The organism is Paenibacillus sp. Root52, assembly GCF_001426865.1.
Lineage (GTDB): Bacteria > Bacillota > Bacilli > Paenibacillales > Paenibacillaceae > Paenibacillus.
In genome coordinates this window covers 1-55,381 of the sequence record NZ_LMFO01000007.1, presented here as the reverse complement: position 1 = coordinate 55,381, position 55,381 = coordinate 1, and the positions used below count along the sequence as shown (strand labels likewise).

Annotated in this window: 74 protein-coding genes and 1 pseudogene (1 of these 75 cut by a window edge); 35 read left to right on the top strand and 40 right to left on the bottom strand. The window is 37.1% G+C overall.

The window, feature by feature from the left end; translation table 11 throughout:
- From ASD24_RS09540 to ASD24_RS09495, 10 genes are all read right to left on the bottom strand, one after another.
- A protein-coding gene (locus tag ASD24_RS09540) for a hypothetical protein (RefSeq protein WP_056694864.1) crosses the window boundary here: on the bottom strand, positions 1–48 show its 5' end (the start). It extends 279 nt beyond the left edge of the window; only the first 48 of its 327 coding nucleotides appear in the window; its start codon is at positions 46–48; its stop codon lies off the left edge, out of view.
- Positions 49–196: 148 nt separating this feature from the next.
- Complete coding sequence (locus tag ASD24_RS09535; RefSeq protein WP_056694862.1) at positions 197–493, bottom strand: hypothetical protein; 297 nt, start codon at positions 491–493, stop codon at positions 197–199.
- A gap of 62 nt (positions 494–555) precedes the next feature.
- Positions 556–999, bottom strand: a complete 444-nt coding sequence (locus ASD24_RS09530; RefSeq protein WP_156395399.1) for a hypothetical protein — start codon at positions 997–999, stop codon at positions 556–558.
- Positions 1,000–1,339: 340 nt separating this feature from the next.
- Positions 1,340–1,540 (bottom strand): hypothetical protein, encoded by a 201-nt coding sequence (locus ASD24_RS09525; protein WP_056694858.1) that lies wholly within the window; start codon positions 1,538–1,540, stop codon positions 1,340–1,342.
- A gap of 475 nt (positions 1,541–2,015) precedes the next feature.
- A complete protein-coding gene (locus tag ASD24_RS30215; protein ID WP_156395398.1) occupies positions 2,016–2,459 on the bottom strand; it encodes an LPD11 domain-containing protein in 444 nt (147 codons plus the stop codon).
- Positions 2,460–2,525: 66 nt separating this feature from the next.
- Positions 2,526–4,076 (bottom strand): hypothetical protein, encoded by a 1,551-nt coding sequence (locus ASD24_RS09515; RefSeq protein WP_056694857.1) that lies wholly within the window; start codon positions 4,074–4,076, stop codon positions 2,526–2,528.
- 239 nt (positions 4,077–4,315) lie between these two features.
- The gene (locus tag ASD24_RS09510) at positions 4,316–4,537 is read right to left on the bottom strand and encodes a hypothetical protein (RefSeq protein ID WP_056694855.1); all 222 of its coding nucleotides are present in this window, start codon (positions 4,535–4,537) and stop codon (positions 4,316–4,318) included.
- A 212-nt stretch (positions 4,538–4,749) separates the two neighbouring features.
- Positions 4,750–5,199: a hypothetical protein gene (locus tag ASD24_RS09505; RefSeq protein ID WP_056694853.1), complete on the bottom strand. Its 450-nt coding sequence runs from the start codon at positions 5,197–5,199 to the stop codon at positions 4,750–4,752.
- A gap of 195 nt (positions 5,200–5,394) precedes the next feature.
- Complete coding sequence (locus tag ASD24_RS09500) at positions 5,395–5,769, bottom strand: GNAT family N-acetyltransferase (RefSeq protein WP_056694851.1); 375 nt, start codon at positions 5,767–5,769, stop codon at positions 5,395–5,397.
- A gap of 68 nt (positions 5,770–5,837) precedes the next feature.
- Complete coding sequence (locus ASD24_RS09495; RefSeq protein WP_056694849.1) at positions 5,838–6,179, bottom strand: hypothetical protein; 342 nt, start codon at positions 6,177–6,179, stop codon at positions 5,838–5,840.
- Positions 6,180–6,953: 774 nt separating this feature from the next.
- Here ASD24_RS09495 and ASD24_RS09490 point away from each other — a divergent pair.
- The 5 genes from ASD24_RS09490 (at position 6,954) to ASD24_RS09470 (ending at position 12,172) form a co-directional block, all read left to right on the top strand.
- A complete protein-coding gene (locus tag ASD24_RS09490) occupies positions 6,954–9,293 on the top strand; it encodes an ATP-binding protein (protein WP_056694847.1) in 2,340 nt (779 codons plus the stop codon).
- 432 nt (positions 9,294–9,725) lie between these two features.
- On the top strand, positions 9,726–10,346 hold the full coding sequence (locus ASD24_RS09485; RefSeq protein ID WP_235540491.1) for a hypothetical protein: 621 nt from the start codon (positions 9,726–9,728) through the stop codon (positions 10,344–10,346).
- Positions 10,347–10,395: 49 nt separating this feature from the next.
- Positions 10,396–10,803 (top strand): hypothetical protein, encoded by a 408-nt coding sequence (locus ASD24_RS09480; protein ID WP_056694843.1) that lies wholly within the window; start codon positions 10,396–10,398, stop codon positions 10,801–10,803.
- Positions 10,804–11,007: 204 nt separating this feature from the next.
- Positions 11,008–11,502 carry a DUF5348 domain-containing protein gene (locus ASD24_RS09475; protein ID WP_056694841.1) on the top strand — a complete coding sequence of 165 codons (495 nt, stop codon included), beginning with the start codon at positions 11,008–11,010 and terminating at the stop codon, positions 11,500–11,502.
- A gap of 22 nt (positions 11,503–11,524) precedes the next feature.
- Entirely contained in the window at positions 11,525–12,172 is a 648-nt protein-coding gene (locus tag ASD24_RS09470; protein ID WP_056694839.1) for a hypothetical protein, read from the top strand.
- 218 nt (positions 12,173–12,390) lie between these two features.
- Here ASD24_RS09470 and ASD24_RS09465 read toward each other — a convergent pair whose 3' ends face one another.
- The gene (locus ASD24_RS09465; RefSeq protein ID WP_056694837.1) at positions 12,391–13,182 is read right to left on the bottom strand and encodes a hypothetical protein; all 792 of its coding nucleotides are present in this window, start codon (positions 13,180–13,182) and stop codon (positions 12,391–12,393) included.
- A 319-nt stretch (positions 13,183–13,501) separates the two neighbouring features.
- Here ASD24_RS09465 and ASD24_RS09460 point away from each other — a divergent pair, with 319 nt between their 5' ends.
- The 24 genes and pseudogenes from ASD24_RS09460 to ASD24_RS31500 all read left to right on the top strand — a co-directional run.
- Complete coding sequence (locus ASD24_RS09460; RefSeq protein WP_056694835.1) at positions 13,502–14,518, top strand: hypothetical protein; 1,017 nt, start codon at positions 13,502–13,504, stop codon at positions 14,516–14,518.
- 275 nt (positions 14,519–14,793) lie between these two features.
- Positions 14,794–15,717, top strand: coding sequence for a hypothetical protein (locus tag ASD24_RS09455; protein ID WP_056694833.1), 924 nt, complete (start codon positions 14,794–14,796; stop codon positions 15,715–15,717).
- Positions 15,718–16,120: 403 nt separating this feature from the next.
- Positions 16,121–16,420, top strand: a complete 300-nt coding sequence (locus ASD24_RS09450) for a hypothetical protein (RefSeq protein ID WP_056694831.1) — start codon at positions 16,121–16,123, stop codon at positions 16,418–16,420.
- Positions 16,421–16,509: 89 nt separating this feature from the next.
- The gene (locus tag ASD24_RS09445) at positions 16,510–16,941 is read left to right on the top strand and encodes a hypothetical protein (protein ID WP_056694828.1); all 432 of its coding nucleotides are present in this window, start codon (positions 16,510–16,512) and stop codon (positions 16,939–16,941) included.
- 334 nt (positions 16,942–17,275) lie between these two features.
- Positions 17,276–18,067, top strand: coding sequence for a GNAT family N-acetyltransferase (locus tag ASD24_RS09440; RefSeq protein ID WP_156395397.1), 792 nt, complete (start codon positions 17,276–17,278; stop codon positions 18,065–18,067).
- A gap of 98 nt (positions 18,068–18,165) precedes the next feature.
- Positions 18,166–18,603, top strand: a complete 438-nt coding sequence (locus ASD24_RS09435) for a hypothetical protein (protein WP_056694825.1) — start codon at positions 18,166–18,168, stop codon at positions 18,601–18,603.
- The gene (locus tag ASD24_RS09430) at positions 18,600–18,785 is read left to right on the top strand and encodes a hypothetical protein (RefSeq protein ID WP_056694824.1); all 186 of its coding nucleotides are present in this window, start codon (positions 18,600–18,602) and stop codon (positions 18,783–18,785) included. The genes ASD24_RS09435 and ASD24_RS09430 overlap by 4 nt, the downstream gene beginning before the upstream one ends.
- 25 nt (positions 18,786–18,810) lie before the next feature.
- Positions 18,811–19,080 carry a hypothetical protein gene (locus tag ASD24_RS09425; protein WP_056694822.1) on the top strand — a complete coding sequence of 90 codons (270 nt, stop codon included), beginning with the start codon at positions 18,811–18,813 and terminating at the stop codon, positions 19,078–19,080.
- The gene (locus tag ASD24_RS09420) at positions 19,081–19,449 is read left to right on the top strand and encodes a hypothetical protein (RefSeq protein ID WP_056694820.1); all 369 of its coding nucleotides are present in this window, start codon (positions 19,081–19,083) and stop codon (positions 19,447–19,449) included.
- A gap of 647 nt (positions 19,450–20,096) precedes the next feature.
- The gene (locus ASD24_RS09410) at positions 20,097–20,348 is read left to right on the top strand and encodes a hypothetical protein (protein ID WP_056694816.1); all 252 of its coding nucleotides are present in this window, start codon (positions 20,097–20,099) and stop codon (positions 20,346–20,348) included.
- Between the two features lie 644 nt (positions 20,349–20,992).
- Complete coding sequence (locus ASD24_RS09405; RefSeq protein WP_056694813.1) at positions 20,993–21,403, top strand: hypothetical protein; 411 nt, start codon at positions 20,993–20,995, stop codon at positions 21,401–21,403.
- A 62-nt stretch (positions 21,404–21,465) separates the two neighbouring features.
- A complete protein-coding gene (locus ASD24_RS30715) occupies positions 21,466–22,353 on the top strand; it encodes a hypothetical protein (protein WP_200956143.1) in 888 nt (295 codons plus the stop codon).
- A gap of 114 nt (positions 22,354–22,467) precedes the next feature.
- On the top strand, positions 22,468–22,863 hold the full coding sequence (locus ASD24_RS09395; protein WP_056694811.1) for a hypothetical protein: 396 nt from the start codon (positions 22,468–22,470) through the stop codon (positions 22,861–22,863).
- A 206-nt stretch (positions 22,864–23,069) separates the two neighbouring features.
- Complete coding sequence (locus ASD24_RS30580; RefSeq protein WP_056694810.1) at positions 23,070–23,336, top strand: hypothetical protein; 267 nt, start codon at positions 23,070–23,072, stop codon at positions 23,334–23,336.
- Positions 23,337–23,352: 16 nt separating this feature from the next.
- The gene (locus tag ASD24_RS09385; protein ID WP_056694809.1) at positions 23,353–23,685 is read left to right on the top strand and encodes a YgiT-type zinc finger protein; all 333 of its coding nucleotides are present in this window, start codon (positions 23,353–23,355) and stop codon (positions 23,683–23,685) included.
- 30 nt (positions 23,686–23,715) lie between these two features.
- Entirely contained in the window at positions 23,716–23,982 is a 267-nt protein-coding gene (locus tag ASD24_RS09380; protein WP_056694807.1) for a helix-turn-helix transcriptional regulator, read from the top strand.
- Positions 23,983–24,116: 134 nt separating this feature from the next.
- A complete protein-coding gene (locus tag ASD24_RS09375; RefSeq protein ID WP_056694805.1) occupies positions 24,117–25,007 on the top strand; it encodes a hypothetical protein in 891 nt (296 codons plus the stop codon).
- A 1-nt stretch (position 25,008) separates the two neighbouring features.
- Positions 25,009–25,266, top strand: a complete 258-nt coding sequence (locus ASD24_RS09370) for a hypothetical protein (protein WP_056694803.1) — start codon at positions 25,009–25,011, stop codon at positions 25,264–25,266.
- Positions 25,256–25,621 carry a hypothetical protein gene (locus tag ASD24_RS09365; RefSeq protein WP_056694800.1) on the top strand — a complete coding sequence of 122 codons (366 nt, stop codon included), beginning with the start codon at positions 25,256–25,258 and terminating at the stop codon, positions 25,619–25,621. The genes ASD24_RS09370 and ASD24_RS09365 overlap by 11 nt, the downstream gene beginning before the upstream one ends.
- Positions 25,622–25,631: 10 nt before the next feature.
- Complete coding sequence (locus ASD24_RS09360) at positions 25,632–25,883, top strand: hypothetical protein (protein ID WP_056694799.1); 252 nt, start codon at positions 25,632–25,634, stop codon at positions 25,881–25,883.
- 5 nt (positions 25,884–25,888) lie between these two features.
- Entirely contained in the window at positions 25,889–26,341 is a 453-nt protein-coding gene (locus ASD24_RS09355) for a hypothetical protein (RefSeq protein ID WP_056694797.1), read from the top strand.
- Between the two features lie 109 nt (positions 26,342–26,450).
- Positions 26,451–26,606 carry a hypothetical protein gene (locus tag ASD24_RS30975; protein WP_156395396.1) on the top strand — a complete coding sequence of 52 codons (156 nt, stop codon included), beginning with the start codon at positions 26,451–26,453 and terminating at the stop codon, positions 26,604–26,606.
- Positions 26,596–26,799 (top strand): hypothetical protein, encoded by a 204-nt coding sequence (locus ASD24_RS09345; RefSeq protein ID WP_056694793.1) that lies wholly within the window; start codon positions 26,596–26,598, stop codon positions 26,797–26,799. The genes ASD24_RS30975 and ASD24_RS09345 overlap by 11 nt, the downstream gene beginning before the upstream one ends.
- 416 nt (positions 26,800–27,215) lie before the next feature.
- Positions 27,216–27,356: pseudogene (locus tag ASD24_RS31500) on the top strand (tyrosine recombinase XerS); the annotation flags it as partial.
- Between the two features lie 418 nt (positions 27,357–27,774).
- On the opposite strand, the gene ASD24_RS09340 reads toward ASD24_RS31500, so the two are convergent.
- From ASD24_RS09340 to ASD24_RS09330, 3 genes are all read right to left on the bottom strand, one after another.
- A complete protein-coding gene (locus ASD24_RS09340) occupies positions 27,775–28,176 on the bottom strand; it encodes a hypothetical protein (RefSeq protein WP_056694792.1) in 402 nt (133 codons plus the stop codon).
- 232 nt (positions 28,177–28,408) lie between these two features.
- Complete coding sequence (locus ASD24_RS09335; RefSeq protein ID WP_235540488.1) at positions 28,409–29,143, bottom strand: restriction endonuclease; 735 nt, start codon at positions 29,141–29,143, stop codon at positions 28,409–28,411.
- A 445-nt stretch (positions 29,144–29,588) separates the two neighbouring features.
- Complete coding sequence (locus ASD24_RS09330) at positions 29,589–30,197, bottom strand: hypothetical protein (RefSeq protein WP_056694790.1); 609 nt, start codon at positions 30,195–30,197, stop codon at positions 29,589–29,591.
- A gap of 437 nt (positions 30,198–30,634) precedes the next feature.
- Here ASD24_RS09330 and ASD24_RS09325 point away from each other — a divergent pair, with 437 nt between their 5' ends.
- The 4 genes from ASD24_RS09325 (at position 30,635) to ASD24_RS09315 (ending at position 32,116) form a co-directional block, all read left to right on the top strand.
- Complete coding sequence (locus tag ASD24_RS09325) at positions 30,635–31,024, top strand: sigma-70 family RNA polymerase sigma factor (protein WP_056694788.1); 390 nt, start codon at positions 30,635–30,637, stop codon at positions 31,022–31,024.
- A 6-nt stretch (positions 31,025–31,030) separates the two neighbouring features.
- Positions 31,031–31,186 (top strand): YvrJ family protein, encoded by a 156-nt coding sequence (locus ASD24_RS29900; RefSeq protein ID WP_082560351.1) that lies wholly within the window; start codon positions 31,031–31,033, stop codon positions 31,184–31,186.
- Positions 31,187–31,190: 4 nt separating this feature from the next.
- Positions 31,191–31,391, top strand: a complete 201-nt coding sequence (locus tag ASD24_RS09320; RefSeq protein WP_056694786.1) for a helix-turn-helix domain-containing protein — start codon at positions 31,191–31,193, stop codon at positions 31,389–31,391.
- Between the two features lie 92 nt (positions 31,392–31,483).
- Positions 31,484–32,116, top strand: coding sequence for a hypothetical protein (locus ASD24_RS09315; RefSeq protein ID WP_056694784.1), 633 nt, complete (start codon positions 31,484–31,486; stop codon positions 32,114–32,116).
- 46 nt (positions 32,117–32,162) lie between these two features.
- Here ASD24_RS09315 and ASD24_RS09310 read toward each other — a convergent pair whose 3' ends face one another.
- Positions 32,163–32,837 carry a hypothetical protein gene (locus ASD24_RS09310; RefSeq protein ID WP_056694783.1) on the bottom strand — a complete coding sequence of 225 codons (675 nt, stop codon included), beginning with the start codon at positions 32,835–32,837 and terminating at the stop codon, positions 32,163–32,165.
- Between the two features lie 118 nt (positions 32,838–32,955).
- Here ASD24_RS09310 and ASD24_RS09305 point away from each other — a divergent pair, with 118 nt between their 5' ends.
- A complete protein-coding gene (locus ASD24_RS09305; RefSeq protein ID WP_162248940.1) occupies positions 32,956–33,276 on the top strand; it encodes a hypothetical protein in 321 nt (106 codons plus the stop codon).
- Between the two features lie 384 nt (positions 33,277–33,660).
- Here the strand turns inward: ASD24_RS09305 and ASD24_RS09300 are convergent, their stop codons facing one another.
- The 14 genes from ASD24_RS09300 to ASD24_RS09235 form a co-directional block, all read right to left on the bottom strand.
- Positions 33,661–34,863, bottom strand: a complete 1,203-nt coding sequence (locus ASD24_RS09300; RefSeq protein WP_056694779.1) for an abortive infection system toxin AbiGii family protein — start codon at positions 34,861–34,863, stop codon at positions 33,661–33,663.
- Between the two features lies 1 nt (position 34,864).
- Positions 34,865–35,734, bottom strand: coding sequence for an abortive infection system antitoxin AbiGi family protein (locus tag ASD24_RS09295; RefSeq protein WP_056694777.1), 870 nt, complete (start codon positions 35,732–35,734; stop codon positions 34,865–34,867).
- Between the two features lie 369 nt (positions 35,735–36,103).
- Positions 36,104–37,030, bottom strand: coding sequence for a hypothetical protein (locus ASD24_RS09290; protein ID WP_056694776.1), 927 nt, complete (start codon positions 37,028–37,030; stop codon positions 36,104–36,106).
- Positions 37,031–37,186: 156 nt separating this feature from the next.
- Complete coding sequence (locus ASD24_RS09285; protein WP_056694774.1) at positions 37,187–38,323, bottom strand: SEC-C domain-containing protein; 1,137 nt, start codon at positions 38,321–38,323, stop codon at positions 37,187–37,189.
- A 194-nt stretch (positions 38,324–38,517) separates the two neighbouring features.
- Entirely contained in the window at positions 38,518–38,892 is a 375-nt protein-coding gene (locus ASD24_RS09280; protein WP_056694772.1) for a hypothetical protein, read from the bottom strand.
- Complete coding sequence (locus ASD24_RS09275; RefSeq protein ID WP_056694770.1) at positions 38,876–39,241, bottom strand: YolD-like family protein; 366 nt, start codon at positions 39,239–39,241, stop codon at positions 38,876–38,878. The genes ASD24_RS09280 and ASD24_RS09275 overlap by 17 nt, the downstream gene beginning before the upstream one ends.
- A complete protein-coding gene (locus ASD24_RS09270; RefSeq protein ID WP_235540486.1) occupies positions 39,238–40,476 on the bottom strand; it encodes a DNA polymerase IV in 1,239 nt (412 codons plus the stop codon). The genes ASD24_RS09275 and ASD24_RS09270 overlap by 4 nt, the downstream gene beginning before the upstream one ends.
- Before the next feature lie 144 nt (positions 40,477–40,620).
- The gene (locus tag ASD24_RS09265; protein WP_162248939.1) at positions 40,621–40,980 is read right to left on the bottom strand and encodes a hypothetical protein; all 360 of its coding nucleotides are present in this window, start codon (positions 40,978–40,980) and stop codon (positions 40,621–40,623) included.
- A 105-nt stretch (positions 40,981–41,085) separates the two neighbouring features.
- The gene (locus tag ASD24_RS09260; RefSeq protein ID WP_056694767.1) at positions 41,086–41,526 is read right to left on the bottom strand and encodes a hypothetical protein; all 441 of its coding nucleotides are present in this window, start codon (positions 41,524–41,526) and stop codon (positions 41,086–41,088) included.
- A 36-nt stretch (positions 41,527–41,562) separates the two neighbouring features.
- Entirely contained in the window at positions 41,563–41,892 is a 330-nt protein-coding gene (locus ASD24_RS09255; RefSeq protein ID WP_056694765.1) for a hypothetical protein, read from the bottom strand.
- Positions 41,882–42,301 carry a hypothetical protein gene (locus tag ASD24_RS09250; RefSeq protein ID WP_056694763.1) on the bottom strand — a complete coding sequence of 140 codons (420 nt, stop codon included), beginning with the start codon at positions 42,299–42,301 and terminating at the stop codon, positions 41,882–41,884. Before ASD24_RS09250 ends, ASD24_RS09255 begins: the two co-directional genes overlap by 11 nt.
- Positions 42,302–42,513: 212 nt before the next feature.
- Complete coding sequence (locus ASD24_RS09245) at positions 42,514–43,275, bottom strand: hypothetical protein (RefSeq protein ID WP_056694760.1); 762 nt, start codon at positions 43,273–43,275, stop codon at positions 42,514–42,516.
- 240 nt (positions 43,276–43,515) lie between these two features.
- The gene (locus ASD24_RS09240) at positions 43,516–44,532 is read right to left on the bottom strand and encodes a hypothetical protein (protein WP_056694758.1); all 1,017 of its coding nucleotides are present in this window, start codon (positions 44,530–44,532) and stop codon (positions 43,516–43,518) included.
- Between the two features lie 57 nt (positions 44,533–44,589).
- Positions 44,590–44,949 (bottom strand): helix-turn-helix transcriptional regulator, encoded by a 360-nt coding sequence (locus ASD24_RS09235; RefSeq protein WP_056694756.1) that lies wholly within the window; start codon positions 44,947–44,949, stop codon positions 44,590–44,592.
- A gap of 363 nt (positions 44,950–45,312) precedes the next feature.
- Here ASD24_RS09235 and ASD24_RS09230 point away from each other — a divergent pair, with 363 nt between their 5' ends.
- Entirely contained in the window at positions 45,313–45,750 is a 438-nt protein-coding gene (locus ASD24_RS09230; RefSeq protein ID WP_156395393.1) for a hypothetical protein, read from the top strand.
- 109 nt (positions 45,751–45,859) lie between these two features.
- On the opposite strand, the gene ASD24_RS09225 is transcribed toward ASD24_RS09230, so the two are convergent.
- The 11 genes from ASD24_RS09225 to ASD24_RS31415 all read right to left on the bottom strand — a co-directional run bounded on the left by ASD24_RS09225 (position 45,860) and on the right by ASD24_RS31415 (position 55,134).
- Entirely contained in the window at positions 45,860–46,210 is a 351-nt protein-coding gene (locus ASD24_RS09225; RefSeq protein ID WP_056694752.1) for a hypothetical protein, read from the bottom strand.
- Positions 46,207–46,407: a hypothetical protein gene (locus ASD24_RS09220; RefSeq protein ID WP_056694749.1), complete on the bottom strand. Its 201-nt coding sequence runs from the start codon at positions 46,405–46,407 to the stop codon at positions 46,207–46,209. The genes ASD24_RS09225 and ASD24_RS09220 overlap by 4 nt, the downstream gene beginning before the upstream one ends.
- A gap of 37 nt (positions 46,408–46,444) precedes the next feature.
- Positions 46,445–46,861, bottom strand: a complete 417-nt coding sequence (locus tag ASD24_RS09215; protein WP_056694747.1) for a hypothetical protein — start codon at positions 46,859–46,861, stop codon at positions 46,445–46,447.
- Positions 46,862–46,931: 70 nt separating this feature from the next.
- Positions 46,932–47,297, bottom strand: a complete 366-nt coding sequence (locus ASD24_RS09210) for a hypothetical protein (RefSeq protein ID WP_056694746.1) — start codon at positions 47,295–47,297, stop codon at positions 46,932–46,934.
- A 242-nt stretch (positions 47,298–47,539) separates the two neighbouring features.
- A complete protein-coding gene (locus ASD24_RS09205; protein WP_056694743.1) occupies positions 47,540–47,992 on the bottom strand; it encodes a hypothetical protein in 453 nt (150 codons plus the stop codon).
- A gap of 104 nt (positions 47,993–48,096) precedes the next feature.
- Positions 48,097–48,594, bottom strand: a complete 498-nt coding sequence (locus tag ASD24_RS09200) for an AbrB/MazE/SpoVT family DNA-binding domain-containing protein (RefSeq protein ID WP_056694741.1) — start codon at positions 48,592–48,594, stop codon at positions 48,097–48,099.
- A 78-nt stretch (positions 48,595–48,672) separates the two neighbouring features.
- The gene (locus tag ASD24_RS09195) at positions 48,673–48,918 is read right to left on the bottom strand and encodes a hypothetical protein (protein ID WP_056694739.1); all 246 of its coding nucleotides are present in this window, start codon (positions 48,916–48,918) and stop codon (positions 48,673–48,675) included.
- A 200-nt stretch (positions 48,919–49,118) separates the two neighbouring features.
- The gene (locus tag ASD24_RS09190; protein WP_056694737.1) at positions 49,119–49,334 is read right to left on the bottom strand and encodes a hypothetical protein; all 216 of its coding nucleotides are present in this window, start codon (positions 49,332–49,334) and stop codon (positions 49,119–49,121) included.
- Between the two features lie 41 nt (positions 49,335–49,375).
- Positions 49,376–49,663: a hypothetical protein gene (locus ASD24_RS09185; RefSeq protein ID WP_056694734.1), complete on the bottom strand. Its 288-nt coding sequence runs from the start codon at positions 49,661–49,663 to the stop codon at positions 49,376–49,378.
- Between the two features lie 540 nt (positions 49,664–50,203).
- The gene (locus ASD24_RS09180) at positions 50,204–50,764 is read right to left on the bottom strand and encodes a hypothetical protein (RefSeq protein WP_056694733.1); all 561 of its coding nucleotides are present in this window, start codon (positions 50,762–50,764) and stop codon (positions 50,204–50,206) included.
- Positions 50,765–50,931: 167 nt separating this feature from the next.
- Entirely contained in the window at positions 50,932–55,134 is a 4,203-nt protein-coding gene (locus ASD24_RS31415; protein WP_056694730.1) for a fibronectin type III domain-containing protein, read from the bottom strand.
- Positions 55,135–55,381: the final 247 nt, after the last annotated feature.

Genomic DNA, 55,381 nt, shown 5'->3' with positions numbered 1-55,381 from the left:
ATTATAACATTTATGTTGTGCCTGCAGTTCATTTATTGTTATCGTCATAGGTTAACCTCCAAGTAGAATTTTTTAATTAATGTTACTTGTTTCATTCAAATTTTCACTTGGTTATTCAGGATTACCTGGATAACAGACCGTTGCTGTACTGACGATCGATAGATGTTGCTTAAGAACAACACCAAGGTTCTATACCTTAGATACAATTCTTGTATTCTGGTTTACCATTGAAGTAATCTCTAAAATCTGACAACACTTTCTTTCCCTCAATTAATTCTTTAAACGCTACATCCGCTTCTTCGGCATCTTTAAAGCGAAAAGAAAATCGATATCTTTCTCCTCCTTTGGGGGCATAAGAACCACTATGAGTCATCTTTGATATAGGGTAACTGGCCAACATATCGGCGTAATTATAAAAAGAATAATCTTCACTCCAGTCTTCAATTTGAATATCTGTTCCATCTTCTAAAGTACCTGTCTTTATAACTTTCATTATGTACACCCTCTCATTTATATAGGAGTCTGTGGTAAATCTAATCTTTAAACATGTTTCGTTTATATGCGTTTAGATGTAGTGTAGTTAAGGTTTTTCACCTTACTATAGATATGCTTTTTAAAGTACTCAAAATCTATTTTGTCATCTACAACGAATTCTTCTGTAAGCGTAAATGTACCATTGCATACCTCTTCAACGTTAGTGCATCGTGCAACAGAGTACTGGTTCGCTAACTGTAAAAGTCTTTCATGCGTAACTTCTACGTTGAGCTCTGTATTTGCTGTAATTGTTACAAATGCGCTTCTTGTAGGAACACCTTCTACAGCGCGGTTTCCACTGTAATTAATACGTGTACGGACGTTGTTAACAACGATCATACTTGATGCGACTGCAACCCATACTCCGTCTGTATTAACGCATTCATATACTGTTTCAAAGCCGTTATGGTATTTCGTTATCACAGACAATTCAGTTTCTTTGCCATTTACAGTTGATTTCATCACCAGTTCATCTCCAACACTGTATTCTCGTATCCAATACTTTTTTGGTTATCCTAGGACTACCAGGATAACTTGTATTAATGTTGATAGAAGAAAGGAGTAATAACTCCTTTCAATCGAGGAATACTAAGAGGATAGGGTAGGGTTTCACTATCAGCTTATAGAAAATAAAAAAAGCCCTATTTATAGGGCTTTTCGGGAGATTGTTTCTATGTAACCTTCCTTGATCCTTCATTTAGAATCTTCTTGCTCATCGTTGTATGCTGACGATACCAGTAATTTTTTCTACTCCACTTTGAATAGCAAACTCACTGTTTCCTAAAGGTGAAGGGAGTTAAATTGGCTAGATATTAAGAGACGCCTGAAAATTCTTCATTTTCAAACGCTGATTCTCTTTTTTATCACCAAGCGCAACTTTATAAAAATCGACACCTGATGCTTTATCTTTCTTTAGAGCTCGTTCCAACACTGAGAGTTCTTTGTGTTTTTTAAGCAGAGCATTTTGATTGTGTTTTTCTTGAAATGCAACTACATTGTTAGCCATAAAAATCAACCCTTCAGAAGTAGACTTATTGGAGGAAAATTATTTAATAGTACTCAACTAATTCAAATTAATCCCTCTATTTATCTCATAAACCTACAGACATAAAAACAATAAAATTTATTTTATAATTATAGAATATCTACAGCCCATAGGCTACAACCAGAAAGGAATTCCCTTCACTATGTTGTAAGCATTTAGAATTAGAATTATAAATTTTATTGTCTTTTCTATACGAATAGAGAGTCATTCAACATAGTAGGTAAGGTATCCTCTGAAGTCTTCTGTTGAGTTGATTATCTACAAAATTTTTATTGGTGATCCAGGTTTAACTGGATTACTTGTATTAACATCCATCCGAAAGAAGAGGGATTGCGAACAATGAGGTTAAATGTAGGAAAGGTGTGGGTGATGTGTAGTTGAATATTGAAAAATGACGAACCCCTTTGGGATTAGTTCGGAAGTCGATCTCAAAAGTTTATGCCATCATTCTTTCTTCATAGCTCAAAATCTCTTCCCATGTTATCCATTCGGGTTTTTCATGAGCCTCAAATTGATTCCACAGTTCTTTCATTTGCTCTATAGTAGATTTTATGTCGTTTTGAGATATGCAGCGAACACATTCATTATCTAAATGGGTTTTGCAATCGTTCTGTAGTTTACCTAGCATCGAGTATTCGAACCTTTTGGGGTTTTTAACGGAAGGCGTCACAATAACGAATTCTTTTTGAATCCGCGAGTTGGGCTCCCCATCAAAGTCTTTGCCTGCAGAATATAAAGAAGGTGTTTGGCTATCTCCTAATTCTATATCTTTCCATAACATACCGTTTTGGTCTTTATAAACAGGGTGATCCCAGTCATCTGTACCAATATAGTTTAATTCTAAAATTTCCTGTTTTTCAGTTTTTAATGTATCTTTCATTTTGGATCCTCCATCATAGAAAAGTTATAAATTGATTCATACTGCAGCTTGTGCCTGTAGAGCAAATCAAACAAGAGTAAGCTCTTCAGGTTTTGTACAACCAAGTAGACTTTCAAAAAAACTCTCAATTAAGCATAAGAACTCAGGTTGGGTTGGATAGACGGGTGAGGAGTAATTCTCCTTCAGGAAGGAAGTGTCGTATTTCTTTACGAGCTTTAGGTAAATTTCGAATGATCTTGCGAATATTTCGGTATTTTCGAGGTAATATGATTGATTATATTTAGTGGTACCCTCCCAGACTAGTTTGAAAGGGTCATCATCGGTTAATTGTGAGATCTGTTTTTCGACCATCCGCTCATATAAGCTGCTAACTGCATAAAACCCAGATAGGTCTGAAATAGCTACACCTTGAATCATGGTGTGATCTAATTGATGACCTAACTCATGGATAAAAGCATCCGGAGAATCGAGATCAATCACAAGTGTCTTATAGTATGGGTAATACAACCCGGCTGCTTGATGTCGTCCTAGCTTCCGGATTCTAAAACTGTGATCTGAAGCAGGGGTTAAGCCTAGATATTCACGCAATTGATTGAATTCTAATTCAAGTTGCTTAAACTTTGTTATGTCAGTGTCATTATCTAACTCAACATATCCATAAATCGAAAGAAACTGATTTTGAGACATTACTTCTAGATTCTTGGTTTTAATATGTTTCTTCGTTTGAAATGATTTGGCATACGAGGAGTGTTCTTCGAGCATACGTTTAACCTTTTCTTGAATAGAACAGAACATGCGAGACATACGGGGGATAACAATCTCTTTTAAGCCTCTAGTCAGACTAAAATTGTTCTTATCTAGAGAAAGAAGATAGTCATTCAAAGAATAAGTATTATCATAAATGATATGATCTGAATCAGTCGTCGGTAAAGATAGATGATTGGAATGGGCATTTTCCCGAATCAGTTCTTGTAATTCTGTACATTCTGGAAGGGTCAGCAGTCCAGATTGTTCAGACTGGGACACGTAGTATTCTGTGATCTTGAACTGAATATAATCTTGTTGCTGCAAAGTGAATGAAATAATGTTGTTGTTTACAATAACATTCGATAGGGATCGTATAAGATCTGCAAACATAAAATAACCTATAGATTTTGAGTTTCGTTTTAATCCCCATCTTCTATTATGATATTTTGTAGGCAGCTCATGTTTTAGAAGAGTGTAGGCAATTTGTTGTTGATCATTAAACGTGGTGCAAATCTCGGCAGGATAGTAGTCAAGTATGTTGTTCGCACCTTTTAGTTTGCTTCCTACACTAAGTAACTCAATGATGGTTGATTCTACTTCGTTTTGCGGCTCAGGCATTAATTTAATACTAATTTTATGAGGTCCGCTTGATGCATCGTGGACTAAAGAAAGAATTTCGTTTACTCCCATTTCAGAAATTAGCTTTTTAATCTTTCGTTTCACAGCACTCCTAAGCTTTTTCTCAAATTCAGAGGCAGCTCCAGGTACCATTGAAATTTTGATATCTGATAGAATATCATCTACACCAATTCTTCGATATTCCTCCTTTAAAACAACTTCCTTTCTTAATGAATAAATTCGTTCACTCATATATATTCCTCCAATAATTATATTTTTAATCTTCCGGAAGTGATCGGTATTACGATAGATGGATTGATCTACTGCTCGCCGATACTCGTTAAAGCTATGCGGTAATAATTTTATATCTTGTATGTTTAATCGGCAGCGATAGCTGCTTGATTAGTTTCATTAAGTGATTTCAAAAAAATAACGAACCCTATTGAAAGGTTCGTCTGTGATGATTCATGTAGAATTTGGCGGCAGGCAGACTATTTTGGATATGGATTAATGAATTCGCATTCAATGTTATTCGACTTCACATGTCTGTAGTAATTCAGCAGCATTACCATGTCGCCAGGACATATTTCTTCTTCGTGATCGACTTCGCCAGTCGTGTTATTGTACGTGCTGACTTTACAAGTTTCATCATATTTGTGCTGAACAATTCCCATCGTTCTTTTATTGTTGATTTTAAACTCAATTTTTCCCATACGTATTCCCCTTTGTATAAAGTGTGTTGATATTCTACTTTGATCAAATAATTTTTCCGGTTATTCAGATTTATCTGGATAACTCTTTGACCTTAAGGGAAGCAATAGAGGAAGGAAAGAGTATCATAAATGTCTGGCGTCTTACTGTAAAGATTTCCGATTAGTCTTCGTAATCATTAAAAAAACGCCCAGGTAGTGGGCGCTTTCTTGACTTAAGCCTTGGACGATATTAATGGTCTATTATGCTGCATCAAAACGATTGCTAAAATGGTCAAAAAAGGACCCATAATAAGTTCAGGGTGAGTTACAAGGGAGTAAATAGGAAATACGAACGGGGCAATATAGCTACCTAACAGCTTTGCTACTTTTAGTTTGGCATATTTCCCCTGGAATACCTTACCTCTTAAAGCTTCCACAAAATTAAGTTTGTATGATATGTAGATATTCATTAAGGAGAGTAGAAATGCAGCAGCAATAAAAATACTAGCATCTCCTAATTCATACCATTCATGAGGATTATTCTCGAATAATCTTTTTGCCAAAAAACTAAGTGAAAATGAAATTACAAAGTTGATTCTGTAAATCAAAAGATCTACTGGCTTGCCTTGCAAACCTGTTTTGACAAATCTTTTAGTTTCGGATTTCTTAAATTTATATGACATTATTTATGTTCACCTCCTTACCTATAGTACGTTGAATTCACTGCAAAGTCTCATTATTATAGTTCAACTATCGTATGGAATGAGAAAGAGGAATTCGTGCGTTGTTACAAATTTTAGTCGTGAGAGTGTCAGTTCAAAAAAAAAGACGAACCCGAAGTTTGGGCTCGACTATTGAATAGCACTTTAAAGCTATCTTTAAAATACCTCTAGATCACGATTTTGATGCTTCCTTGTCATTACAGATCCATCTCCTTGAAATCCATGACTTTGATAAAATGACTTGAGGATATCAAAGGATATACCGTATACATTGCTTACTAAGACAGTTAAATTTATTGCTATATTGTCTGCTATAGTACAAATAACTTTCAATAACTTGGTTGCTTTTCCTTGTAACCGTAGTTCTTCAGGAACATATAACAGTTCAATTACAAGTTCATCTTTTCTGGAGTTGTACCAGAAGTCTAGCGTACATCCATCTTCCAAAGTGTACTCCGTAAGAGAAACACTATGAGCTTTTAAATTTAATGCTAATTTATCATAAAATAGTTGGACTTGCTCTCTGCTCATTTTTTCAGATCCTTGTTATTTGTAGTCGTATTTCTTCGTGATTTCATGAGTTAACTCTTCGATTGTGTTTATTGCTTTTTGTCCTCAGGGTCATTGTGATGATCTGGTTTCTTTAGAGGAGTGAAACCTAAGTCTGTACCTCTCCAAGCCATTCTCAATGATTCGTTTTGAGATCCAGATAGGCTAAAATCGAATGCACTAATCATTGAGAATGTATCCATACTATTAGTATTAGTCAAGACCGTACTTGATTCGATCGAAGTTTCCCTAGCTCTTTCTTTGTATTCAGTTACGATGGGAGAGATTATATTGTGTACCATCACGTCATTAAGTTCGTATTCCTGTGCTATCAATTTTATCGCTGATTCAATCTCATCTTTAGCCTTTACGAAATTCAAAAATTCTTCCATTAACAAACCTCCATACGTCAATATAAATGATTAACCACTTTTGGGAATCATCTCGATGCTTATTTTTTCATCATAATTGATCCGTTTGTATTAAATTCTGACCCTCCTTCTCGACACGATTCTGATTTAATAGAACATTTAAATATTGTCTCGGTTATCCGGTGTATCAGGATAACGTAGATGTTCGATTGAGAGCAGTTTAGTATGTATTCTCGGAAATCTGGACGTTGAAATTGAAATCCAGTAAATCTATTATACACTCTATAATTTGATAGTACCGACACCATAAATTGATAGAACATATGAATAATCAGAATTTGGCCAACTTTAATTCGATATAATCAATATATTTTGCAACATTAAATGTATTTTTAATTAAATACAAAATAAACTTACTATTTTAAATATAATTCCAAAAAATATATTAGTAACATATTCAATTGTAAGCAAATTAAAATGATATCTAATATATGTATAAAAATCCCAAACTATAGGGAGCAATAAACGTGATTAATGATACGCTTCAACTAATTTTAATCGCTCAAAAACGAAACTGCGTATAATTAATCTTTCACGCAGTTTTTTACAATTGGAACATTATCATATATCTGATCGGAAAAACACTTTAAAACGTTGTGTGTACAGTGTTTTTAGAATATAATTCAATATTATGATTCAATCGAGGTTAAAGATTAAGATTTTGAAGGAGGATAAAACGAACAATCGGTATTCATTCACAAAATAAATAGTCTAGAAGGAGCGTTAAAATTTATTATGCTAAGACCTTTTGAATTGGATCCACAGATTATTCATCATATTATTCATCATCAGGCGGGATCGATCGGAAAAGCAATGATTGAGTTAATTATGAACTCAGTTGATGCAGATGCAAGGTTAATCAAAATCACGATGACTAGCGAAGGTTTCAAATGTGAGGACGATGGTAATGGTTTTGCCAATTTAGATGATGTAATCAATTATTTTGGACGTTTCGGTACCCCTCACCAAGAAGGCGATGCGACATATGGAAGGTTCCGTCTTGGTAGAGGACAAATCATGGCTCACGCCTACACTACATGGATGTCCAACATGTTTAATATGAATGTAGATACGAAGCAAATGGGTTACAACTACGACTTAACAGAACTTGATAAACCGCAACCAGGTTGCCTCATCGATGGAACGTGGTATGAAAAGTTGACGGAATCTGAATTAATGAGTACACTCCAAGAGATTCGAGACTTGGTGAGGTATACGCCGGCATGCGTTGAACTTAATGGTAAAACTATTACGCGGGATCCTGCAGCAGAAAAATGGGATTACGAAGACGATTATGCCTACTACCGCGTTCGCTTAGAAGGAGCTGTCTCTATTTACAATCAAGGTGTTTTAGTACGCCATGATTCTTCTCATCTATGGGGTGCTGGAGGATTAATTGTTTCTAAGCAAGCGCTGTCCCTCAATGTCTCCAGAACAGAGATTCTCCGCAAAACCTGCGAGGTCTGGAATGCCATTGCTAAGAAGTTTCAGCCCCTAGTAGACAATATTACGGATCACTTGATTTCTAAGCGTAAAACGGAAGCTAGACGCGAAAAATCAGCACGTAGTTTGCTCAGCGCTGAAGGGGATATTTTAGAGACATTTAATCATGAAGAAGTGATAACCCTAGCAAATAACCGGCACGTTACATTAGATTATTTTCTCCGAAGACTAAACTATGAGTACAACCTAAAATGTTGCGTGGTTGAAAACGATTATGACGTTCCTAAAGCAGAAACGATGGCGCGTACCAGGTTAGCTATGTTTGTTCATCCCAAAACAATGTATCGTTTTGGGGCATACACACCAGGACAATTTTTAGAAGCGTTAGAAACTATTTTTGAGAATATACGTCAATATCGCCAATCTCACGACATTAATTACGGGCGTTCTTTTGATGAAAAGATTACTCTAATTGACTATCGCCTTTTAAGTGATTCGTTCATTGAAACGCTTGAAATACTTAAAGAAAAGGATGCTCTAGATCGAGAAACACTGAGAGCGTGGACGGCTTTAAGATGGTGTCTGCAACAATACGCTGGTGCTTGTCTGGGCAAACGTGTACGCGGAGATTTAGCACTAAGATATGGAGAAGATAAATTCGAAATGTTTGTTGGAACTTCTAATACAGCCGATGCTTGGACAGATGGTTCAACTTACGTTGCATTTAACATTGATATCATTAAGAAATTAAAAAGAGATCCTATAAAAACTGCATCCTATATTTTCAGTTTACTGGAACATGAAATAGCCCATGAAGGCGATAGTTTGGGCGCAGGACATGATGAGGCGTTCTATCAACGGTATCATGATATTTCTCTACATATGAGTTCAGAAAAGCAACGATATATGCATAAGTGGCTCATGAAATACACATATAGTCTTGAGTATGAAACCAACAAAACTTCCGGAAACGCTTGGCGTGAACGGTACCTAATTGACCGTGTTGGAACCGGCCGTGAAAAGAAGGGGCTGGGCACTCCAATTGAAGATGTGAGTAATGATCCTATTGTTCTAGCTCATGTTCCCAATGAAAATGCGATTATGATCGATCTTATCAATTCCGGATTTTCCGTAAGAGGACTACAACCTGATCCATCTGAATTGCAAAGAATACTTGAGGAATCTGTTTATACTCCGAATACAGTTGAACAGGAAGAAGAAACATATGATGAAGCAGATGCTTTCCTCGAAGAATTATTTAGACAACAGGAAGAGGTGCGGGAAGTAGAAAGATCCAGGGTAGCTGCGCTCATAGGCATAGAAAACAATTCATCAAATGACTTTGTATTAGATGATTTATCTTACCTTGAGGATGAAGAAATCCTGCAGATCTGGAAATCATGTTATGTCGAGGTTAATGGGCGGTATGAATTTATTATGGATAGAAAAGCACAAGCTGAAAACCTTGAAGACCCCACCGAGAATAGTGAACCCGATATATTTAGAGTAATTGAAGAAAAATATCATCATCTTATTCAAGAAGGTGAAAATCTTTGGTCTATTGAAAGAAATGCAGCTGCAGCCGGATTTTTCAGAATTCCTGATTACTTGATATGGAGATCTGGCGAATAAATTAGAGGGGTGTTCTAAGGGGGGGTGATGTCCACGTAATGTACTATGAAAACAAAGGAGAAGTCCATATGTCTAAAATGTATGAAATTGATACGGTTGTTTATGAGCCAAAAGAACTTGAAAAAATGATGAAGAACGACTTTAACAAATGCTTTCAGACGAAACCATAGAGTTATTTCGGGTTACTCGTCTCGATAAAGAGAATTATTCAGCATTATTTGAAGGTAATATCACCGCATCGGTTCAGCAACCAAAGACGATAGATGTTGTGAGGAGAGACGAGGTATCAGGTTATTGAAGAACCATGAAAGATTGTTTGATTTAATTTACTGAGTTAATCGAGATTAAAAATAGTACAGAGGACGTGAGTAATTGATCACTTTACCATTCCACCCACAAATGTTCGTTAGTCTCAACAAAATGTTAGATCTCATGAATAATTACATAGCAAAAACTTTTTTCCATGAAATTGATGGATCTATGAATGAGATGTTGAAATATAAATCGCATCTAGAGAGAATGAAAGAGATTGGTACAACTACGATCAACCCACGTATTGATTTGAATACGGAACAATATGTAAGGCTTCATGATTTTGAAGATGTAAGCATACCCTTTGCCTGGGGCGTTCCCTTACTCAACCAACTACAAAAAGAACACCAGATCAATGCTGAATATATGGAAATATCTGCTCTATTAAAATACGTTGATGTGGATAATTTGGATAAGCCACAACTTGGAGTCGCTTTACACAATAAAAAACCGATATACGTTGTACATTATGAGCCCCTTGCGATCGATATTGTGGTGGATGGAAATCATCGTATAGTAGCAAAAGGTTACCAGCAGCAGCACAATCCCTCCGCTACAATTAAGGGTTTTTATTTCCCGTCTGAATTGTCACTGCTCGCTATGGAGAGTTCCTTTAATGTCGATGTCTATCGGATATTGTGTAATTTAAAACGAATGAACGAATACTGTGTACAGTTGCGCAAAGGGGATACTCAAAGTGTTATTCCTAACCTTTTAGGATTAGATCCGATTTGGACTTAACAAATTATTTGAAGTTATTATTGAAAATTATGTTTTAAGGAGATAGCAAATGAATCTATATAAAATTATGTTTAAGCACTTTTCAGAGAACGATAACAAAGAGGGCATTTTAACATACCTGGTAGGCGAATCCGATATGGACGTCTATGAATGGTTAAAGTCAGAACCTTCATCAAATAATTGGATAAACGTTGTTAACTGTTGGCTCGATAAAGAAGAAGATAATGAGGTTTTCGATATTTATGATTCAGAGTATAACATCCTAGGTCAAGAAAATTTTAAAGACAGAATGATCAGACTACGAGGGGATATGAATGATGAAGACACTGAACTGAGTGACTTATATTATGGAGCAACACTTTATGGATGGGAACTAGTAAATGAAAATGTAGACCAGGATTTGATCAAACAAGTAATTGATATAGGCATCAATGTTGATTTTATTGAAATAAGTTAAGATCTACAACACAATAGATTACACGAGATCATTGAGCAGCTCCTTTATCTAATTAGTGAAGAGATTTGAAAAATCTCGTAAAAAAGTAACACTTTATGGTTATACTGAAGTTCATCAGGATGCTGATGATGTATTGTCGTCCCATTTAGTTTTGCTTATACACTCAATTATGCCCAAGAATTTCGGCAACAAAGGAGCCTATCAATGAATGATCCCAGATTAAAGTATCTAATGGATGGTATTCCGAGCATTATCTCTGATCTAAAGCAATTCTATGATGGATTTTTCGCTCTAGAAGAGGATTGGGAAAGTATTTATGGATTAGATCGAGATGGTCTATACATACGATCAAAACTGGGCATGGCTGCGGAATATATGATGGCTGCTCACTTTGAATTAGATCATCTTTCTGCACCTATAGTCGCCGAAGGTCGTCTCTCACGCGATGATAAGGGATTCTATAGTTTGGATGGCAAAGAATTAAGGAACGGACAGAAAATAGAATATTTATTTCAAGATATGATCTACTGCAGCGAAGTCTGGCTTCCAGACAATATTGTATACAGGGATGGAGAGTACCAGCTCCTTAGACGGATAGAAATCCCTCTTGAGGGGCTTCTGGTACGTATTTTAGATTACACAAAGGGAGGTAACGTTTTTGCAGAGGCATTAAGCACACGGAACGAAAATTATATATAGTATTCAACCTACAGGAGGATAAATGGCCAATACCGACTTAAAAACTATCATCAAAGCGTTTGAAGTAGTAGTTGAACAAAATATCAGTGAGTTAGAAAAGCTTCAGAATAATGTGAAGCGAATGCGATACATGGGTCGTAACATTTTCTTGATCCTAGCTTTATGTATCGTAGGAGCATACCTATTCACTACTGTAAAATTAGTTCCGGATAAATTTTTCATGTTTGTAGGAATGCTTCTCTTTGTATCTTCTATACCTATTACGATGTACTTAGTAAAAAGAACCAATAAGTTCTTAGTTCAGATAGGGCAGTTTTGGTTCTGTATTTCAACGCTTAATCTTTTTATCACAATGATCGTGCATAGCTTCTCTGAAAAACCATCGATTTATTATTTGGCTATACTGGTTATGTGTGCCTTATGTTTCCTTCTTTGTTATTCGATCTTCATTTTATCCAAAGAGCTTCCTGAGAAATTTCTCATTCAATATTTGAGCAATATACGTGATTTAGAGATATCTTTAATAACGGGTGTAAAAATAGAAGGGAAGCTGAAGACCATTACCAAACATAATGATTTTGTTATTGAAACTGAGAGAGGGGAAGTATTAATTAAGAATAACGCAATTTCTTATATAATGTTCCGAGATTTAGCTGAAGCTTCAGACTGATCTTGACTGGTATAACGTCAAGATGATATTAATGTTGGAGGAAAGAGGGAGACGACAATTTACAGTGTGACAGTACAATCAGAGGTCTCTGTAAAATAGTTAACACGAGTTTAATCAGTAATTCTAAAAAAAGCAATTACATACCTATGTTCCCAGTTAAGAAACGAAACTGGCCAGTTTTAGAAGTTCTATGTACTTTCTAAAACTGGCCTATATTTTTACGTGAAATTTATATCGTACCGTCTTAAGATCTCTAGACTAGATATTTGTACTAGATTCAATCTGAATATTGAATCTTCTTCATTTGATAGCCCTGGATGAGATCCTTCAGGATGAAGTCTACTCCAGAAAGTCTCAAAGTAACCTTTACCATCGTCTTTCCATTCGTTGAGTTCTCTGTAGAAGATAGGAGGGTTCGTTTGAGATAAAGCAATTTTAGCCTGATGACTATTAGTATACGTTTGATGAGTGATTTTTTCGGCAATAACATTGCAAAGCTCTTCCACATAACTTCTTAATTGACCGTTGCAGGCCGCCCAGTGACCTCTATTAAAGTTTTCTCTGGCTTGCTCGTAGTGACCTTTGGCAGTAACAAGCCCGTGTTTATCTAGAAGGCTCTCAAGGAGATTTTGATTTTCACTATAATTAATCGTTGTATCAAAAGTGCGTATAAGTTTATTATCTTCAATTACGAATCCATCGCGTAGTAACAGCCTTCTTAGTTGAGGGTATTCAATGAACTCGTTTTCTGAACTATCAAAGATCATTGTTGATTGTACTGATCGATTAATGATATGTTCAACGATCTCGTATTGAAGGTTATCGCCTATTACTCCAGGCAAATTTGGATTCTCAATCAAGTACAATGCTGCATTAGTAGCTTTTTGTTGACGGTTTGACCCAGTGGCTGCGTGATTTAGTCCATATCTCACCATGAAAGTATCCAGCTGCGAGTTACTCCAACCGGCTGCTAAATTCAAAACATCAGTAATTGTTGCTCTTGAAAACATGTAACATCCCCCTTTAAAACCATTCTAGTCTATTCTTGTAATATGGTCTAATTTATTATAAATAGTAGTTATTATCCTGTTGGCCATTTTTGTTTTGCCAAAGGACCCACGAGACGACCGAAATACTTAACGCAGTGAAGGCCGTAACAATATAGTTCTAGATCTTTCTATCGACTATGAACTACTAGACGTAACGATCGTCAACTACCTGGTGCGTGCAGCTACAACCACCGGCTGGAAGTGATCAGGCATTTTTGACCCCCTTGAGCTTTAAATCAAGTTCACATATGATACTCTTATACGATAGGGGGAATGGATAGTGCAGAAAGATGATCTCGCGAGTATAGTTAATTCACTAATACTAAGAGAGTACAAGCTTCCAATAAATCTGGAGGATCGTAATCCCCCACTATTTGATATATTTAATATTGCATTTCAACAAAGGCGAGACAGTAGGAAATTGGCTCTTCCAAATTTCGAGAACAGTAGCTCCGTTATAATATCATCTGACTATGGGGGAGAAGCTCCCAACAGCAAGTATCTTACCTATACCTTTACATTTGTTGACTATGGACTGCTCAACGGGATTTACAAAAAAGAGATCTTGAAGATCCGGGAAAAGTATGGTCTGAATAAACCATATAAAGAGATATCATTCAAAGATTTACGTTATGGTCCAATTCGTAGAGCACTTAAAGAGTACCTACATGTAATGAATTGGGGTTTAAATGGACTCGTTTTTACTTTAGTCATCAGTAAAGAAGTCATCTCCGTGTTTGGGGACAATAATAAAAACACTTTAAAAGAGTTGTCTAACATGTTAGAACAAACTACTTTAGGCAAATGGTCGCCTAAGAATGCCGAAAAAGTACAAAGAATCGTTGCCACAATGGGGTATTTAACAAACTTGCTTATTCCAAGCGGCAAGAACATTTGTTGGATGACCGATAAAGATAGCATAATGGCCAATGAAAGAATGGCTACAGCAACCACAAATATGTTTAGTAATGTTCTCAACTCATTTGAAGAAAAGCGTGAATACCCTACTATTGGCTGTGCTGAACCTTTTGAGAAGGGTACAGATCCTGAGTTTATAGATATCTTAAGTTTGTCGGATCTTGTGGCAGGTTCTCTTGAACACTACTATACCAACGGAAATGTTGATTCTCACGAAGGTGCTAAGGAAGTTTTGGGGTGGCTCGCAAATCACGGAGTGATGCTTAAGAAACAAACATTATTAATTGAGTTAAAGGATGAACATTATCATTTCGAGTTTGTTGATTTTAGTTCGCCGGAACCATTAGAAAATGTGAAATCTATCAATATCTTATTATAATAGAGCAGAGCCCACTTGTGAGCGAATATACAAGGGGCTTTTTTTAAATCATTTATTCTATAAGACGTGAGATCTCGATCGTTAGAGCCTTAAGTTGAGATCTATGTCACATGAATGATGTTGAGACGTACATAGACGCCGTATGCAGGGTTGCAATCCTGTAGGTTATACACAAGCCCCAAGGATCGTCTAAAGCATTATGAAGAAACAGAGATGGATACGGAAGAGCTTGAGTATGAATGAACTTACGACATTAGGATAAGGTGGGAACTACAATGGGACATTTACCAGGACACATTATTCAAAACTATCTCAAGGGATCTATGGAGATCGGTGCATTCACAGGATCACTTGATGCAATATCCCTGAATAATGCTTTGCGTTACACATTTTTTTCAGTAGGGATCCGAGAACTCGTACACCATGTAATTGACCGTTTAGGCCCGAATGAGAACGTTATTGAGTGTGAATGGTGGAAAGATCGGCCGAGGAAAAATGACAGTACCACGGCTAAAAGAACAGAAAAAATGGAATATGCCATTCGAGCTGGGCTATCGGATGAGTTCGTGACCGACGTGCTTAAGCTAGACCTCTCCATGATTATCAAAAGAACACAGCAGGCAGTAGACGACCTCAGCAATTATGTACATTACACTGAAAAAACGTTCAATATTTCACGGGCTTCTGGCAACAAGCTAGTAGAGGATACTTTACTTGCTGTTCAAAAGTTTCTTGAAGTTATTGATGAACTTAAAAATACGGTTTCTGAAGCGCTTGAAGAATCATTGTATGATGCCATTACAACTGCCGCCATTAATGATGTATTGAAGGACATCGATATGCTCGCCTCACACTACGTCGTCGATGGTAATAACATTGATAAAATTACGATACAGTCCATTGATCATCAAAGCATCAATGTTCAAGTGGAGGGCTCTGTGGATATTGAGCACCAATATGGGTCGGATGGTGACTATGCTAGAGGGGATGGCGTGAAACTCGATGCCTCGTACCCCTTTACGATCGATCTGGAACTCTCTGTTCACGATCCGTTAGACATCCATATAGAAACCGATGACCTCAATATCGACACGGATGATTTTTACGGGGATGATTATAATGTAGATCCCGACCAAGACAAAGAAAACAATAAACCTGAAGACAATCGATCCGTCTTTGATCCAACGCGATATTTTTGACCAAATCACCGGCTTCTCCTAAAGACTTACTAATCACCAGCTCTGTACATAGAGTTGGTGATTTTTTTGTCTGAAGATACGCTTTAACCTCCTCAAGTACTCTAAGTTAACTTCATATACCGTAAAAATATTAAATTCACATTTAAAAACATTGTACACACAGTGTTATTTACGTATAATTCAATAATAGTTGCAGGTTTGTATATGGAGATGCCTTCGGCTAGAGAACAGAAGAAAACATGAAGAAATATCGTAGGTCGTAAATGAAGTGCAGCTCAGTTAGTGGAAAGAATTTATGAAAGTTGTTTGTAGTACATATAGGCTGATCCGAACGTGGGTTTCCTTACGAATTTACGTTTGTTTTCAGAGGATAACAGATTAAACATGAACAGGAGGATTTCGAATGATTAAGGCTGTTGCTTTTAAGGCTAAAAATAAAAATGGCCGTTATCTGCCAGATGGCATCGACTGCGGAGATTGGGATGATGAAGACATGGATACCAATGTGTTGTCTAATGCACTGTTGGTTATCCGTCAGGATCTGAAGGAACCGGTTAAACAAGATGTACAAGACTTCTACACATCTTTATCTGAATCACCCATGAGTACCGATGTGCAAAGCATTCAAGAGAACTACGATCCGGTACCGGTGATATTAACCCAGTCTGAGCTAAACATCGTTAGGGAGCGTAATCAGTGGTGAGAGAGCTCTTATGTTAGCTTCACAACAGAAAACTCACAATGTAGGAAGCCAATTTTATAGAACGATCTAATAAAGGAGTAGTGACTCAGATGAGTAATATATGGTTGATTTCAAAACATGATAGTGAAGCATCCGCATATAAAGTTGCGGAGCAAGATGTTGAAGGATACGTAAACACATTAAGAAATAAGGGTATTGGGGAGTTTGAAATTGCCAGTCCTCAGTATGGTATTAATGATTTCGGTAGATATGAAATTACTAATCCAGAGGAGGACGTTCCAGAATTCGGATCATATGCTGCTCACCAGCCTGGTTATGATAAGTTTAAAGAACAAGGTATGCTCGATGATTATGTTCACCAGTCATTAGTCCACATGGGACATGCATCACATCAGTTATCTTGGGGGCTAACGGTACTTGGCCATGTAGACATACCTAAAGAACTGAAGGAAGAGATAAGAGCAGTTGTGACTGCTATTCCTAAGCTGCAGGAAAAGCTCAGAGAATTTAAGAACTGCTAAAGTAAGATTGGCATGCAACATTATCTCAGATCCGACGAATGGAAGGTTGAGCTGAAATCATTAAATGCCAGAAAGGGTGAAACAACATGACAATCAAAAAATTTGGAAATCATGGAATGGGAGGGTAATCGTTAAACGAGGATACTGACCATTCATAAAACAACATGCTGGACACCCTACAATTTGTGTGGGGTGTTTTACTTTTTGAAGAGAGAAGATATGTCCTAGCTCATCCATACCCATTCCGAACACAAAATAGTTTTAAATCGTTGTATGTACAGTGTTTTACGGGTATAATTATTGGAGATGCTACACAATTATTTATGAAGAAAGGATGAGTGATTTTGTGAAAATATCGTATACTACTCTGTTTGTAAAAGGTGAAGTTGAACCCGCTCTACGTGTTGAAGTCGGTAAATTAAAAGACCTAAATACCTTTCGTAATATGTCTTCTCCAGGATTCGAGGGTCTTTTATATACCAAAGGAAGGATCAGTGGAGAAGCATTGGAAGAAGTGAACAAAAATCCTGGAATCTTAAACGATTATATAAGTACATATAACCATTACGTCCTCCATCTAATTGGAATGACCCACGAAGATCCACTAATTCATCCTCAGATCTGTTCGCTGCAGAACCCCTCAATAACTAGATTCACAAATGTATTTTTACATCTGGACACAAATGATCATCCTTCTTATGAGTATAGAGATATGTTGAAGCGCCTCGTTAAAGATTGTTCTTCTCGCATGCCTTACGAATTTGATAAAACGGGCAGAGATCCGGGATGGTTTTTTCTTGGGGAGAGAGTATTGCTATTGAAAAATACTGAACTCAAAGGGGGGATAGGAAAGAAAAATAACTATATAGGTTTTGTTTCATATACTCTTGTGGATCATAAGACAGTTAAAGTATGGCTGGCTTACACAAGAGAAGACTATCGAGGAGAAAAGGTCTTCAGCACGCTTATTTCTCATTTACAACGTTTGTGCTCAAGTATGGGTATCGAAGAGATTCAGATCGCAACGGATACTACGGAGCAAAATACCATGAACGAAATCCTACTTCACAAAGGCTTCAAGTTAAAATCAAGAACGTATCGATCGGTCACTTCCCTTCAGAGATAATCATAAATGCAATATTCTTCTAACAAAAGGAATATAACATTCGATTCAACTAAAGTCTTTTGATTGATTTTAATAAGACTAAAAAAGGAGTAGATAGAATGAAAACGATTCATGAGGAAAAATCCAAATTGCTTAATACTGATACTAAGGAGAGCTATTACTTATATTTTGTTTTCCATGATGGAAATTATTTATTTAGTGTTGTATTGAATTACATACTACTGGGATCAAATACAAAGGATGCATTAACTCAAGCTGGCGAATTAGAAGTTGATCTAAGTATTCCAATTCACGTTGAGTATACGGTTGAACATAATGATATTATGCTGCAGGTCACGCCAAATGATTATTTTGATAAAGCCGTTATTTATGAATTTATGATTTACGATGGTAACGAGGATTCGCCGGTTACCAAAAAGCAATTTATCAAATTATTTAATGAGGATTACAAAGGATACCTGGATAAGAAAAAGAGCCTTACATTCGAATCTCTTGCCTATGGGGTAGTTCCAGTAAATGAAGTGAAACAATTATGAAAAAAAAGAGTGTAATGAAACTTCTTGAACGTGCTGGACTATGGGAGACCAGATCCTTACAAGCTGCAGCACGGGGAGACTTTGATAGATCTGGCCGTTTAAGAACAAAAGCGTTACAACTTGCTAGAGATGCTGAGCGTGCGGAACAGTATAATAGAAGACAGGTCAAGGTTTCGCCTTAACCTAAGTACGTAAGGGGCAGATTTGATGAATGACGCAGATCTCATGATTTTTGGAATTGAGGTACTAAACTGTGAAGACTACAGCGTTGCAGAAGAAAGTATTCAATATGATAATGTTACATTTTTAATATCTTCATTGTCGAAATATGACGGAATGGCAGTAGAAGTACTGCATGATTGGACTTTAAGAGTATGGGATATTGATAATCAGGTCATAGATACATTCTTTTTGATTGAAAATGATGAGTTTAGAGAAAAACTGTATGGGATGTATCCCTTAGGAGACAAAAATTAAATGGAATTAAAGAAAATACAAATAGATAAAGAGCATGCTGAAAAGTTGGGACAAATTATGCTATGGATATCTGAAATGGGTGCTGATTCGGTCGAACGTAACGAAGCAGTAGAACACTGTATCGATCTGACATTCAATGTCCTTAAAAATCGTGACAAAACGAAACAAACTAAAACTCTGGCTGCTAGGAGCGTTACTAAGGTGACAGAAGTACAAAAGGTCTTACCTTGGGTATGTGATAGCTGCGGTAATAGGTGGGTGGACAGTCTTCTAATATGCTGGGGAAACTGTCCGGAGTGTGAAGGTGAGGCCTTTCATGAATCTGCTCGCGCTGTGAAGATTGATGATGTGTGGTATACAAATGATTGATTATAAGTAGCCTCTTAAGCCCCACAATATGTAACACACAGGAGACCGGATTATGTCTGGTCTCCAATTTCTACGGCTTTAAAACAGGAGTTAGCAGTAATAGATGCACGTACTAATAAACCAACAGTAGACCTTTTTGTCGTTATTCGAATGAATTGGATATCGAGCATGAAGTAATATAAGTAGTGGCAGCTCATGCATAAGTGATGAGATTTGATGTTTAAGCTGCATCGATCCCAGAAGCTGGGTCAGGTTAAATCGAGTGTTTGTATAAAACTATTTGGAATAGGAGGTTATCAAGCATGCTAAGTTTTGAAACGATATTAGTAGTTTGTTCATTTATCATAGTTGTCTTATTTGGTAATCGAATAATGATATTTTTATCGGCTTTGTGTGGCGGTAGCCATATAGCGTATGTTATATCGCGACATTTTGGAGCGGATCTAATAACACCTTTTGTGGTACTCGTGTTTTTTACGATCGTATACTTATATTATGGATTTTATTATGTTCGTAACCAGCTTCGAGAAATCTATTAAGTTGAACCTATCCGGACAGCGAACGTTTAACATGCTAACAACTCGTTTCCTAGTATTGAGATCTAGCAGAGAGTAGTTGGACATTAGATATAAGGGGGTACAGACCTTATGAAAAAAGAAACTCTTGAAGCTGCCGTCTATAGGTATGCAAGGGCTCACCTTGACAATGCGATCTGGCAACGAGAGAACTCATCATCATTTTCTCAGGCTAAAGGGTACATGGATGGTATATGTACCGCATACCAGCTGGATTATGAGATAATTAAGTCGTCAGATAAGGAAGAAGTTCTTCGAATTATTTTCCGCCATCAACGAAGCGGTAGAAAATATCTTGATGTTGATGCGAATGCAAGAATTTAAAAGTTACCCGTTCACGTAGACAGAGTTCACAAGAACGTAAATTGTATAAACTCAGATACACTATTCACCTATAAATTAACGCATACTTATAACATTAAGGAAAAGGTTAGCTGGTTACGGTCGTCAATTGAACTTGGAGCAATGGAGTTGTTAATCGCTTTCATTCAGTTTATAGCAGAGGATATAGACAAACATTCCTCGTTGGAAGAGAAAGATATCATAGATATTATTTATAGACTTTATGATAAGCAGGAGAACATTGTGAATTGTAACGTTATCCCTTACTAAATAGATCTTTATATTAACTGGGAAACCTGGTGTGGTTATTCTGATAAGATTGAGAGCAATGCCCTATTTAAGCACCTGGGCCTTGAGCCAATCCTGCATAACATCATACCTTCCACTTGATAACGATCGTCGGGTAGTTCACGAATAGATCTGAACTTAAAGTAAATGGAGCTGGTTCTTGTGGCCAAAAAGTACGGCCTAAGGAAAAAGCGGTCTTTAAGGAAAATGGAATTTAATCGATCCGGGATCTGTTCATACAGAGAACGTTTAACACGTCGATTGAAAAATAAAGTAAAATTAATACTATGAGAAGTTTTTTTGGCAATGAAGTTAATCATTAAAGGGGATACGTTATCATGGCAAATCGAAAGAAAAGGAAAGAGTTATACCAATCTTCTGTTAAAGCGAAACTTGGTGGCTTGGATCTTGTCAGTGTAGATGCGGATATGGAGTATATCATCAATGCGCATGGCGCAAAGGTATATAAGAATGCTTCCAACCATCCCGTTTTAGAAATACCTCAACTCTCGTCAAATACAGATCAAGGAACTATATACCAAGTATTATCAGTTGGGATTATGGGTAGGTCTCCAATTGTTACAGTGAAAATTGGTGATTTAACACAAGTTTATCGACTACCAAATTGGTATGAAGATTGGGCGCGTTCATTGATGGCAATGAGTGTGAGTGGTATTAAGTTACTTCCACACAATATTGAGTTTGGATTTTATGTAAAAGAAAAGCGATATTATGTTGAACTGATTTAGAATCTGGCACTATACACAAAAAGATTGTGTGTAGTGGAACAAGGGAAATTGGAGGGGATGTCATGACAAACGAAACTAATATAGAATTTACTGAGCAAATGAAGTATCTTGCAGAATTTTTCAAAAGAATTATGGAAAGAGGAATGGATGGATATGCAGGAGCAGTTTGGCCTGTAGTAGTTCGTCAGTGGCATGACAAAGATGTGTATATGTACCCTCAAATATTTTTCAGAAACTTGGCTCGGAAATATAATGTTTACGTGAATCCGAAAACGAAATCCAATCGTGCAGATATGCTTAAATTTCTGCTGGACGAACTTATGGAAGAAAAGATAAATATACATTTATATCACTTTGGCTTGCACTTGCTCTATCCTTATATCTCAAGAGCTAATGAGGAAAAAGATAAAGAAGGTATTGGGAAAAAGAGAAACGATTTCTTGAGCAAGTTACCTGGATACGAATTGAAATCCAATGATGATTTTGTTTCGGAAGTATGGTCTTCTTTAATCCTACGTCGTTATCCAGATGTAGGTGAAGAAATGGTGGAAGTACCTTCATTTAACCAACTTAGAATTTTGTTTACCACCGAAGAATTTGGAAACCAAACTGGGATGTACTTTGGTGATGCAGATTGGGTAGAACCAATACCCGCTTTAAGATTGAAAGTAACCAAATGGGTTGGCGAAAAAGATCCAATGACACCTGAAGCAAAAAAAGATGGAATGATAGAAGGTCGAATTTGGATGGGACACCACGGTTCGAACGATGCATTGCGGCATTTTGTTGAAGGTGTACCAATACACTCTGGTAGCTACATAGAAGTTAAATTTGGTGATGGCTGGATTAAAGGGCGGTATGAGTGGTCGTTTGAACAAAGTAGTCCTATTTCATCTCGTAGTGAATCTTTCAATATTCAAGAGGGTCATCTGGTTCGGATCAGGGGTTAAGTTCAGAGTGAATTAAATGCCTGAAGAATTAATATCCGGATAATGAGGCACTATATTAGAGCTATCGAGGTCATGGTGGGAGCCAGATAAAAAGATCAAAAGGCGGTGTAACAGATGAATTACAAGGCAGTAGAAAAAATAAACACAAAGCGTCTCGCATTGATAAATGAAATGACAATTTTAGCATTAAAAGTTAGTCCTGTAATGGGGATAGAGGAAATGGCAGTGATTCAAACCGAAATTGATTTGGTCCGTGATGAGCTGAATGCACTGCCTACGCTAGAGGATGCCGCTCATGGAAAAAAATTAGTACATCATTACCTCTGTACTGTTACGTTCAAAGATGGGTACCGAACATTTGATTTAAAAGTAGAAGATCCGGATGACGATAAAGTACGTGCGATGGCGATCGAGAGGGCAATATCTAATTCTCAGTTAAATGGACCCCCGCAGACAAAAGATAATGTTGTGTCTGTAAAGTACAGGGAGACGGGGTATTTAATTTACTGATTTGTGGATGCGATTTTGATTTCTGAGTCCATATAAATACAGGGAAAAAAAACTACATACACAAATTCTATATAGAGCTCGTCCTAACATTGTCTCAGTAAGATTAGGAAGGCGAACTAAACATTTGCTGTTGTTATGTTGTGCTCACACATCTAACTGTAAATGTGCGGGTTATACTTATTATCATTAAAGGAGATGTTACATAAATGGCTGATAAGGTACTGCCTGATTTCCGATGCCTGGACTTATCTGATATCAAGATACCCCTCGTATCAGTGTATAATAAGGATACAGCAGACTATCCTGGACTCTATGTTGCCCGCCTTTATGATGCATCTATACCGTGTCCGACTAACTGCGTACTGACATCGCAATCTTATGAAGATTTAGTTAACCGGATTAATGCGTCTTTTGGTGCTAGAATCAAAAGCAGCCCCACCGATGATCCGAACGTCATCGAATCCTGGCTTTAAGGAAAGGGAGATAATTATGGATGTAACATCATTTTCATGTGGTATCTGTAGAGGTAAGTTGGTAGAAACAACCACTACAATGGAGCTGCCCATTAAAGAAGACAAGAAGGTAGAAATTACTGACCTACCAGCGCTCAAATGTACAGCGTGCGGGGATACCTACCTCACACCTACAGCTAGTCGGTTGATTGATAGAAAACTGCAGTACGCTATCCTATCCCATGAGATACAAGAGCTTGAAGAAGAAAGTCGATCCTGCAGTAAAGATGTGTATGACAAGTTATTATTGAAAATTGAGATACACAAAAAAGAGATGGAGAAATACATGGATAATTCCGAGTGGCAGTGATCGGGATTAACGTATGAGGGGAAACTTAAGATGAAAAATGAATACCTGGCTCCAATTGCTATCCCTATCGGGGACACCGTCATCGAGTTGATGGTGGATAAGGGAATAGATATGGATGCTCTATCAAGAGAAACAGGAATCTCATGTGAATGTTTGGTACCATTTTTCATGGGGGAAGAAGCAGTAACGCAGGATTTTGCTGAAAGGTTAGCCAACGTGTTTAGCCCGCCCGCTGACTTCTGGATCAGGCTTGATACCAAATATCGTGAAACACTTGAAAGACTTAGTAAAGTATAAGCTGCCGCCCTGGCGGCTTTTTATTTTGCACTTGAGTTTAAAGTAAACTTTTAGTATCCGTAAATAGTGAGGTTAACCCGGTTTACTCAGTTTACCAATAGTGCTATAATACGAATAAAAGGAGCTGATAACGTATGAGCGAAGGAAATGGTAAGAGAGGCCCGAAGGCATATAAAGTATTTGATCATGTTAAAGAGAAAGTAGAAACGCTTTTCAAAGAGTCGGGAATCGAGTTTGAGGGTGACTTTTTAGAGCAAATGGCTTCCGTATACGAACTTAACCAACTTAAGACAGGTGTAGGTGCAGGTTATCAGAAGCAAATAAGTATGCTAGAATACCATACGAAACATATTGTCGATTCTTTTGTATCTCTGATCCAAAATGAAGCATCTGACAGACTACATATAACAGAAGAACATGAAGAGAAATTGGGAAAACTTTCTCTCGAACTTTCCGCCCAACAAGATGAAATCAACTCACTGAACTCGGCACTTAAAGGGTCAACAGAAATCATTGCCAAGCAGGAGAAGGAGCTAGAAGACAGGGATAAACTTATTATAGCATTACAGAAATCAGCAGAAAAGGATGAACAAATCCTCGCTGAAAATAAAGAACGGATGGATCGACTATCTAAAATGTTGTCGGACAACAATGATAAGGTTAACCGTGCAAATGAGATAGAAGAAGAGTTTACCGAGTTAACTGAGTTAACCAAGAAACTAGAGAATGATTTGCTGAATGCAGAAAAATCTGCACTGGAAGCCAAACAGCAGTACGAAGAGGAACTTAAGCGTAAGGATATTGCTCACCAGGAGCAGTTAATGGTAGCTTCGGAACGTGCAGAGATTGCTTCGGAGAAAGCAGTGGTCAAGATCCAACGGGAACTTACTGAACAGGCGGAAATTGATCGTCGTGACGCCAATGCTGAAATCAGACGTCTGTATGCTGAGTTGAATGATCTACGAAAACAGGTAGCTGATGCAGGAAAACCAAAGCCAAGAAAAGCTGGAGGGGAAGAAAAGTAAGATGGATAAACAAGACTACATTGACTACGTCACTAGGCTTGAATTGATTATGAACAACACTGTCAATGAATTCCGGGAAGTGTTGGATGACATTAAGGATCAATTGAACAAGGAACAGAGACTTGGGGATTTGGAGCACCTTCTTTCAGCGGATTACCGGATTTTTCACACCGCCCAGACACTCTTTAACCAAGCTGAGGACAATCAGAAAAGGATAAGTGAAATGCACTTGAAGGGAGATGAAATGCATGAGAGGTGATTACACTGTATCATTCGATGAAGTACTTGAGTTTATTGAAGGGCTTATTGGGGAGTTCACAAAGAAACTCGAATGTGTCTATGATAACATCCACATCACGAAGATTATTATCCATAATCTTGATCCGGTATCTGAGTATAAAGGTGGAAGTAAGATTGAGAAGATAATCTTACACGTAGAAGAATTGGAACCGGACGAGAAATTAAACGATCGGTGGGTTATTAAGGACGTGTACACTACCAAGAGTATGGGAAAGTTAGAAAAAAGGTACGAACCAGCATACAAAAGCTTAGTTAGGTTGATGGGGGCGTCTATAGGGGATTTACCTATGGATGATATGAAAGTAGTAGATTAGGGGGATGTACGTGCAAGTTGTAAGTGGGGAGCAAGTGCTGATTGGGGATGTAGTCATAACTCTACTTGTACAGCATGGCATGGTACTTGATGATTTATCAATGAGAACTGGAATGAGTAATGATGACCTTGTTCCATTCTTAATGGGGGAAGTAGAAGTGACTCAGGAGTTTGCGGATAAGCTGGCTACAATACTTGGCCCGCCCGCAGAGTATTGGATTGAGTTGGATAGGGGTTACCGTGAAACTAATTTAGAGGGGTGATCGTTATGGATGACCACATTCACATCATTAACACAGTTGATATGGATGATAATAAATACCTTATGATGGTTGGCAGTATTAACCCACAAGCGGACGAGTTACTTGAGATATTAGAATTAACTCGCAAAGACGTTGTACGTTTTAGGGATGTATTCTACGACAAACACTCTAAGGAAATTTGGGTGCTTGCACGTACAGGAAGTACCAACAGCTTTGGAGTGAATAATGATCTTTTGACCCATAATCAATATTTCAAAAAGCGTTATGATGATAAGTTTGATTCTACCTTTGAGATAAACGTTTTTCGTCCAAAAGCCCCACCTAAACATCTTGATCATTACCCATTCATAGGTTTTGAAAAGATTCTAGAGATGGTTGATGAAAGACGTTCGCGTGGCGAGATGAATGAGCACGAACTTCAATTTGCGAAGCACTTGGAAGATATCTTGCGTGACTAATCAGAGGATAGAAAAGACAGTCACTATCCTTAGAGATAGAGAACCATCTGATATAGGTAATGTATCAGCATGGAGATTCGATTTCATTGATGAAGAGGGAATCGAATACGTGTGGAACACTACGTCTGATCCTGATGGGAAACGTAGTGGAGAAAAGTGGCTAGTCCGAATGACTGTATACGGCAGTAGCAGTGTGTTGGGCTTTCCATTCAAGCGTGTTAAGAGAGTTTTCTTTGTCGAGGAAGTGAGTACGCATGAGAAATAGTAAATTGATGGCACTTATTGATCTGCATGTGAACTTGGAAGGCGATTTATCTGATCCATCCAAGTCACATTTACGAGAAGGTGAATCCAAGGCGGCTTTAATACAGGCTTTAAAGTTAATTGCAAAAGGAACAAAGCTAGAGTCCGAAACAAACGCCTTTATTGAGACTTGCGAAAAGAATCTTTATAATTAACTAAATGTATACGACCCAACGTCTCACAATGAGATGTTGGGTTATTTTATTGCTTACAGACCTGTTGATAAAAATATAATCGTATACAATAAATTATGTAGAATGACATAAAGTTACCAACCATGAAATCCCTTATATAATAAGGTTTTTTTATTTTTTGGTAGGGAATTTTGTGTCAATTTTTAGTGACATAAAGTTCCCTACCAGGCTGGAATTTGACACAAAGTTCCCTACTGCCCTGGAGAGAAGGTTTAAAAGATTAAATCTTTTTTTGTTCAATCGTATACGAAAACAAAAGTTACAGATAATTCTCCCCAGCCTGGGAATTCAACGTAAGGGAATGAAGGTATGCTGAAATTCCTATACAATGGGCTTAATCAACTATTTTTCTGAACAAAATCTCGATAGCTATGTTAGCCACACGTTATCATATTGAGAATAATGATGTCCCAAAATTAAAGAATCAACTAGGACATTCTTCAATACAAACTACAATGATTTATACTCACTTAACAGATGATCAAATGAGAAGCGCTGTAAATAACATGGATAAATAATCCGGAGGGAGTGACATAAAGTTGCCTACTAGGCTGGAGAATGACATAAAGTTGCCTACCAGACTGGAGAATGACATCATAAAGTTGCCTACCAGGTGCCAAATTTGCTCCGTTAATTAAAGACAAAGGACATAAATGCATGAAAGTAGGGTACTTTGTGTCAATTTGGTAGGGAACTTTGTGTCAATGTACAATGAGAGAGTATCAAATTGTTGTAAATTTGACTTTGACTATCCTTGATCAACATGTGTACAAAATACGGCTTTTATGAAGATGTTTCTTAGAATTACCATTGAGTTTACATAATGGCTATTAAAATTAATATTGTGCGCATTCATTTCCATAGTGTTAAATTAATTTTATCAAATAAAATAACCCAACATCTAATTGCGAGACATTGGGCCGCATCCGTACACTTTTACTCGCTTGGTGTGAAGCAGTGAATTATTGTCCCTGTCCCATCATCCATAGGTAAGAATCCGTTTCTCTCCCAGAATCGCTTGTTTTCTGTATTAGTGGCATATAAATACAAAGAGTTACCTTTAAGTTCTTCGATTACAGCTTGTATGCTTGCGGTTCCATGACCTTTGCTTTTATCAAAAACTTCAAAGTTGTCTATGTGGATACTTTTATCACCATACATGCCTTCTGAAATATCAATCAGTCCAATGTCTTGATCGCCCATTTCTATCAAATGAATCATCTTACCTACGTACTTCCAAGGTAATGTCAAAGTATACCTTTCTTTGTAGATTTGAAGTGTTTCTTCTGAGATATGTGTATCAATTTTAATTTGAGTTGTTGTCTTACTGTTATCCAATCTAATCACTCCCCGCAGCCGCAAGAATCCCAATTCGAAATTAACTAATTTTAATTCTACCAAACCTTATCATATACTTTATCCATACTTATTACCTTTTGAAGTGCTTTGCCACTCCGATCCATCCATCTCCATCTCCATCATCTACTAATACCTATTTATGTTATGTACTCTTGTTTTCAAAATAGAAAGCTATGAAATTCCCTAATATCCCTTCCTCCCTTAAATATTTTCATTTACTCATCACTTTTTTTACATACTTCTCTGCCTTATAATCCTTACGAACTTCATGCAACGTATTTTGATTTGTCTCTGACCAGGATTCAAGTATCTTTCTGGGTTCCGCTTCGATTATTTTACGAGCTGTAAAGGTATCACCCGCTCTGAAGGCCTCTATAATGCTAGATAATTCCGTACGATCAATTAATTTCACGTAATTGATACCGGCTAACGTTTCGCATGAATCTGTGAATCTGGTTGTTGCTATGACAACTGCTTTTTTAGCCTTATAGTATCTCATACAAGAGAAGACTTCTTGAACAGCGCTAATCCCCACTGGATTTTCTACCGAGTATCTTTTGGCTTGGATAACATTTCTAACTCCATCCGAATCAGTAAATACTACGTCAGCTCCAAAGTCACGACTACCTATAGTCTTATAAACACCGGAATAGCCTAGTTCGATTAATAATCTATATAAGTACATTTCAAATCTGGATCCGTCTTCCATCCTATCAATATCAGCTAGTGTAATATCTCTTAGTTCGTAGTTCTCCTTATCAAATACAACGATAGTCTTTTGTTTTCTCGAAAAAATGAGAATTAATATAGACAACACAATAACTGAAGCAATAATCAGCAGAAAAATAACATAGTCTATTAGACCCACATCCCTTCTATTTACCAGTACAATAATACCATATATTTCAAGGTTATAGATAAAATTTGTGATACTAGTATTATGCAAATCAAGATTATGAATTCATTCAACAAGCTTTAGCCAAGGTTCTAAACCCGATAACCCGGCAATATTGTGAGCTATTAGGGGTCTCCAGCCCGCGGGGAAATTTGTGTCAAATTCCAGCCTGGTAAGGAACTTTATGTCACTTTAAATTGACAAGAAGTACCCTACCAAAAACAAAAAACTTGTTTTGTAAGGTGTTTGTTGGTTGGAGACTTTACATCATTCTATTACAAGTTTGGATTGAGGTTCCTCTCTTCTACTTTATCTCTTCCGGTTTCGCTCTGTCCCGTTCTTAGGCGCTCTCGTTATCGGGTGAAGTAACCTGGCAGCGGTGCATAGCGGCTTTTAGGTGGCGTTTCTTGCCATCTTAGAGCCGCTAGCATGAGCACTTAAAATTTCCAATAAAAAGGCATACCCATGTAACAGGCATGCCTAAAAATTCCTATAATTAACCCTTCTCAGTAATAAAACCTGCTTCCCAACGTTCATTGACGATCTCCAATAGATAACTTCTTAATTCAGCCATAGCCATTTCTAGACCTAACTGACCATCTGGATTGTATACCGTTAAGTCTGCATATGCTTCCATAGCTTGTTCTTGAAGATCCAAATCCACATATTGATTTTCCACAACTTCTTCTCTTGCATGCATTCGTCTCCAGATACTCTTGGAATCAGTAACTTTAATGTAAATGACGATCACTCGGTCAGGAAACTGTTCTTTAAATTTTTTTGCTCCCGCCAGATCCAGGTCTATAATCGGAAACCGCCCATGAGATAGTGCTACCTCGTATGAGTGGATATCCGCAGCAACTTCTCCCTCCTTCAGAGCCCCCTCGGCAAACAACCGACCTGTTTTGATGCCATTCCTAAAGCTTTCAGACGAAACGAATTTAAACGGTTGGCCTTCTGATTCTCCCGATCGCATCCGGCGCGTTGTGTATGATGTAATCCTCAATAAACTACGAATACCACGATCAGGGTGTGTCAAAGATGCCAGTAACGTTCTCCTACCCGATCCTTTCACCCCAATCAAAGTAATTATCTTCCCTCTCATTTTTATTTCCCCTTTATAGTGTATTGTGCTGATGTATTAAGCAGCTTAATATACGAGTGCTGAATGCTCTATGCTTGCTTGATACAATATTAGTAATACTCATAACAGCCTATATATATACCTTTTAAAATATTATTCAAGAATTTTACTCTATATATTGTGTTATAAACTCTTATATGTAAACGATATATCAGGTGCTGCTAATGAGCTTTATCAAGCTAGCTCTGTGACTTTTATATAGCATGTTAAAACAGATAGACAAACAAAACATATATGGAATATTAAAGAAACTATGGATCGTATTCCATTGACTGATATATCGTTAATGGTAAAATATAAGAACACTTGTTCTTTTTGTTGGAAAATGGTTGTAAATATCTTGTCTCGTTTCTCTTTATTAGGTAGGAGTAATCTCTTCATAAAGGAGGGGGTTTATTTTGAAAGCCAATGACCAATTGAATCGACGTTTTATCACTTATATGGCCAATCTTCTATATTACAACTCCATAAACTATGACAAGAAAAGAAGAATGACCACCAGCCGATTCCCATTAACTCTAGACAATGATGAAAACCTTGAATCGTCCTTACTTTTTACTTATGATTCGGAATCTGTGCCACTGAGTTTAAAAGATCACATTACCAATCAATCACTTTATCAAGCTTTTGAATCCCTTCCAGAACAACAACAAAAAATTTTATCACTTGCTTATGTCCAAGGACTTAATGACAAAGAGATTTCTAAATTAGTCGGTGGATCACAGCAAAACATCTCAAAACACCGTTTAAAAGCTCTAGGTAAATTAAGAAAGTTAATGGAAGGGTGAGGAAAGATGTCGGAAGTTGATTTTGCTACCCTAATTGCAAACTTAGGTTTTCCTATTTCAATTACACTGTATCTCCTTATTCGTTTCGAAAAAAAAATATCCGATTTAAGCGAAGCTATTAATGGTCTGAAGAACGAAATACAAAAAAACGTAAAGAAGTGATTTGATGATGATCGCAGAATGGCTGCTACAAGCCCAACAACATCAAGATCCTGAGGCTACTCTACATATCTTGGAATCATTTAAGCCGAAGTTAAAAGCATCCTTATTACAGGTGCCCGTCGAACATCGAGAAGACTTACAACAAGAACTCTATGTCAAAATGATTGAGGTTATTCAAACTTTTGATACTAATGATTTCAAATAAAACTGAAGAGTGGTTGTAGAATTTGAGATTCATTTCTCTTTATATAGTAGACGCCGGTGATCTACAAAAAAAACTTATTGGAGGTAATATGTATGGCATGCGTAACAAACATCAGTAATTTTGTGAATGGATCTATCACGTATAACGGAACACGATATGACACAATCGCTCTTGCAAAATGGGTATCTTATCAAAGTTGGAGAAAAAGTGGAGGAAAAAACGGCCTTCCGGTTGCTCTGATTATTGCTCAATGGGGATTTGAACACGGTTGGGATCTCGCAGACCTTCGGTCTACTCTAAATCCAGCCTTTCAACGCAGCGCATGTGGATATAGTGGAACGTACGACAATTCCAGACCTTCTGGCAGAAACCTAGTTTTCAGTTCACTTAAAGATGGGTTCTCTGCTTATGCTAAACTTCTGATTGAAGGGTACATGCATGTACGATATGCATACTCTGACGTTGGTGGTAATGCAAAAGGTATCGACGAAGCTGTGAAAGCTTTGAAGCTTGGCTATTATACTAAATATTCAGGGCCAGCTACGTCATACTGCTCGACCCAATCATTTGCACTGAAAAGTGATGCTACTAAACGAATTTGGGCTGAAGATCCGTACAACGGTATGGAAAATACAATCAAGAGTTCAGGAAATACCTGCCTGAATACGCTTATCTACATCCAAAAAACAGATCCAAATGTGTACGGTTTAACTAATCTCTACTAAACCATAAAATTAAAGATGCACTACCCCCGGGTGGTAGTGCATCTTCTTATTCTGCAACGAATTGTTTACTGTCTTGATCAAAGCTATATTCTGTCGTTAATGTATCTCCTTGGCCTTCTGTGTTTCTCGTCGTTACGACCAACTTCTCACTTGTGCTAACGGGAACACTATCTTTCTCATAATTAATAACGTCCTGAACGTTTTCACCATTTTTAAAGGTAATAGCAAATGCTTCTCCACTTTTTTTATCAATGCCAAAAGCATAGGAATTATACCCTCTGGATGATGTATATTCAGGAGTGAGTAAGAAAACGTCCATTGCTTCAAAACTGATTTTTTCGAAGGAAATAGGCTGGTCAGAAGGTTGAACAAAAACAATATCCTTTAATTCTTTTATTTCTTTTTCTTCTTCATTATGCTTGTACATTACAGAATAATTACCTTGATAATAGAAGTCGCCTTCTTTACCCAGGACACTCGGTGTAGTGATATGTCCAATTGCTTCTTTTCCTTCTGAAACAACGTATAGCTCTCCACTATCTGTATCGATTTGTGCTCGTACCGTCGGGGTTTCTTGATTGGTATCAATTTTAACTACATTAGTATATGGCGAATCCGGAGTTTGATTTTCCTCTCCCTTATTCGTTTGCGTCGCTGTATCAATAGGTTTTTCTGCACTTTCAGTCCCACATCCAGATAATAAAATACTTACTGCAACCATGGAACCTAGGACAACTGAATACTTCTTAAAAATTTAAACCGCTTCCCTTCTAAATGTTAGTCATATTTACAAAGTTTATTATACTTCATATATAACCCATAAAAGTTGATAATATGTAATGGATTTCTTAAAAAAGAGTAACTTACGCTCTTGTTACAATTATAGAGGAGTGATTGCAGTGGTCTGTCAAAATAATTTATTAAAAAGCATCCAAGCTGTGCACAAAGCGGTAATGACGTATTCCAATTGTATTATTACAGATGATGTTGAAAGTACAAAACAGGAAGAACAAGAGACATTACAAAAGTTTGGTTTAGAATTGTCTACCCAGTTATCTACTCTTCGTCACATGTATATCGAAAAGTTCGGTGTAGATCCTATTACTGGCAGACTTCAAGAAATATTATCGCCATGTGGTTGCCAACAAAACATTGAATAATGATTTTTGTAACTGATCTAATAATGACTTTCTTACTGTGTAGAATAATTATAACGATCAATAACTTATACGCTCTTGACTGATTTTTGTATCGGTTTATGGATATGTTTAGATGACTTCTTATCGATAATCGGGCTATCTTATTGGCCATTCCGGCAACTGATACAAGTTCTTATCCCTCGCCAAGGACAAGAACTTGTATCAATAAAATAAAAAAAGCCGCTAAAATAGCGACTTCGAAATACTATCGTTATCTTCAAGCAGCAGATGTGTTGCGAGTTACACGCGGCGGTGATCAGCTTAAAGATAGAATTTATTGTATAACACATAAAAAGACCGCCAGAAGAACTTTGGCGGTCATCCGTTTTCTTCATCGTATTAGTTTTAATCTTCTAGAATTCCTTTCAGTTCTTTCCCTTCAGTTAATAATACAGGATTATTCCGAAGGGTGTCTGCCTCATCCATATTTTTAAAATACTGAGTTGAAGTAAACGTTCTCTTTTCGGTGTTACTATCAATTATACAATCATAGTTACCAGGTACATTAGGATCGGGAACTACATCCTTTATTTTAATATTGCCTATGGCAGATGCCTCGTATAAGTCCATTTCAACACCTAATAAATTTAGTCTTATTTGTTTAAAGAAGCTAAAGACCATACCTTCATTTTTAAGATATACCTCTTTGTCAAACTCTTCCTCATGAGGAGTTAATGAAATTTTATCAAATGAAACATATCTCTTGAACGGCTCTTTTCTAACAAAGGATGAATAGAGTTCAGTTAATTCTAGTTCTTCTTCTTTATTTAAGGCTCCATCTAAATGAAATTCCACCGAAAGCTCATCTTGAAGTAGTTTTATTCGTTCCCAGAATATAAATAAATTTTTAAAACTCACCTCTTCGATATCATTTAACTCAATAGGTGGTGATTGAACTCCAAAAATCTTCCCATTTCCTTCAATAAAGGACTGATACAATTTAAACGTCTCAACCATTTCATTGACTGCTGAAATATTTAATAAATTAAAGTTTAAGGTAAATTTTAATTTATTGTCATTTTGTTCATCAACTATTAAGGAGAGCTGTATTCCGTCACTATCCGCATTTTTGAATAGACTTTTAGATAAGTCAGCAAGTGGTTGTCTCTGCACTAAAATCTTTTTAACCAATTCGTTGTCTGACAATTCGATCTCGAAGGGAGGTGGAAAAGGTTTAGGAGTTAGGATGAATTCCCTCTCCCCACTAATTGTATTTAAAGGGCTAACTGCTGTTTCTTCTAATGAAATAGGAATATCATTTATAAGAATTGGATGTTCTTGATCTATTTTTATATATGACTGTGTCCGATACACCATCTCATATAACTGGTCTTTGGTTAGTAATTTCATATTCTCAGGAATAATAAGTTTTGCAGATACTGCCATAGACATATCTTGATCGTTATCTGCAACTACAACCATGAGATCATTACTCAATGGCTTATATTTAAGTCCCTCTGGTAGGTTCCTACTGAATGCGTCTACAATCTCAGTTGGAATTTTACGTTTTTCAGGCTTACCAAAAGCTTTTTTAAAATTTGAGAACATTTTACCAATCCTTTTCTATTTGAGTAAATACAATAATATTAGAGATTAGTACAAGCTTTTCTGATTGATTAATGTTGAGTTCATTCATAATAAAATCTATCAGGAGTATTCTATCCTCATTAGTGTCCACTATCAAATACTTAATATCTTCATATTGAAACTTCAGCCAAAGTTCTTCTCTTTCTTCTAGACCTTTTGAATACGCTTCGCATACAGTGTTATTAGCATTATTCACCATTTCATCCTGAGGAATAATCAATTCTAATTCGGTTGTCACATTACTGAAATTTGGTACAAACCTCCATTCTCTTTCATCGTGAAAGTTCTTTTCAAGACGACTTACCCTATCATCTCTCTTCTTGAGCATAGCTCCATACAAAGGCTTGATATAAAGTAATTGAGTCGTTAGATAATTACGAAAAACTTCATCTCCTATATCTTGGCTTTCTTGTATTAAGCCGCGTTGGAATGATATTTTATAATCGTTAATAAGGGACGAAGAAGTATTTATATAGCCTATAGGTTGCACCCCGTTTGATATACCCCAGGTTTTATCCATTCCTATACCGAATCGGCCATATCCTACTTCACTTCCTGCCTTACCCATATGATTAGTCAATCTATTCAAATGGATATCACAGAAACAAACCATTGGAAATGCTACTTTTTCCAGTCCATCTAACTCAAGATATTCTATTGATTCTTCATAATACCTTGGAATCATCGCCAATTGAGATAACTTTCTGGTCAGGTATTCTAACTTCGGCATAAAATTAAACAGCACATTTGCACTTTGCTTGAAAGAGGTATCTGATGTAATAACTATGGGTGCATTGGGTAAGGCAATTTCATTAATTTGGTTTCTTTCCATAGATGACTCCTTATATGTTAAGTGAATTTAAGATTGTTAACTTTGCTTTTTCAATTTTAACTTCGACTGATGATCTATTTAAGTTTTTTTTTCAAATGCGGCTCCACATAATTCATAAATAACGAAAGCCGGCTTTGTCCAAGGAATTATAAGCCGCTTCAGCAAGCGACAACTTTCAAAAGTGCTACAGCTTACCAAGAAAAGTAAATTCTCCCAACGCATTAGTGCATATTCATCTAACCTGTCTGTCAGTTGAATGGTTTTACTGTGCACAATAATTTTCAGATGAAACATTGTTCTGATAAGAACGGTTCAATGAACTAATTATTATATCTGCTGCTTGGATACAGTCACCTTTTTTTCATCGGGTTATGATGATGTTAGTACACTAGGTTTAGAAATCGTAATATTAATGCCTTCATGATCGGCATCAAAACTTACACCAAGTACTTCCCAAAGGTCAACAATAACTCTTGCAAGAGGCAAAAAGTCACTCATACCGTGGAAGTTAGGATATGTATTATAAAGGTGCTCTAACTCTTCACTGAAACGAACGAGAAATGGAGTGTAATATTCCATTCGCAAGCGATCTAAATATTCCCGGATTTGGAGACCATGAATTCTCCCCAATAGATTTCCTGTGATATTTAACAATAGATTTGTTTCCTCTTGTATTTTAATAAAAACCGTATAAGAGTTTCCTTCCATAAAGAACTCATTAATGGTATTATCCATTTTCTCTACAATAGCTAAAGCCAGATCACGTACATCATCGTCTCTAAGACCGCTGCTTTCTGTGAATGAAGTGATTGCTACACGATCTGCAATAAATTCCATCCACATAATTTCTCCTATCTTAGAAGCGATAGTCATAATATCATCTGTACGAGTGATTTGGAAAGGTTTATATGATTGAAATCTTATACTGTCATCATGAACGTGTCCTAACTCGTGGTGAAGAGTATGAATTGCTAAATTTTTATAGTTCTCATCACACAAAGCCCAATATAGAACAGAATTCAGGAATACCGTATGTTTTTGTTGATGACCCTCTTCATAACTGATTACCTTCGCTATGGCTGAACCAAATGATGACTCAGTATATCCTTCCTGAACGTTCTTTGAACGTTGGAAGGAGGTTATGTCCTCTTTGAATGTATCAGTATAAATAATTGAATCTAGATCTTCCGTCTTTAATTCCGATGTTAAATGATGAACCAGTTCATGAATAGTTTTTTTGCTAGCCTCTCTCTGTTCTTGATCAAGACTGGCTATCCTTAATTCAATATCAAACATTCTTACACCACTTTCCCATTTAGTAAATTAAGTAGTATGCTTCCGTTGTTAACTAAACATCAAGACTAGTAATTAAAACTGAATTAATAAAATAAAGAGCCACTGATTTAGCGACTTCATTAGGAATAGTTTTTGGCCTTCGGGTGTAGCTTCTATTTAAGTTTTAATGACACTCCTAATTTTATTTCTAGTATCTTCAGAACAAACTGAATCTCCCATTTTTAAACCAGTAGGTGCCAGCATAAAATTCAGATATTTGCCTAGTTCCAGTAATTCAGAATTCACTTCATCATTCGTATAAACCTTTTTTAAAAAGCGATTAAGAGAACTCATTAACACATCTGCTGATTGAATCCAAGGACTTTGTTTTGAATCATGAAATTGAATATTTTTCAAATAATCAAAACCTGTGATAATATTTGTACCGTCCGTCAATTGGAATCTGGAGTTAGTAGCTTCGCTAATTAATTTATATAACTCTGTATAGCCATGTTCATATGCTTTTGTTTTGTCATGAGTTATAGTTAGGCTCATATTCGTTTTGCACGCATATTCTTCTAAATGAGTAATTAGAGAATAAAATGTTGGGACGTTTAAACTAGCTGCCGCATTATTTGATAAAAATTCTGTGTTTGTCTTTTTTTCAATAGCAGTAATTTCTTCAATATAATTGAAAGCTCCAGAAAGTTTATCAGCTAGATCATATTCATTTACTTCTGATAGACCATTGCAAAGGTCTTCTAAACTTTGTTCCATGGCTGCGGGTTCTAACGATCGGTATGCTTGTGCAAACTTCTTCAACGTATCAAATGGTAGGTTGTAGACCTTTTCGACGAGATGTTTCTTTAACAGGTTGTCGAAAGTGTAGCGATTTGAAATTTTATTATTGTAAAAAGGGTCAAGAAACGTCTCTATTACTTTTGCAGCAATACAATATTTTTTTTCAGCGAAAACTAAAAATGGTTTACAATCCAACGCTTCCATTTTTTCAAACATAACTTTGAATTCTCTCTGATTTTTTTTATTACCACTTAAGTTAGTCCCTTTTAACTCTCCATTAACATTCAAAGCTTTAGCAGCTTCATCAATTATTGTAGTTGATGCCAAACGCGAATTAGGAATTATCCATCCACCAACGAGATAAAATGGTTGATCTAGATCTAAATAATTTGACCCACTGTTTCCTGCTTCATCAACAAATACAGTATACTGGTTCTCATGCTTAATACAGCAATTTTTATACTTCATTCCACTACCACAGTAACATAAATTATTCAGTCTAGAATTTCTCAATGTTTTTTCTCCTAACGAGTCTCGATTATAGATTTATAGAACTATTGAGTTATCACGCTGCTTAGTCCAGGTAATGAAGTCCTTGAACTTGTATGCGATGATTTTACCACAATTCAGATGATGATATATTCTATTGTGAGATACGTTCCTAAGAAGCTAATTAGCACTCTTTATTAGACGATATAGTGACCCCCCTATGTTTGTCTGTTTAAATTTGTGATATCAAGGTTCATCTCTTCCGTAAGGATCAAAGTAATATCTACTTTCACTTTGCTCCATAACAATGTCATTTCATGTCTATAACCTTTTAGGGAGTAATCCACGGATAAACTGAGCTCGGATCTATTCTCTTTAATTATTTTTATATGATGTTTTTTCATACTCAGTTTTAATTTGTACATTTCCAAAGAGATCTTATTCTGCATATGGTCTAGATGATTGACATACAGGGACTTCATCTTCACATTTGAATCCAAAATTTTATTTTTATCAATTTCTAGAGAGCTCAATAAATATGGCAGCTCGATAGCCCTCTTTACCAGAGCAAGTTCCTCAGAAGTCTGCCTCACCGAATCCGCCTCCACTTTCCAGTTTTACAGAGATCAATTGATCAAAATCGACATGTTCAAACCCATGATCCTTCTCAATTTTGATTTTATTCGATTGCCTACTAATGGACGTGACCGTCCCATGTACATACCAGTTCCCCAATTCGTTAAAGACCTCAAAACTTGCCGGGATAGTATAGTTGAGGGACATCTCTAAATTTTGAGCAATGATTTCCCACTCGTCATCATGAATGATAGGTTTGGACTGATACTGAATTTGTGTTCGATGCTCATTAATTCGTTCTTTGTGCTGGGGTAACATCATGCGGTTCGACTCCCATAACCCATTGGCTTCAAGCTTTCTGCTCATTTGTAATGCCCCCCAATTTTAGATGCTCTGTCGATCGCTTGACCGGCTGCGGTGATCGAGCTGGCTCGTAGAATGGCTATATCCCCAAATCGATCTTTTATGTCATCCATGACTTTATCTATGGCACGTTTGGTCTCTTGATCTTCAAATAAGGTCAATTGGTATGTATCTGCGTCCGATAGTTGAGAAAGGGATACACCTACACGCCGTACTGGCTGCCCGTCCCAATAGTGATGGAATATACGTTTAGCCATTTTGCAGACATCGACCGTTATATTTGTTGGGTCTGGAAGCTTAACTTGCCTATGAAAGCCTGTAGGGTGATCAAAATCAGCTCCAGACACACTTACAGACACTACACTGCCCATCAGTCCCTTTTTACGGGCTCTTCTGCAGACTTCTGTACAAATGTCCTGGATGACTACTTCGATCTCCCAGGACTCTGCATAGTCCCTAGGAAGTGTCATGCCGTTTCCAATATCCTTTTGCGTGCTATGTGTATCTATGGTTACTGGTGAATCGTCATAGCCGTTTGCTACTCTCCAGATCACTTCTCCATTGACTCCCCATTTGTTTCTCAGTTTGGAGAGAGGGGTATTTGCCAGGTCTCGAATAGTTCGGACGCCCATTTTCCATAAATGTTTTTCCATTCTTGAGCCTATTCCCCACATGTCTCTTATGGGCTTATCACCAATGTGGAGGTGTAACTCCTCTTTCTTGAGGTAGAAAATACCACCTTTTATTTTTTTTGCAATCATATCGCAACAAAGCTTACTGATGATCTTGTTTTCTCCTATGCCAGCTCGGGCATACACGCCGGTATCATTGAGGATCTTGTCTTGAATTTGCTTGGCCATGCTAATTGGGTCATTTCCGAAAAGATGTAACGATCCGGTCACGTCGGCAAATAGTTCATCGATGCTATACGGCTCAACCAGGTCTGTAAATTCCTCAATTATCCTCATAATTTGAGTTGATACCTCTATATATTCTTGCATATGTGGTCTTACAATAATTAGATCAGGGCATTTTTGTAGAGCTTGCCACAGTGGTTCGGCAGTAGAAACCCCTTTAGCTTTCGCCAATGGACAAGCAGCTAGAATAATTCCGGAACGTCTCGCTGGATCACCGGCTACAGCTAAAGGTTTGTTTTCATATTGAGGCATCTTTGCCTTTTCGACTGAAGCGTAAAACGACTGCATATCAATAAGCATTATGGTTCGCTGCTTAGTCAATAAGATCACTCCTGTTTTTAGAACGTGTGTTTGTATATATTATAAACCGAACACACGTTCTTTATGCAAGAGGTAAATTTTTATATGTACTTGTCCATTATAAAAAAAACGACCAGCCTAGGACTGGTCGTTTTACGTATCATATTACATCATTCTTCGTTTTTGCTGCCTCCAATTAGACCCAACCATAACATTCTGATCAAGCTTAGAACGTCGTTCTAGCGGGTATCTATGGCCAGAATTCCTTAATGGAGAGTCTTTATATTTTCTTTCTGAATGCTTTTCACACTTCGTACCCGTGTTTAGTGGTTCATTACAGTATACACAAAGTCCTTTTTCTATTTGTTTTTGCTTTTTCTGTCTTATGGCATTTGCGTGTTTTTCGCACATTGTCTTGGTATCAAGCGGGGCATCGCAGTTAGAATATACGCATTTCCCCTGTTCTTTTCTTTTTCGTCGTAGCTCACGCATTGCTGCAGCAGCATCATATTTTTGTGTCATCATCCATTCTCCTAAATGAAAAAGTCGCCCGAAGGCGGCAAATTATAAATTTTTACGTTTTAGTCCTAAATTTCCGGAATAAAACTCGTTCATTCTTATGAAATGACGTCAACCATACTCCTTTTGAAGTGAATATGGATGATCGTCTAAACAGATAAAGTATCTATCATGTTCTTCATCCACGACATGTAATTCAATACCTATTATTTGATTATGCCATGCGTATACAGGTTGTTTCAGTATGATGGATTTGGCTCCGCTATATACGTTTCTTTTTAATGATGGGTTCAAAAGGTAACTCTGATTATTGTTGCCTATTTCCTGCAGCAAAGCCTGACCGTTGCTAATGGTCAATTTGTAATCCCATCCTTGACCACCTGTTTTCTCAGTATATGTACCAGTTTCATAGATCTCAACTATGTCAGTTCCTCGTTCAATATAAAAGAGAATTTGGCTGACCACTTCTCTTTTCTTTAGCGAATTATATCTGGAGGATGACCATTTAATAATTTGGTTTAGGTTTGTTCTCGTGGCAACTAAATTATTCATGACAGCATCTCACGTCCTTCATTCGTATTCATCTATCTAAAATAGAAGCATTTGGCCACCATTAATGAACTCTAAATAGTCTTTTTCATCTTGGATTTGACAAGCAATTGCCTCACGTTCTACACATCCATAGTACCCACACTTTGTTCTTACTGTGACCGTAGATCTGCAATATACACCGGCTTCAGTATGAGAAACAGGATCTAAATTCGTGTTTACAACCTCCCAGATATGTTTGTTATCATTAATACAGATCTTATCCCCGCTCTTTAAATTTAGATATGGAATAACAAGTGCCTGGTATTCTTCTTTTGATTGAAAATGGTACCCTGTCTTGCTCGGGTTCCAGCCGGTATTAAAAGTCATAATCTTGGTCCCCTTTACGATATTGTTTGATTGTGAATGGAACTAAAAAACCTTCTTCATTTTTATCATTGTTATTAAGATAGTGTTCATAACTCATCGGGTCGAAGGATGCACCTACCTTTTGCCAAAATGGAACGGCTTCAGGAAGAGCTTCTCCCCACAATTCTTTAATACCAGGTATAGTTTTTAGATAGTCTACAAAAATTCTCCCGTAACCTCGTTTTTCTTCAATGACTTGAAGCATCTTAATCTCCAGCGATCGATCTTCTAAGATGGCTATTTCTCCATAGGCAATTAATTGTTGATTAAGTAAAAATGCAAATGGATTTAACTCATGCCGTATCTGGGATTCTAATTCTGGGGCATGTATCAAGATCTCTTTCTTATCTGTATAAAGTTCAATATTCATTTATATTGCTCCATTCTATTCTAGTTTTTATATGCTGCTTATTCTATGTATTGGGGCAGCTCTTTTACTTGAAAGGATGCCCATTGTTGGGTTGGATCGATCTGGAATTCTGAATATTGAAACATATATCCTATTTACGTATTCAAAAAAACCACCGCCTTTTCAGGTGATGGTTTTGAGGACATAATTATTTTATATTTACCTATGTATTTTTAGATGGAGATTACGGGACGAGGTTCACTAATCGAACTTACAACAATCTCATTTTCAAATTTTAAGAGTTTAATATTTTGTGAATATTTATGTCCCATTAAATCTGTAAAATTTACTTGTAGGATAAACTCGTCTTTGTCCGGTGTAGTGTCTAAACTTAATTTTATAATCATGGAGTTACCGACTTTTAAGGTCAATGGATCAAGATCAACACTAGTATAAAATTTTGGTTCAGGAATAAAATTTATACGTATAGCATTTCCCATACCCACGTTCTCAATTCTAATTAAAGTATATAAACTTTTGATTGATGAAAGCTGCTCTACATCATACACATAATAATTGATGTTGAACGGTGGGTCATCATTATTAAAACTCTTAACCGTTTTAGCAGTGAAGTATGGCTTCATAGATAATTTCCTAATCTCTTCTTGGTGTTTTAACAAATCCGATTGTGTTTGTGCCTGATTTTCTATCGTCTTTTTAAAGACATACAGTGTGATAATTCCACCAATTATCCCGCCTAGATAGCTTCCAAAAAAGCTAACCCACGCTTCTTCGTTACCAATAGTCCAACTGCCTGTTGGAATTCGAATGAACTGACTAATCAGTATAGGAATACCTGTTGCAAGACCTAGTAGTATCAATAGTAGCTTATGTTTCTTATAATAAGATTTTATAAATTCCACATTATCCTCCTTAATGTTTGTCATGTACTTAAATATATCATCAAATTGCATCATAGCTTGATAAACTTTCATTACTTGTTCATCAACAAATAGCCGCGATATTCAAGCTGATAAGAGTAATCCCTCTCTTTTAAACAATCGTCGAATTATTTAAGCCTGACAGTTTCCGCAAACAAAAGAGCCGCTATAATAGCGACTTTAAATAGAATAGGGTCCTCCCTCGAATGAGAGTTAGAATTATCTAAGCTGGTAACAAGTCAGAACATAAACAGGCAGCCTTATAATAAACCTTTATATTGGGTATCACCTTGATTAATATTCTTGATTTATCAATTCATCTAAGTAAGCAAAAAATTGTTTTATTGGCTCGGAGCTCTCAATTTTCCCCTGAATCTGATTGAAAGATAAATCATTCAGGATTTTCGGTAATTTGCTATATTCTTCTTGTGTGGTATTTTTTATCGGTAGGTAATCTTCTTCATAAAGTTTAAGCATTAACTTTCTGGTGTTGTCATATCCCTGAAGTTCATTTAACAAGTTATAATATCTCTTTTGAATTTCGTAGATGGAGAAAACTTGTTCATGTTTCTTATGTATATCAGAAATTTTTTCTCTCGACTTATAATTTGGATCGAATAATGAGTTCAGTAATGAATCGAATTCATCTCTGAACTCAAGAAGAGCCTCTCTCAACTCTATTCTGTCATTCATATTTAGATCACTATTCGTTGCTTTGTCAATCCAGTTGAGTAACATAGCTTCAAGGTCTGTTTTACTTAAGCTTTTTCGCAATATAGGTAAACGATCAAATTCATGAAAGAGCGCAGAAGTATTTTTTTCTAATTCTCCCGCTCTTAAAGTTATATTCTTAGTTTCATATAATTTGTGCAATAGTTTGGATGCTAACGCTTCTAAAGCTTCGAAATCAAACCCTCTAACAATTATTGTTGCTTTATCCGAATTGTTTTTTAGGTGATTATAATCATCTAATTGTGAAGTATTTAATGTTCCATTATTTAGTGAACCAACAAACTTTGAAGTGTCCTCAGTCATACTACCTATAACAGTTAAAACATACTCCTCTGCTGAAGGTGTTTCGGCAATCATTTCATTTACAAAAGTTAACATTTGAGTTTTTCGGATTTGTGATTCTGTACTTTTGACTTGCTCTATTCTTGTCTTACCATTATTTAGCTCCCATTTTATATCGATTTTATCCGTTCCCTCAGGTTCAATAGTTACGGTATCCCAGTCTTCTTTCGTAAGTGAATTCAAAACCGCGACAACTCCTTGTATCTTGATACCTTTTGCTGTATCTCTACCACCCATAATAATCCTCCTTAATAACCTTTACTTTTGATTTTTTCATATCATGGTTTATCTTTATCAATAATTATCGTGGACTGCTTTGTGGAGCATGCCAATACACCGATCCAAGTCAGCTTTCACTTGCTTCTTGTATAGGTCAGCTTTATCAGATCCGTCATCTGTAAAGTGATATAACACAATCTCTTGAAAATCTACTTTGGGATCCGTCCCCTTAAGTTTTTTGGTTCGGTAGAATATGCCCTGTTGAACTAGTTCATGTAGAGCTCGATAAATTTCACTTTGTGGCGGGACGTAACCGTACTGCTCGAACTCTTTTTTCATTACCTCTAACATTTCATATCCATATCCTCTATGTTGTTCCACCATGGTGATTAGATATAGTTTTATGTAGGCGCGCTGGGCAATCATAAAGGCCATTTCTTGATCTCCTCCTGATTCATTCCCCTATAGTTTGACTTCAATCTGATAGGGAATCCTTTCTTTGTATGTACAGAATCACATTTACTGTAAATAGTATATTACATTTCTTATCCGTACGTTATACTTGAGGCAAATTGCAATACAAAGGGGGGGTTACTCATAGAAATTTTAAAAGAGATTCCAACTCACATTGAGGATCTGCTTTCAACTCTTCATAATCATGGTCTATACCCTGAAATAGAACCGGCTGTCATCGGTGGTAGATCGACGGTATACAAGATTGATGATTTTTGCCTGAAAGTCTACAGACCTAAGGCTGCTAGAGAAGACGGTAACAATGAATGGCAAGCGTTAGCTGCGTTGCAAGAAGAACCAATGACTCCCACGTTATATGCATACTCATCGGGTGTATTCGTTTTAACCCAGTGGGTTGATGGTTTAAACCTAGGTACCTACAAAAAAACACATGGAAGACTTCCTACGAATTTAATTTATGACTTTTACTTAACTGAATTGGCATTACTCTCATCCGGATATAAAGATTGGGACACTAAGTTAGCCGAAAGTGTCATTTGGTTGGAATCTGGAGATGTTAGGCGGCTCGATTATGGACTTTGTGAACCGATTCCTGAAAGTATGCAGCCTGGGATGTTAAACACTCTGAAAAAAGAAATCGGAGATATTTATATCAATAATATTGATAAAATTAGACAAACCTTGTTTTATGCAGGAATGACTTCTATAGAAGTTGAAGAAGCTATTATTGCTTTCCAGTCCTACATACCTAGACTAGTTTGATAATTAAAAGTGTCAATTTGCTGGTTTTAGAATGAGCTGAATGTTCGCTCTACGACAAAACAGACCCCCGCCATATTATTGTATGGTGGGGGTCTGTTTATTAGGGATTTTATTTATCCTCTGAGTTCAAATGTAGGAGATAAACTAATTTGTCACTAGTTTTTTGTGGGTTGATTTTAGTTACATTAACTGGTTTATAGTATTTTATAATCCATTCCGGAATGACTACTGTATGATCTGTACTCGATATTTCTAAAATGGTAGTTTGTGGATTAAAGATAAAGCTTAGATACTCGCGATCTGAACTATGCCCTTCAGGTGCAAAGTGATCGGTAAGTACAAGTGCTCTCGGGACAATCATCTCTGCAAATTTATAATTTGGCTGGTTAAGTAGTTCAGACAATGCATTTACTAGTGCTGCCTCACTGTCCCCACGGGGATAAATGACTCCAGCAATCATATTGTTCTATGCTCCTCGATTTTTTCAACCAAATAATCAATAGAATGACACTCTTCGTGTTCTTCGTCTTGACCATTCCAGGTAATCCACAAATCATTTTCATTATCCTGATCTGCTTCGATTACAGTAAATGACCAAATTTGTCCGCTAACAACGCAATCGTATGTACTTCCTTCTTCCAACATCATCTTTTTCATCTTTCATCTCCCTATGATTGAAATCGGTATTTTAGACTTACACGACGTTGGAGCGTAGCTTCTTCATAAGTTGTGATACTCTTGGTTTTGAAATCCCTAAAATCTCAGCCATTTCATACTGCTTAATGTTAGGTGATTTTTTAAGGAGTTCTTTCATTTTAATTACTGCTGGCGATCGATAATCTTCATGAATGATTTTTTCTTGCTTAGGTAGGGGGGTTGATTCAGCAGCTATATTCTCAACGCAGGTTTTGCATACTTCATGACCTTTGAATTTTACGGTTTGTGATGTAGCTCCACAGAAGACACAATAATTACGATGAATGAATAAACTCAATCCATTATCTGACTCTTTTATCTCGATATCGCATGTTGGATCAATATTTAGTATTTCTCTGGTACTTATGGGCAAGACAATTCTACCTTCTACATCGATCTTACGGGTAAGACTCATAAAATAAATTTCTCCTTAGCTTTTATAGACTAGTTTCAAATGAATTAGCCTTCATAAGACAAATATCGTCTTAAACTAACTTCTCATGGTTCTTTTTAAACTCTTGTATTAATTGATTCAAAGCATCATATGAAGGGGCAATTTTACGATACATTTTACCTTCACGAGTGTTAATACGATTTTCTTTCCATGGGATTGCATGCAAACGATCTAAGAGCTCATCATATGAACCAACGAGAATAGTACGAGCTCCAGTAAGCGTCGTTGCCATAAGTAAACTTGCATCTTCTTCTGTCTGCCCTTTAGTTACAAATATTGAGTATTTTCGATTGTGCATCGCATCATTCCCAAATTTGAGTGGATAATATGCATACCCTCCATTAGTCAAAGGCATTTTGATCATATCCCCTACAATTTCACTTACTCCACTGTTCATAATTATTGTTCATCCTTTCTATATCGTTTTGTGATAAATACTTATTTTTTTTCTTACCCACGCTACCTTCAAATCATAAGACAAACGCAGCCTTACTAACTGCTCTCTTGTTAGCAAGATTATCAGGATGCATACTAACACATAAAAATTTAATTCCTTCAGATCTCGCTAAATCCTCCAAATACTTTTTAAAGATATAAACCAGATATGCTTGAAAACACATATCTGGTTTATGCTGCGACTTAGTTATATCTAATGGATGTATTTGTCCACTTCGGATCACGATATAAGTGCTTTTTGGCGTCCCATTCCATTGTAACTTCTAAGCTTTGATCTGCGGAAGTATCTCCTGGATTGCTTCCTTTTGAAAACAGATGTTGTTCAATCCAGCGGATTCTATCTTCAGAGACTATGGATTTTTCCCAGTGGTTCTCGTGGAAGATCTGATCGAAGAAAGCAATCCGAATTTTTGTTGCAATGTGTTCAATGCTATTTTGAACTCCTGGGGGACTATCTGAGGTGATGATAATGGTAACTAATTTTCCTTCTCTTAAATCTTCTTCTTGCCCGACTCTCATGACAACATCGCAGTCATAGATAATGACATTACCTTCTTCATTTCGCACCATAGGTCCTGGTATATACGGCCATCTAAATCGATAGATTCCTGGATGCATTACTAATTCTTTTTTCATACTTAACACTCTCCTCTTTATTTAATTTTATTACTTTACTGTTATAGTATAGATCATTCGATTTTAATCGAGTAATGATCGGAATACATGTAGAATTTCCAGTTTTATTTATTCTTTTCTTTTAGTTGTTTCTTCATTTGACTGACTCTGCCCTGGGATATACCGAGAATCTCAGCCCATTTTTGCTGTGATGCACTTGGGTATTGTTCCATGACTTTCGTTAGTCGCATTAGAGCACCTTCACGCCGAACCTGTTTCTTGGTTTGTGATATTTCATTATGGTCGTAATCTGTTTCGTCAGGTGGAAGTACTGGACGCTCATGATCCCTATCTAACGAATTTACATATGTAGGTATCTGATTAAGACATGTTCTGCAAATAAAATAATCTCTGAAATACGATACTTCCTCAATTGATGAACAAAACATGCATTCCTGGGATCGATATCTTCTTAGTATCAGTTTGTCATCTGTTTCGTCCAGAAAATATTCAAAGGGATCGCCAACCTCGATCCCAAGTATTCGTCTCATTTCAATAGGTAGCACAATTCTACCTAAAGAATCTACTTTACGAACCATTCCAGTGTTTCTATCTTTTTTCACTCCAACAGCACCTCCCATCCCTTCCTTATTGTACCATATGGGGATAACGGGTTATGTGAAATGGTTTTATATAAGGAGCTATTCTTCCATAACTTCAATGTTGAACATTGTCAGTATTTTGGAAAGTTGTACACGGGGAGGGCCGCCAAACTCATGAATTTTCATGATCTGTGTTCTTAGGTAGGCGGTATTTTCATCAAATGCCTTTGTACGCTCTTCTAAGGCAGTGGTGTGAAGTAGATGCTCAATAGCTAACGTAATCGTCTCTTGAGCGTTCTCAGCGGTTAAGTGAATGTGATTACCACTCGAATCAAACTCTTCCATGGGTTATCCTCCCTTTGTTCTATTTAGCAGCTCTGTTTTGTTTTCTTTTGGAGTCACCAAAGATATAGATCGGCTACGTACGTCTATGTGAAGGTCAGTATCTATGAAGGGTTCCTTGTGTAGTCCGTGATCCTGTATAGCAAATATCATAACTGCAGGGTTTACTTCAAAAACACCGGCCATAGACGATTACATACAGATTATTGGTACCGACCAACATCTGCGACTAGTAAAGACATCAATTTCTCAACAGCGTCGTAGATGGCGTTTGCTTTATCATGTTCTGTCCCGCTGCCTTCAACACCATCGGGTGCAATTAGGTTAGCTACTTCTTCAGCGATCGCATTTGGTGATATTGCCTCGTCAGTAACCGCTAACTCTTTGATCTTGTTAAGAACTTGTTCAGTTAGTGTCATGGTCACTCATCCTATACATTTTTTTTACTAACTTCTGTGAACTACAATTTAAATGTGATGGAAGTAGTGATTCGTTTTTCCATTTCAAGCAGTACATCTTGCGGTTTGGGAACCTGATCTGAACTTGGAATTTTCCCGGGAGCTTTGTCGTTTTTTCGACTTGAGTCATAGACTTCGACTTCCTTAAACTTGTGGCGTTTACTCTGACGCTTAGATTTAGTATAACCTCGCAAAAACACTATGATTTTATCAGTGAGTATCTCAGTTTTAACACCGAAATCCCATTCTTCTTTTTCAAGGCAGTCTTCACGTAGTCGTTCAATTTTCATTGGTTTCTCCTTATTTGTTATTATTAGATCATTTGAAGCAGAATATATAAAAGTCCGGGGCTCGTCTGAATGAAGATACCGAACCCCGGACAATTTATCATTTTTCTATGTGACTAAAAATATTTGTTTTGATACTCCTTGGCCATTCCCACTCTCGCCACATCCAAGCATTACATAGCGTTAGTTTGTGGATGCGACTGGGTCTATGAATTCAATTAAGGTTCAAAATTTGTATCTTCTTTATTGGGCAGCCAGTATAGGATGCCTTTTTTCTGACTCTCGTTTTAAAATAGATTTTGTATAACATCCTTCATTAAAATTATTATCGGGTTGTGATAGATATTTTTTGGGGGTGAGCAATATTTAATTAAAATTTCAGTCGGGGTTGCACTGCTGGGGGATGTGTGGAAGTTCTTTTTTCGATGATTTTGATCTTTTCTTTTTGTGAATTTTTCACATCATTATTTTATCATATGTATGGTGGGATGAAAAAACACCAAAGCGAATTTCACTTTTGGTGTTTTGTAATTTATTATGTTTTTACTTGGTGAACTCTTTGAGTATGTCAGTAAATGATTCATACTCTGATTCTAAATTCTTAGTAGTATAGATAGCTGATGTATTGTCTAAATTAGATTCACGTTTCTTAACTTCTTCTATGTGCTCTTTAAGGATTTTTACATTTACACGTAATTTTTCTACTTCGCTATTATTAGCAGCTCCGTATGTTAACGACCTGAATCGTTTCATTGTACTTTTGATGCCTACCTTAAATTCTGATTTCGTCCCTTGACTAAGTGTTAAAACTGTATACGCTCCTACGTAATCGACACACAAATCAGGCATTCTCAGCTCATATTTGACCCCACCTTTGGTAGCAGTGACAATATCTTCTGAATAGTTTTTTCCGTCGTAATGTATTTGTCCTGAAGTGTGCTGAACTGTAAGACCAAAGTCAGTAAAAAATTTCTCGAATTCTTGTCTGGCAGCATTACGCTTTGCGTTGATTTTGGGTAACATTTTTTCATAGATCCTTTGTTCAATCCCCGCAAGTTCACGCTGTAATCCATCAATTTCTAACTCCAACTCAACTGTCGACATATAGTGTTCCTCCATTCTTTATATTCGAATAAAACACTATATATAGTATACCATGTAGTTCCAATCAAAAGAAAGTGCATGTATTGTGGGGATTTCCTTATGGTGTTTCAGAGACAAATAACAACAACACCGAGGGATAGTTCTCCTCGGTGTTGCTCGCATCGTATTTATTTTTTCAATACATCAAGTAATCTGTAGATCATAAGGGCTGCTTCCGCTCGAGTGATATCACGTTTTGGATAGAAAAGGTTATTTTGGCCTTCTACGATTCCGTGATTTTTCAATAAATATACGGAAGTTCGAGCCCAAGCTATAATTTCTCTATCATCCAAGAAGACTTTTTCACTATGGTTTTCATAGTTGTTCTTTTCCAAGACGTTTGAGATCATTACTGCTGCTTGCTCTCTTGGGATCTTTACATTAGGACGATAGGTACCGTCTGTAAATCCCTTTGTTACCTTAGCATCTAAAGCTGTAAGAAGTTCTTCAGCATACCATGACGTTGTATCAAAATCGACAAACGTTTGAACATAAGCGCCTGAATTTTCATAGCCTAATGCTCGGGTTGTCATGATAGCAAATTCAGCACGGGTGATTTTTTTGTTTGGCCCAAATGTACCGTCTTTATAACCTTTGATGATACCCGATGCGGTTAAATTCTTGATTGCATCTTCAGCAAAGTTTCCAGCAATGTCTGAATAGTTATTGTTGTACTCAGTGCTGTTGTCTTGGTTATTATCCGTTACTTGGTCTTCATTACCTGTTGTTGGTTCTTTAACCACACCAGGAACAGAGTTTTTGTCTTCTACTGGGGTTACGTTGGTTCCCCCTGCAGAAGTTCCTGTATTTCCGTTACCCCCTGCCGAACCAGATCCAGTGTTACCACTTTGATCACCTGCGGATCCGCTATTATTACCTCCACCAGTGGAAGGCGGTGGAGTTGTACCGGTGTTCCCACCTGGTGTAGTGCTGCCCCCTCCTGTTCCAGGATCCGGAGTATCTCCGCCACCTGTTCCGGGATCAGTTATTGTTCCAGGAACAGTTGCACCACTGCCGTCAGACGGTGTGTTTACACTAATCTCTTCTTTAGCAACAACTTCTTCTGTACCATCAGCTCTAACTAAAATTGCTGTGATATCATAATGATAGTTCTTGCCTGGATCGACGCCCGTTTCAGTAAACCTCAGCATTCCATTAACTGGGGTTTGAATTCCCTCATCTCTAGTCTCGCCAGTCGCACTGTTGTAGTACGTTACGTGATAAGTACCATCACCCAGAGGTACAGCTTTTGTTTGTGGGTTACGCTCTGTGTACATAACTGCGCCCTCAACCACTTTATAGTTGAAGGTAATTGTACCCTCCGTTGGCTGACTAGGTGTGATAACGATACTCTGTGGAGCAGCCGGCGTGATTACTTCAATCACGTTAGATTCTAATGTACCCCACTCATTGCCTGCCACTACTTTATACGTGTGAATTTCTTGAGGTCCAACGTTAGGATCTGTTACAGCATTTAACGTGCCAGACCAAACTTTATAATCTTGATCTTGATAAACTTCATAGTACGTAGCACCAGTCACAGTATTCCAACTTAGCCCTACTCTATCGTGCTGCACGCGATTAGCTTTGATCACTAAATCACCTGTTGGGGCTTCGCCCTCAATTGGTTCACTTGGAATAGTAACAACTTTCATCGCTTCTTTACCCAACACTCCACCTTTATAGGCAGCTACACGATACGTGTACGTTGAACCAGGAGCCAGGTCACTACCACTTTGCGTCCAGCCTGGAGTCATTGGAACGCCAATGGGTTGTCCCTCACGAGTGATGAGATACTCATCAGCACCGTCCACTGCGTCCCAATCGAAAACTACACTATCCCAGCGTAAGTCTGTTACACGGAAATTTACTGGATAAGACAATTGTTGAACCAGTGTAGTAGTGCTACCAATCGTAGCTTCACTTAATACATCACCGCTCATAGCAAAAACGGAGTAGTTATACGTTGTGCCTTCAGTCAAATCCACATCAGTAAACGTAGTAAGTGGACCTTGATAGATTACCGAGTTACCATTCATCAGTTTGTAACCACTCGCACCATTCACAGCGTCCCAAGTTGCTTTGACAGAAGCTGCTTTTGGAGTCAATACAAGATTAGCGGGTTTCTCTAACATTACTGTTTCTTTCTTGGTAACAATATGGATAGTTGCAGGCTCCCCTTCAACGACTCCAGCTTTGGCATAGATATAAACAGTATATGGTCGATCTGGTTTCAACCCTTTTGCTGTTACGGTTGTATCTGTTCCCTCGTATATCACATCATTGTTGACCTTAACCCAATATTCAGTTGCACCTTCTACAGCATCCCATGAAATTACAGCTTCATTAGAAGTTGTAGTTGCCATTGGATTCTTAGCTGCTGGCAACTTCTTAGGATCTTTAGTCCAGATCGTCATTAATTGTGTACCACTAGCGCCTATTGCATTTACAGCAGAAAGTTCTACACGGTACTCAGTTTTCTCTGGCAAACCTGTATAAGTGTATGCCAAGTCTGATCCTGTATACACTTCCAAACCATTGATTACGACTTTATAATCAAGAGCGCCCTCTGCAGCATCCCAACTTGCAGTAACAGAATGCTCATCGGAAACCACTTTAAAGTTTGTAGGAACTGCTGGTACTTTTGGCTCTTCAGCTTTAGGAGTAACTGTCACTACAACAATGTTAGAAGCGTCGCTAGTCTTATTTCCGTCAAAAGCTTTAACGGAATATATGTAACTCTCGCCTACCGTAGCAGTTTTATCAGTATACGTAGTACCTGCAACCGATCCAACTTCTGTACCATTACGCAATACTTTATAAATAAGCGCATCTTTTGAAGCTGCCCAACTGATTTTAACGTTGTTTTCTTCAGTACTGTCTACTTCAAGTGAAGTAGGAGCTTCCAACTTATCAGGAGCAACATTTTTTTTAGTTTTAACGGTCAAACTTGATTTACCACTCTCACCTTTACTATTCACTGCTACGACATCCACAGTATATTCCGTGTCCGCTACTAAGTTTTGGTAAGTATACGTTAAGCTTGTACCACTATAAACCTCTTGTCCGGCTACAATCACCTTATAAGTAGTTGCGCCCTCTACAGAATCCCAACTTGCCGTCAAACTAGTCTCTTCTGTTGTTACTTTAAAATTAGAAGGAGTGTTTGGTATATGCAGCACTGGACTAGATAAAGCTACCCTATTAGTTAAGGCTGGTATAAGTGTAGGTATAGTTACTATGTTGTCATTACCTAATCCCAACTGTGCATTCTCATTTTGACCAACTGCATATGTCTTACCAGACCTTGTCACCAAAAAAGTGTTTTCATAACCAGCGTATGCGTAAACAACGTCAGAAGGAAATCTTTCTGGTTTTATGAATTCTTTAGAATAGACAACAAGAGATGAAGAAAATCCAGATTGTCCTTTAGCATTCCTACCAGCAGTATAGACATCACCATTTTCGGTCAAAAGAGCTATATGATTGTATCCGACCGATACCGTTTTAATATTCCCAGGTACCTTAGTTATTTCATTTATACCGTTATCCACGGCATAGGAATCGCCCCAAGCTAAAAACTTTCCTTCGGTCGTCAAGACTACCGCCATGTCACCATTCAACCAGAAATTAGAGACACTTGGCACAGGCACCTGCGTGTATTCAGACTTGCTAACGTTACCTTTTCCGTTATACAAGTTGGAAGCCCCATTACCAGCATACATCAGCCTTCCATCGTCTAATAAAATTAAGATTTCTGTACCCGAAAGACTCAATCCAACTTTTTTAACTTTACCATCAATTGGTGACTTAATCGGTGTATTACTTGCACTACTCCATCTATAAAGTTCTCCATCTTTAATGGCTGCCGCATATCTATCCGTACTTACTATAGAGTCGACGTTACCCAATGAAAACATCTCCAAAGGATACTTAACTGAGTTTCTAACACTTGATCCTAATCCCAGACTTCCGGAGTAGTTTGCTCCCCATCCCCAAATAACCCCCTCTGTATCTACGATGTAATTATTGTCGTTAATACTAGTGAATAGAGAAACTTCACTAGGGATGATTACTGGTTCCGTGATAGTTATAGTACTACCATCACGTCCGGTCTGACTCCTATACCCGAAAGAGATTAGTTTATGGTCAACGTCTAGAAAACTGGTACCGTATCTCCCACTCTGAATGATATTTGGATTTTCATAATGTAGATCGGTGCTGAGATTAACAGCAGCTTCTGCTGTACCTCCTCCCCACAGTGGTACACTACCTAATACTAAACTTGCTGATAAGACTACAGATAAAACTTTACCAATCATTTTTTTCATATTTCTATCTCCCTTAAATCTAAATTTCATAAAATCCTTGATTAACCAAGCCTTCCTCCATCCTATTTATTTGAGTTTTAGACTCATATCAGAGGAAAATCATTATTCCCCTCAAATGAGCCTAAAATTCTTAGGTTAATATGCCGGTTTTTTATAAAAGGATTTGATCCGAGAGTTAGTTTCAGAGAGAATCTCTTCTTAAATATAAAATTAAAATATTATAAAAATTGTTATAAATTATAGATAT

What these genes read in the sequence shown, in the direction of transcription:
- ASD24_RS09535 (WP_056694862.1), bottom strand. Translation starts at nt 493, where the DNA reads ATGAAAGTTATAAAGACAGGTACTTTAGAAGATGGAACAGATATTCAA.
- ASD24_RS09525 (WP_056694858.1), bottom strand. Translation starts at nt 1,540, where the DNA reads ATGGCTAACAATGTAGTTGCATTTCAAGAAAAACACAATCAAAATGCT.
- ASD24_RS30215 (WP_156395398.1), bottom strand. Translation starts at nt 2,459, where the DNA reads ATGAAAGATACATTAAAAACTGAAAAACAGGAAATTTTAGAATTAAAC.
- ASD24_RS09515 (WP_056694857.1), bottom strand. Translation starts at nt 4,076, where the DNA reads ATGAGTGAACGAATTTATTCATTAAGAAAGGAAGTTGTTTTAAAGGAG.
- ASD24_RS09510 (WP_056694855.1), bottom strand. Translation starts at nt 4,537, where the DNA reads ATGGGAAAAATTGAGTTTAAAATCAACAATAAAAGAACGATGGGAATT.
- ASD24_RS09505 (WP_056694853.1), bottom strand. Translation starts at nt 5,199, where the DNA reads ATGTCATATAAATTTAAGAAATCCGAAACTAAAAGATTTGTCAAAACA.
- ASD24_RS09500 (WP_056694851.1), bottom strand. Translation starts at nt 5,769, where the DNA reads ATGAGCAGAGAGCAAGTCCAACTATTTTATGATAAATTAGCATTAAAT.
- ASD24_RS09495 (WP_056694849.1), bottom strand. Translation starts at nt 6,179, where the DNA reads ATGGAAGAATTTTTGAATTTCGTAAAGGCTAAAGATGAGATTGAATCA.
- ASD24_RS09490 (WP_056694847.1), top strand. Translation starts at nt 6,954, where the DNA reads ATGCTAAGACCTTTTGAATTGGATCCACAGATTATTCATCATATTATT.
- ASD24_RS09485 (WP_235540491.1), top strand. Translation starts at nt 9,726, where the DNA reads ATGAATAATTACATAGCAAAAACTTTTTTCCATGAAATTGATGGATCT.
- ASD24_RS09480 (WP_056694843.1), top strand. Translation starts at nt 10,396, where the DNA reads ATGAATCTATATAAAATTATGTTTAAGCACTTTTCAGAGAACGATAAC.
- ASD24_RS09475 (WP_056694841.1), top strand. Translation starts at nt 11,008, where the DNA reads ATGAATGATCCCAGATTAAAGTATCTAATGGATGGTATTCCGAGCATT.
- ASD24_RS09470 (WP_056694839.1), top strand. Translation starts at nt 11,525, where the DNA reads ATGGCCAATACCGACTTAAAAACTATCATCAAAGCGTTTGAAGTAGTA.
- ASD24_RS09465 (WP_056694837.1), bottom strand. Translation starts at nt 13,182, where the DNA reads ATGTTTTCAAGAGCAACAATTACTGATGTTTTGAATTTAGCAGCCGGT.
- ASD24_RS09455 (WP_056694833.1), top strand. Translation starts at nt 14,794, where the DNA reads ATGGGACATTTACCAGGACACATTATTCAAAACTATCTCAAGGGATCT.
- ASD24_RS09450 (WP_056694831.1), top strand. Translation starts at nt 16,121, where the DNA reads ATGATTAAGGCTGTTGCTTTTAAGGCTAAAAATAAAAATGGCCGTTAT.
- ASD24_RS09445 (WP_056694828.1), top strand. Translation starts at nt 16,510, where the DNA reads ATGAGTAATATATGGTTGATTTCAAAACATGATAGTGAAGCATCCGCA.
- ASD24_RS09440 (WP_156395397.1), top strand. Translation starts at nt 17,276, where the DNA reads ATGAGTGATTTTGTGAAAATATCGTATACTACTCTGTTTGTAAAAGGT.
- ASD24_RS09435 (WP_056694825.1), top strand. Translation starts at nt 18,166, where the DNA reads ATGAAAACGATTCATGAGGAAAAATCCAAATTGCTTAATACTGATACT.
- ASD24_RS09430 (WP_056694824.1), top strand. Translation starts at nt 18,600, where the DNA reads ATGAAAAAAAAGAGTGTAATGAAACTTCTTGAACGTGCTGGACTATGG.
- ASD24_RS09425 (WP_056694822.1), top strand. Translation starts at nt 18,811, where the DNA reads ATGAATGACGCAGATCTCATGATTTTTGGAATTGAGGTACTAAACTGT.
- ASD24_RS09420 (WP_056694820.1), top strand. Translation starts at nt 19,081, where the DNA reads ATGGAATTAAAGAAAATACAAATAGATAAAGAGCATGCTGAAAAGTTG.
- ASD24_RS09410 (WP_056694816.1), top strand. Translation starts at nt 20,097, where the DNA reads ATGAAAAAAGAAACTCTTGAAGCTGCCGTCTATAGGTATGCAAGGGCT.
- ASD24_RS09405 (WP_056694813.1), top strand. Translation starts at nt 20,993, where the DNA reads ATGGCAAATCGAAAGAAAAGGAAAGAGTTATACCAATCTTCTGTTAAA.
- ASD24_RS30715 (WP_200956143.1), top strand. Translation starts at nt 21,466, where the DNA reads ATGACAAACGAAACTAATATAGAATTTACTGAGCAAATGAAGTATCTT.
- ASD24_RS09395 (WP_056694811.1), top strand. Translation starts at nt 22,468, where the DNA reads ATGAATTACAAGGCAGTAGAAAAAATAAACACAAAGCGTCTCGCATTG.
- ASD24_RS30580 (WP_056694810.1), top strand. Translation starts at nt 23,070, where the DNA reads ATGGCTGATAAGGTACTGCCTGATTTCCGATGCCTGGACTTATCTGAT.
- ASD24_RS09385 (WP_056694809.1), top strand. Translation starts at nt 23,353, where the DNA reads ATGGATGTAACATCATTTTCATGTGGTATCTGTAGAGGTAAGTTGGTA.
- ASD24_RS09380 (WP_056694807.1), top strand. Translation starts at nt 23,716, where the DNA reads ATGAAAAATGAATACCTGGCTCCAATTGCTATCCCTATCGGGGACACC.
- ASD24_RS09375 (WP_056694805.1), top strand. Translation starts at nt 24,117, where the DNA reads ATGAGCGAAGGAAATGGTAAGAGAGGCCCGAAGGCATATAAAGTATTT.
- ASD24_RS09370 (WP_056694803.1), top strand. Translation starts at nt 25,009, where the DNA reads ATGGATAAACAAGACTACATTGACTACGTCACTAGGCTTGAATTGATT.
- ASD24_RS09365 (WP_056694800.1), top strand. Translation starts at nt 25,256, where the DNA reads ATGAGAGGTGATTACACTGTATCATTCGATGAAGTACTTGAGTTTATT.
- ASD24_RS09355 (WP_056694797.1), top strand. Translation starts at nt 25,889, where the DNA reads ATGGATGACCACATTCACATCATTAACACAGTTGATATGGATGATAAT.
- ASD24_RS09345 (WP_056694793.1), top strand. Translation starts at nt 26,596, where the DNA reads ATGAGAAATAGTAAATTGATGGCACTTATTGATCTGCATGTGAACTTG.
- ASD24_RS09330 (WP_056694790.1), bottom strand. Translation starts at nt 30,197, where the DNA reads ATGAGAGGGAAGATAATTACTTTGATTGGGGTGAAAGGATCGGGTAGG.
- ASD24_RS29900 (WP_082560351.1), top strand. Translation starts at nt 31,031, where the DNA reads ATGTCGGAAGTTGATTTTGCTACCCTAATTGCAAACTTAGGTTTTCCT.
- ASD24_RS09320 (WP_056694786.1), top strand. Translation starts at nt 31,191, where the DNA reads ATGATGATCGCAGAATGGCTGCTACAAGCCCAACAACATCAAGATCCT.
- ASD24_RS09315 (WP_056694784.1), top strand. Translation starts at nt 31,484, where the DNA reads ATGGCATGCGTAACAAACATCAGTAATTTTGTGAATGGATCTATCACG.
- ASD24_RS09310 (WP_056694783.1), bottom strand. Translation starts at nt 32,837, where the DNA reads ATGGTTGCAGTAAGTATTTTATTATCTGGATGTGGGACTGAAAGTGCA.
- ASD24_RS09305 (WP_162248940.1), top strand. Translation starts at nt 32,956, where the DNA reads ATGGATTTCTTAAAAAAGAGTAACTTACGCTCTTGTTACAATTATAGA.
- ASD24_RS09300 (WP_056694779.1), bottom strand. Translation starts at nt 34,863, where the DNA reads ATGTTCTCAAATTTTAAAAAAGCTTTTGGTAAGCCTGAAAAACGTAAA.
- ASD24_RS09295 (WP_056694777.1), bottom strand. Translation starts at nt 35,734, where the DNA reads ATGGAAAGAAACCAAATTAATGAAATTGCCTTACCCAATGCACCCATA.
- ASD24_RS09290 (WP_056694776.1), bottom strand. Translation starts at nt 37,030, where the DNA reads ATGTTTGATATTGAATTAAGGATAGCCAGTCTTGATCAAGAACAGAGA.
- ASD24_RS09275 (WP_056694770.1), bottom strand. Translation starts at nt 39,241, where the DNA reads ATGAGCAGAAAGCTTGAAGCCAATGGGTTATGGGAGTCGAACCGCATG.
- ASD24_RS09265 (WP_162248939.1), bottom strand. Translation starts at nt 40,980, where the DNA reads ATGATGACACAAAAATATGATGCTGCTGCAGCAATGCGTGAGCTACGA.
- ASD24_RS09260 (WP_056694767.1), bottom strand. Translation starts at nt 41,526, where the DNA reads ATGAATAATTTAGTTGCCACGAGAACAAACCTAAACCAAATTATTAAA.
- ASD24_RS09255 (WP_056694765.1), bottom strand. Translation starts at nt 41,892, where the DNA reads ATGACTTTTAATACCGGCTGGAACCCGAGCAAGACAGGGTACCATTTT.
- ASD24_RS09250 (WP_056694763.1), bottom strand. Translation starts at nt 42,301, where the DNA reads ATGAATATTGAACTTTATACAGATAAGAAAGAGATCTTGATACATGCC.
- ASD24_RS09245 (WP_056694760.1), bottom strand. Translation starts at nt 43,275, where the DNA reads ATGAAAGTTTATCAAGCTATGATGCAATTTGATGATATATTTAAGTAC.
- ASD24_RS09240 (WP_056694758.1), bottom strand. Translation starts at nt 44,532, where the DNA reads ATGGGTGGTAGAGATACAGCAAAAGGTATCAAGATACAAGGAGTTGTC.
- ASD24_RS09235 (WP_056694756.1), bottom strand. Translation starts at nt 44,949, where the DNA reads ATGGCCTTTATGATTGCCCAGCGCGCCTACATAAAACTATATCTAATC.
- ASD24_RS09225 (WP_056694752.1), bottom strand. Translation starts at nt 46,210, where the DNA reads ATGATTGCTGGAGTCATTTATCCCCGTGGGGACAGTGAGGCAGCACTA.
- ASD24_RS09220 (WP_056694749.1), bottom strand. Translation starts at nt 46,407, where the DNA reads ATGAAAAAGATGATGTTGGAAGAAGGAAGTACATACGATTGCGTTGTT.
- ASD24_RS09215 (WP_056694747.1), bottom strand. Translation starts at nt 46,861, where the DNA reads ATGAGTCTTACCCGTAAGATCGATGTAGAAGGTAGAATTGTCTTGCCC.
- ASD24_RS09210 (WP_056694746.1), bottom strand. Translation starts at nt 47,297, where the DNA reads ATGAACAGTGGAGTAAGTGAAATTGTAGGGGATATGATCAAAATGCCT.
- ASD24_RS09205 (WP_056694743.1), bottom strand. Translation starts at nt 47,992, where the DNA reads ATGAAAAAAGAATTAGTAATGCATCCAGGAATCTATCGATTTAGATGG.
- ASD24_RS09195 (WP_056694739.1), bottom strand. Translation starts at nt 48,918, where the DNA reads ATGGAAGAGTTTGATTCGAGTGGTAATCACATTCACTTAACCGCTGAG.
- ASD24_RS09190 (WP_056694737.1), bottom strand. Translation starts at nt 49,334, where the DNA reads ATGACACTAACTGAACAAGTTCTTAACAAGATCAAAGAGTTAGCGGTT.
- ASD24_RS09185 (WP_056694734.1), bottom strand. Translation starts at nt 49,663, where the DNA reads ATGAAAATTGAACGACTACGTGAAGACTGCCTTGAAAAAGAAGAATGG.
- ASD24_RS09180 (WP_056694733.1), bottom strand. Translation starts at nt 50,764, where the DNA reads ATGTCGACAGTTGAGTTGGAGTTAGAAATTGATGGATTACAGCGTGAA.
- ASD24_RS31415 (WP_056694730.1), bottom strand. Translation starts at nt 55,134, where the DNA reads ATGAAAAAAATGATTGGTAAAGTTTTATCTGTAGTCTTATCAGCAAGT.